The 50321-nt window shown below is 56.1% G+C and carries 52 protein-coding genes (1 of these 52 cut by a window edge); 47 read left to right on the top strand and 5 right to left on the bottom strand.

Annotation, left to right across the window (positions count from 1 at the left end; genetic code table 11):
* The first annotated feature begins 161 nt into the window (after window positions 1-161).
* From Q8Q08_11300 to Q8Q08_11285, 4 genes are read left to right on the top strand one after another with little or no spacing between them, the layout of a single operon-like run.
* Window positions 162-410 carry a hypothetical protein gene (locus tag Q8Q08_11300; GenBank protein ID MDP2654598.1) on the top strand — a complete coding sequence of 83 codons (249 nt, stop codon included), beginning with the start codon at window positions 162-164 and terminating at the stop codon, window positions 408-410.
* Window positions 407-1696: a glycoside hydrolase family 2 TIM barrel-domain containing protein gene (locus Q8Q08_11295; protein ID MDP2654597.1), complete on the top strand. Its 1290-nt coding sequence runs from the start codon at window positions 407-409 to the stop codon at window positions 1694-1696. Before Q8Q08_11300 ends, Q8Q08_11295 begins: the two co-directional genes overlap by 4 nt.
* Window positions 1662-2024 carry a cupin domain-containing protein gene (locus tag Q8Q08_11290; GenBank protein ID MDP2654596.1) on the top strand — a complete coding sequence of 121 codons (363 nt, stop codon included), beginning with the start codon at window positions 1662-1664 and terminating at the stop codon, window positions 2022-2024. Before Q8Q08_11295 ends, Q8Q08_11290 begins: the two co-directional genes overlap by 35 nt.
* Window positions 2025-2074: 50 nt before the next feature.
* Entirely contained in the window at window positions 2075-2689 is a 615-nt protein-coding gene (locus Q8Q08_11285; protein ID MDP2654595.1) for a hypothetical protein, read from the top strand.
* A gap of 15 nt (window positions 2690-2704) precedes the next feature.
* Here Q8Q08_11285 and Q8Q08_11280 read toward each other — a convergent pair whose 3' ends face one another.
* Genes Q8Q08_11280 through Q8Q08_11260 form a run of 5 tightly spaced genes read right to left on the bottom strand, consistent with a single transcriptional unit; the run spans window position 2705 to window position 6915 of the window.
* A complete protein-coding gene (locus Q8Q08_11280; GenBank protein ID MDP2654594.1) occupies window positions 2705-3460 on the bottom strand; it encodes an N-acetylmuramoyl-L-alanine amidase in 756 nt (251 codons plus the stop codon).
* A 4-nt stretch (window positions 3461-3464) separates the two neighbouring features.
* On the bottom strand, window positions 3465-3935 hold the full coding sequence (bcp, locus tag Q8Q08_11275) for a thioredoxin-dependent thiol peroxidase (protein MDP2654593.1): 471 nt from the start codon (window positions 3933-3935) through the stop codon (window positions 3465-3467).
* A 17-nt stretch (window positions 3936-3952) separates the two neighbouring features.
* A complete protein-coding gene (locus Q8Q08_11270; GenBank protein ID MDP2654592.1) occupies window positions 3953-4414 on the bottom strand; it encodes a VOC family protein in 462 nt (153 codons plus the stop codon).
* On the bottom strand, window positions 4411-5214 hold the full coding sequence (gene hisJ, locus Q8Q08_11265) for a histidinol-phosphatase HisJ (GenBank protein MDP2654591.1): 804 nt from the start codon (window positions 5212-5214) through the stop codon (window positions 4411-4413). Before hisJ ends, Q8Q08_11270 begins: the two co-directional genes overlap by 4 nt.
* Window positions 5215-5223: 9 nt before the next feature.
* Complete coding sequence (locus Q8Q08_11260; protein ID MDP2654590.1) at window positions 5224-6915, bottom strand: tetratricopeptide repeat protein; 1692 nt, start codon at window positions 6913-6915, stop codon at window positions 5224-5226.
* Between the two features lie 152 nt (window positions 6916-7067).
* Between Q8Q08_11260 and folE the strand changes: the two genes are divergently transcribed.
* From folE to Q8Q08_11045, 43 genes are all read left to right on the top strand, one after another.
* Window positions 7068-7607 (top strand): GTP cyclohydrolase I FolE, encoded by a 540-nt coding sequence (folE, locus tag Q8Q08_11255; GenBank protein ID MDP2654589.1) that lies wholly within the window; start codon window positions 7068-7070, stop codon window positions 7605-7607.
* 42 nt (window positions 7608-7649) lie between these two features.
* Window positions 7650-8381, top strand: coding sequence for an SDR family oxidoreductase (locus tag Q8Q08_11250; protein ID MDP2654588.1), 732 nt, complete (start codon window positions 7650-7652; stop codon window positions 8379-8381).
* A gap of 16 nt (window positions 8382-8397) precedes the next feature.
* Window positions 8398-8754 carry a dihydroneopterin aldolase gene (gene folB / locus Q8Q08_11245; protein ID MDP2654587.1) on the top strand — a complete coding sequence of 119 codons (357 nt, stop codon included), beginning with the start codon at window positions 8398-8400 and terminating at the stop codon, window positions 8752-8754.
* Window positions 8755-8761: 7 nt separating this feature from the next.
* Window positions 8762-9145: a 2-amino-4-hydroxy-6-hydroxymethyldihydropteridine diphosphokinase gene (gene folK / locus Q8Q08_11240; GenBank protein MDP2654586.1), complete on the top strand. Its 384-nt coding sequence runs from the start codon at window positions 8762-8764 to the stop codon at window positions 9143-9145.
* 250 nt (window positions 9146-9395) lie between these two features.
* The gene (locus tag Q8Q08_11235) at window positions 9396-9812 is read left to right on the top strand and encodes a septal ring lytic transglycosylase RlpA family protein (protein ID MDP2654585.1); all 417 of its coding nucleotides are present in this window, start codon (window positions 9396-9398) and stop codon (window positions 9810-9812) included.
* A 210-nt stretch (window positions 9813-10022) separates the two neighbouring features.
* Window positions 10023-10763: a 3-oxoacyl-[acyl-carrier-protein] reductase gene (fabG, locus tag Q8Q08_11230; GenBank protein ID MDP2654584.1), complete on the top strand. Its 741-nt coding sequence runs from the start codon at window positions 10023-10025 to the stop codon at window positions 10761-10763.
* A gap of 78 nt (window positions 10764-10841) precedes the next feature.
* On the top strand, window positions 10842-11081 hold the full coding sequence (locus Q8Q08_11225; protein MDP2654583.1) for an acyl carrier protein: 240 nt from the start codon (window positions 10842-10844) through the stop codon (window positions 11079-11081).
* Between the two features lie 123 nt (window positions 11082-11204).
* Complete coding sequence (gene fabF / locus Q8Q08_11220) at window positions 11205-12452, top strand: beta-ketoacyl-ACP synthase II (protein MDP2654582.1); 1248 nt, start codon at window positions 11205-11207, stop codon at window positions 12450-12452.
* A 66-nt stretch (window positions 12453-12518) separates the two neighbouring features.
* On the top strand, window positions 12519-13574 hold the full coding sequence (locus Q8Q08_11215) for a 3-isopropylmalate dehydrogenase (GenBank protein ID MDP2654581.1): 1056 nt from the start codon (window positions 12519-12521) through the stop codon (window positions 13572-13574).
* Between the two features lie 25 nt (window positions 13575-13599).
* Window positions 13600-14565 carry an aspartate-semialdehyde dehydrogenase gene (locus tag Q8Q08_11210; GenBank protein MDP2654580.1) on the top strand — a complete coding sequence of 322 codons (966 nt, stop codon included), beginning with the start codon at window positions 13600-13602 and terminating at the stop codon, window positions 14563-14565.
* 4 nt (window positions 14566-14569) lie between these two features.
* Complete coding sequence (gene truA, locus Q8Q08_11205; GenBank protein MDP2654579.1) at window positions 14570-15361, top strand: tRNA pseudouridine(38-40) synthase TruA; 792 nt, start codon at window positions 14570-14572, stop codon at window positions 15359-15361.
* 77 nt (window positions 15362-15438) lie between these two features.
* Entirely contained in the window at window positions 15439-15876 is a 438-nt protein-coding gene (gene rplM, locus Q8Q08_11200; protein ID MDP2654578.1) for a 50S ribosomal protein L13, read from the top strand.
* A gap of 26 nt (window positions 15877-15902) precedes the next feature.
* Window positions 15903-16298 (top strand): 30S ribosomal protein S9, encoded by a 396-nt coding sequence (gene rpsI / locus Q8Q08_11195; protein MDP2654577.1) that lies wholly within the window; start codon window positions 15903-15905, stop codon window positions 16296-16298.
* A 112-nt stretch (window positions 16299-16410) separates the two neighbouring features.
* A complete protein-coding gene (gene argC, locus Q8Q08_11190; GenBank protein ID MDP2654576.1) occupies window positions 16411-17457 on the top strand; it encodes an N-acetyl-gamma-glutamyl-phosphate reductase in 1047 nt (348 codons plus the stop codon).
* 91 nt (window positions 17458-17548) lie between these two features.
* A complete protein-coding gene (gene argJ / locus Q8Q08_11185; GenBank protein ID MDP2654575.1) occupies window positions 17549-18688 on the top strand; it encodes a bifunctional glutamate N-acetyltransferase/amino-acid acetyltransferase ArgJ in 1140 nt (379 codons plus the stop codon).
* A 12-nt stretch (window positions 18689-18700) separates the two neighbouring features.
* Window positions 18701-19555 carry an acetylglutamate kinase gene (gene argB, locus Q8Q08_11180; protein ID MDP2654574.1) on the top strand — a complete coding sequence of 285 codons (855 nt, stop codon included), beginning with the start codon at window positions 18701-18703 and terminating at the stop codon, window positions 19553-19555.
* 12 nt (window positions 19556-19567) lie between these two features.
* A complete protein-coding gene (locus Q8Q08_11175) occupies window positions 19568-20764 on the top strand; it encodes an aspartate aminotransferase family protein (protein ID MDP2654573.1) in 1197 nt (398 codons plus the stop codon).
* A complete protein-coding gene (gene argF / locus Q8Q08_11170) occupies window positions 20761-21678 on the top strand; it encodes an ornithine carbamoyltransferase (protein ID MDP2654572.1) in 918 nt (305 codons plus the stop codon). The genes Q8Q08_11175 and argF overlap by 4 nt, the downstream gene beginning before the upstream one ends.
* A gap of 88 nt (window positions 21679-21766) precedes the next feature.
* A complete protein-coding gene (locus Q8Q08_11165) occupies window positions 21767-22930 on the top strand; it encodes an argininosuccinate synthase (GenBank protein MDP2654571.1) in 1164 nt (387 codons plus the stop codon).
* An 84-nt stretch (window positions 22931-23014) separates the two neighbouring features.
* Complete coding sequence (gene argH, locus Q8Q08_11160) at window positions 23015-24361, top strand: argininosuccinate lyase (protein MDP2654570.1); 1347 nt, start codon at window positions 23015-23017, stop codon at window positions 24359-24361.
* 85 nt (window positions 24362-24446) lie between these two features.
* Window positions 24447-25703: a diaminopimelate decarboxylase gene (gene lysA / locus Q8Q08_11155; protein ID MDP2654569.1), complete on the top strand. Its 1257-nt coding sequence runs from the start codon at window positions 24447-24449 to the stop codon at window positions 25701-25703.
* Between the two features lie 45 nt (window positions 25704-25748).
* The gene (gene dapF / locus Q8Q08_11150; GenBank protein MDP2654568.1) at window positions 25749-26573 is read left to right on the top strand and encodes a diaminopimelate epimerase; all 825 of its coding nucleotides are present in this window, start codon (window positions 25749-25751) and stop codon (window positions 26571-26573) included.
* Window positions 26574-26611: 38 nt separating this feature from the next.
* A complete protein-coding gene (gene dapA, locus Q8Q08_11145) occupies window positions 26612-27541 on the top strand; it encodes a 4-hydroxy-tetrahydrodipicolinate synthase (protein ID MDP2654567.1) in 930 nt (309 codons plus the stop codon).
* An 11-nt stretch (window positions 27542-27552) separates the two neighbouring features.
* Window positions 27553-28272: a 4-hydroxy-tetrahydrodipicolinate reductase gene (dapB, locus tag Q8Q08_11140; GenBank protein ID MDP2654566.1), complete on the top strand. Its 720-nt coding sequence runs from the start codon at window positions 27553-27555 to the stop codon at window positions 28270-28272.
* A 102-nt stretch (window positions 28273-28374) separates the two neighbouring features.
* Window positions 28375-29556: an LL-diaminopimelate aminotransferase gene (locus Q8Q08_11135; GenBank protein MDP2654565.1), complete on the top strand. Its 1182-nt coding sequence runs from the start codon at window positions 28375-28377 to the stop codon at window positions 29554-29556.
* Window positions 29557-29693: 137 nt separating this feature from the next.
* Window positions 29694-30128 (top strand): 2-amino-4-hydroxy-6-hydroxymethyldihydropteridine diphosphokinase, encoded by a 435-nt coding sequence (folK, locus tag Q8Q08_11130; GenBank protein ID MDP2654564.1) that lies wholly within the window; start codon window positions 29694-29696, stop codon window positions 30126-30128.
* 225 nt (window positions 30129-30353) lie between these two features.
* Window positions 30354-31199 carry a pantoate--beta-alanine ligase gene (gene panC / locus Q8Q08_11125; protein MDP2654563.1) on the top strand — a complete coding sequence of 282 codons (846 nt, stop codon included), beginning with the start codon at window positions 30354-30356 and terminating at the stop codon, window positions 31197-31199.
* 35 nt (window positions 31200-31234) lie between these two features.
* Window positions 31235-32059 carry a DUF108 domain-containing protein gene (locus tag Q8Q08_11120; GenBank protein MDP2654562.1) on the top strand — a complete coding sequence of 275 codons (825 nt, stop codon included), beginning with the start codon at window positions 31235-31237 and terminating at the stop codon, window positions 32057-32059.
* Window positions 32060-32120: 61 nt separating this feature from the next.
* Complete coding sequence (locus tag Q8Q08_11115) at window positions 32121-32372, top strand: hypothetical protein (GenBank protein MDP2654561.1); 252 nt, start codon at window positions 32121-32123, stop codon at window positions 32370-32372.
* Window positions 32373-32465: 93 nt separating this feature from the next.
* Complete coding sequence (gene uvrA, locus Q8Q08_11110; GenBank protein ID MDP2654560.1) at window positions 32466-35321, top strand: excinuclease ABC subunit UvrA; 2856 nt, start codon at window positions 32466-32468, stop codon at window positions 35319-35321.
* A gap of 178 nt (window positions 35322-35499) precedes the next feature.
* A complete protein-coding gene (locus Q8Q08_11105; protein ID MDP2654559.1) occupies window positions 35500-38013 on the top strand; it encodes a tetratricopeptide repeat protein in 2514 nt (837 codons plus the stop codon).
* A gap of 18 nt (window positions 38014-38031) precedes the next feature.
* Window positions 38032-38697 (top strand): MotA/TolQ/ExbB proton channel family protein, encoded by a 666-nt coding sequence (locus Q8Q08_11100; protein ID MDP2654558.1) that lies wholly within the window; start codon window positions 38032-38034, stop codon window positions 38695-38697.
* Between the two features lie 12 nt (window positions 38698-38709).
* The gene (locus tag Q8Q08_11095) at window positions 38710-39114 is read left to right on the top strand and encodes a biopolymer transporter ExbD (GenBank protein MDP2654557.1); all 405 of its coding nucleotides are present in this window, start codon (window positions 38710-38712) and stop codon (window positions 39112-39114) included.
* Between the two features lie 233 nt (window positions 39115-39347).
* A complete protein-coding gene (locus Q8Q08_11090; GenBank protein ID MDP2654556.1) occupies window positions 39348-39554 on the top strand; it encodes a hypothetical protein in 207 nt (68 codons plus the stop codon).
* 248 nt (window positions 39555-39802) lie between these two features.
* Complete coding sequence (locus Q8Q08_11085) at window positions 39803-40150, top strand: hypothetical protein (protein MDP2654555.1); 348 nt, start codon at window positions 39803-39805, stop codon at window positions 40148-40150.
* A gap of 222 nt (window positions 40151-40372) precedes the next feature.
* Window positions 40373-40552 (top strand): helix-turn-helix domain-containing protein, encoded by a 180-nt coding sequence (locus Q8Q08_11080; GenBank protein ID MDP2654554.1) that lies wholly within the window; start codon window positions 40373-40375, stop codon window positions 40550-40552.
* A gap of 5 nt (window positions 40553-40557) precedes the next feature.
* Window positions 40558-42129, top strand: coding sequence for a pilus assembly protein PilM (gene pilM, locus Q8Q08_11075; protein MDP2654553.1), 1572 nt, complete (start codon window positions 40558-40560; stop codon window positions 42127-42129).
* 3 nt (window positions 42130-42132) lie between these two features.
* The gene (gene pilO, locus Q8Q08_11070; GenBank protein ID MDP2654552.1) at window positions 42133-42738 is read left to right on the top strand and encodes a type 4a pilus biogenesis protein PilO; all 606 of its coding nucleotides are present in this window, start codon (window positions 42133-42135) and stop codon (window positions 42736-42738) included.
* A gap of 113 nt (window positions 42739-42851) precedes the next feature.
* Window positions 42852-43412 carry a hypothetical protein gene (locus Q8Q08_11065; GenBank protein MDP2654551.1) on the top strand — a complete coding sequence of 187 codons (561 nt, stop codon included), beginning with the start codon at window positions 42852-42854 and terminating at the stop codon, window positions 43410-43412.
* A gap of 84 nt (window positions 43413-43496) precedes the next feature.
* Window positions 43497-45014, top strand: coding sequence for a secretin N-terminal domain-containing protein (locus Q8Q08_11060; protein MDP2654550.1), 1518 nt, complete (start codon window positions 43497-43499; stop codon window positions 45012-45014).
* 41 nt (window positions 45015-45055) lie between these two features.
* Window positions 45056-46759, top strand: a complete 1704-nt coding sequence (locus tag Q8Q08_11055) for an ATPase, T2SS/T4P/T4SS family (protein MDP2654549.1) — start codon at window positions 45056-45058, stop codon at window positions 46757-46759.
* Between the two features lie 29 nt (window positions 46760-46788).
* Window positions 46789-48039 (top strand): type II secretion system F family protein, encoded by a 1251-nt coding sequence (locus Q8Q08_11050; GenBank protein ID MDP2654548.1) that lies wholly within the window; start codon window positions 46789-46791, stop codon window positions 48037-48039.
* A gap of 36 nt (window positions 48040-48075) precedes the next feature.
* A protein-coding gene (locus Q8Q08_11045; GenBank protein MDP2654547.1) for a fused MFS/spermidine synthase crosses the window boundary here: on the top strand, window positions 48076-50321 show its 5' portion. Its footprint extends 841 nt past the window's final position; the window shows 2246 of its 3087 coding nt (coding positions 1-2246); the start codon lies at window positions 48076-48078; its stop codon lies beyond the right edge, outside the window.

The following is a 50321-nucleotide window of genomic DNA, read 5'->3' as shown; positions in this document are numbered from 1 at the left end:
TGGCAGGCTTATCCCCCAAGTTTAACAGCCTGACGGCTTCGGTTTTGAAGTCTTTTGAATATCGGCCTCGTTTGCTCATCAGACACCTCCTATCGGCTATTGTATCCGATTTTTGGTGTCCGTTAAAGCGGGGTTAGCTCATCATGTCCCCGGATTCCTACATGAAAATCGGCGCCAGTATTTCTTTTCAGGATGGTCTCCTGGTCCTCAAGGGCCGCCTGTTTTCGCCCAGCGTCACCCTGGCCGGGGGCGGACAGATTTTCGAAAATCCTTACATGCTCAAGCGCGCCAAGCCCCCAAAAAACCTGCCCCGCTCGGCCGAGAGGCAGATGAGGGAAGGGCGGCGCGTCATCCAAAGGATCCGTCAACCGGCCAGCAACAGGATCGAAGACTGGAGAAGGTCGCCATGAGATTATTCCTCATCCTCTGTTTTCTGGCATCTTTCACGGCTAACGCTCACGCCGCGACCGTCAAGGTTGAAAAAACCGGCAAAGGATGGCAATTGCTGGTCGACGGCGCGCCCTTTCTGGTCAAGGGCATCTGCTACACTTCCAACGAAGTGGGAAAATCCGCCCATGACAACACCCTGAGAGACTGGATGGAGATCGACGACGACAACGACGGACGCAACGACCTCGCCTACCAGAGCTGGGTGGATAAGAATTTGAACAGCGCGCGGGATGAAGACGAACCGGAAGTCGGCGATTTTCAGTTATTGAAGGACATGGGGGCCAACACCCTGAGAATTTATCACCATCCGTCGGACAACCCAGAGCTCCTGGCCCTGAATCCGGCGGCGACAACCCTGTTGGGCCACGCCCCGAACAAAAAGCTCCTGAGAGAGATGCACGAAAAATACGGCATCTGGGTCATGATGGGGGACCTGATCGGAGCGTACGCCGTGGGTTCGGGCGCCGAGTGGAAAAACGGGACCGATTACCGGGACCCGGTCCAGCGGACGAACATGATGAAGAGCGTTGAGAACATGGTCCTGGAGTTCAAGGACGAGCCCTACATCCTGATCTGGGCGATCGGGAACGAGAACAACCTGACCCATTACACACAGAATAACAGCGCGAAATATCCCGAGGATTACGCCAAATTCGTCAATGAAGTCGCCCGCCGCATCCATGAGCTGGACCCGAACCATCCCGTCTGTCTCGTCAACGGTGAGACCATGATGGCGGACGTTTACGCAAAATTCTCGCCGGACGTGGACATCTTCGGCATGAACAGCTACCGGAACTGGCAGGGCTTCAACACGCTATGGAAAGAAGTGGACGCGAAGTACGATAAGCCGGTCTTGATCACAGAATACGGGACAGGATACCCCCCAGTCAACAAAACAAAGTTGGCCATGAGGGAAGACCGCCAGGCCCGTATGCACGAGGAGGGCTGGCTGGACATCGAGGCACACGCCGCCGGCGGGCCCAAGCAGCCCAACAACGCCATCGGCGGGTTGGCGTTCGAATGGACGGACAACTGGTGGCAGAGCGGCCAACCGCTGACGCAGGACCTCGCGGCCAACGACTGGCATTTCGAATGGAACGGCATCGCCGGTCAGGGTGACGGGACGCAAAGTCCACGGATACGTCAATTGCGAAAAGTTTATTTCATGTACAAGGAACGCTGGAACACATCGTCAGACCAGGAGGGGGATCGTGCCGCAATTGATCAGAAAACCGACAAAGATTAGGGCCGCCGGGAGCAAACCCAAAATCATCCAGGAATTCATAGGCCGGGTCAATTCCAGGACCGCCGAGGTCAGCATCGCGCATATGAAAAGCCCGTCCGGATGGGTCGAGCCGGGACAAACGCCGGAATTCGACGAGTATACCCTTGTGCTCAAGGGAAAACTCCGCGTCGCCTCGCGTAAAAACAAAATGGACGTCAAGGCCGGGCAGGCCGTGATCGTCCCTTCCGGGGAATGGGTTCAATACAGCACGCCTGCCAAGGGCGGAGCGGAATACATCGCTGTCTGTCTGCCGGCTTTCGCGCCGGGCATCGTTCACCGCGACAGCTAAATTTTCTATCTTCAATCCTCAATTTTCCATTTTTAATTCACAAGACCACCATGGGCAAACGGGGAAAAAGCCGAAAACGCCAGCTGGAAGAAATCAAAGAACGAAGAGAAGCCCGTCTGCCCAAAATGCCGCCGGGCGAACCGCCCTTCAAACCGGTCTCCGAATACAAATTTGAAATATTCCTTCTGTGCGTCCTGGGGGTCCTCATCCTGATCATCAGCTCACAGGCCAAAACCGCAAAGCATCAGAAGTCCATCACGACCTATACCATGTCGGTTCCGGACAATCAGGTCCAGGCGCTCAATGCCCGTTACCCCAAGGGATACCAGCTCTTCGCCGTGACCAAGGACGATGTCCTCCCGCTGAACATCAACCGGCTCCCGCCGGGTTTCCGCGTCAACTGGGGAGATTCCCGGGTCCTGCGGTACAGCCGGGACCAGGTACGGTTCAACCTGGCCGATATATCCTACCCTTCGATCCCCAAGTCGGACTTCATCGTGAAATTCCCGCTCCGGCAGGGATATGTCCAGCAGGTCAGGGCCACCGGCGCACTGCAGATCATCGTTGAACTGCTCGGCGAGTATGAGGACCAGGTCCTGTGCGCGATCGGAATTTTGGAGAAAGAAGAGCCGGTCTTTGTGCCGCTGCCGGATGGGGCGGGGTAGGAACGGGGGGAAGATCTATCTGATTCGTCTCTTGAAGTCTTCCCAGGGGAATCTCTTGCCGGGGCAGTCCGTGGAACTGCCGGACACGTGGCCGTGGGCGATGATGTTCTTAACGGGGATGCCGTAATATTTGCGCAGGGTCTCCACCAGGAAAACCAGGGAATCCATCTGCTTCTTCGAAACTTTATCTTCGCTGAAATTTCCCACCAGACAGATCCCGACGGCTTTGCTGTTCATGTCCGACGCCTTGCAGTGCGCGCCATCGAGCTGCTTGATCCAGCGCGGCGTGGCCTCGATCTCTCCGTCCTGTTTGCCGCTGGTGCGGTTATCGATGACGAAATGATACCCCACGCCTTTGTCCCATCCTTTGGCCAGATGGGAATGGTGGAACTGAAGAGAACTGCCCTCTTCGGTCGCGCTATGATGGATGATAAGATATTTCCACTTGTCGGAAGGAAAGAGGGACACGACCGCCTTGATGTTGGCGGCGTTGGGGACCTTGAGCCGCTGGCCCATCTTCAGATCCTTGGGATCGGAGATCCCGTTGGCCTTCATGATCGTGGCCAGGGGGACGTCGTACATTTTGGCGATGCGCCAGAATGTTTCTCCGGGGCCGACCATGTGAATCGCGTCGCCGCGCGGGCCTGAGGAGCCCGGCGTGGTGGCGGTGCTCGGGCCGGCGGGACCCCGCGGCGACTTCGGCCCCGTCGCGCAGGAACTGAGCCATCCTGTCAAGCCGACCAAAAATAAAACGAATAAAAATTTTCTCATTTGCTTACAAAGACCTCAGGGCTTCCAGAACTTCCTGGTCATGCCCTTGCGGGCTGACCTTTTCAAATATTTTAGCGACTTTACCCTGCTTATCAATGATAAAAGTCGATCTCATGATCCCCAGGTATTTCTTGCCGAACATGCTCTTCTCCGCAATCACGCCGTAATCCCCGCACATTTTCTTGTCCACGTCGCTGACCAGCAAAAAAGGGAGGCCGAACTTGGCGGTAAACCTGTCGTGCGAAGCGACATTGTCCGCGCTGACTCCCAGGACAACGGCGTCCACCTGGGCCAGGGGCTTGGCCGCGTCGCGAAAACCGCAGGCCTCAACCGTGCAGCCGGGGGTATCGTCCTTGGGGTAAAAATAAAGGACAACCTTCTTCGTCCCCAGATAATCCTTGAGGGACACAATTTTTCCGCCGCTGGCAGGAAGTGTAAAATCCGGGGCCTTGTCGCCGGGCTTGAGTTTGGCCATCGTCAAATCCTCACCGTTTAATAGGGGTTCCAGGTTTTGGTTTTCGGATCATAAATCTCTTTGCGCAGCCGTTCAGGGGAAAGGCCGTCCTCGCGGGGCCAGGAAGTGATTTCCAGCTTGTTGCCGTCCAGATCGTAAAAATACAGTGACCAGCTTTTCTCGCGCTTCTTGGCGAATTCAATCCGCACGCCGTTCTCTTCCAGCCGGCGGATCATCGGGTCGAAATCATCGGCGTGGATGCGGAACGAAAAATGGTTGGCGCCCAGCCCTTCATTCTCAAACGGATGACTGTTGCCGAAATCCTTGGCCTGGATGATACCGATGAGCGCGGGGCCGCAATCCAGGAAATACTCAATCCCGGGTTTGGACGGCTCACGCTCCGTGATCTTGAGCCCGATCACCTTGGTATAAAATTCGACCGCCTTGTCGAGGTCCCTGACGTTGAGGGCCACATGGTCGATGCCCAGGATCTTGATCATAGTTTTACGGTCCGCTCAATTTTGCGTTTTTTGAACAGGAGGTATTCCTTGTAACCCGCGGCCAGCGCCAGTTCCACGGCCTTGCCGAAATCCGCGCCGACATCCTTGGGCGAGTGCGCGTCTGAACCGAAGGTGAGGGGGACCCCGGCCTGGCGATAGATCGTCAGGGCATTCAAGGCGGGGTACATCTCCTTCACCGGCTTGCGCAGCCCGGCGGTGTTGATCTCAACCGCCACACCCGATTCTTTAAAAACCTTGGCCGTCTTCCTGATTTCTTCCGCCATGTCCTCAACCGGGCGATGGCCGAATTTTTTGACCAGGTCCACGTGCCCCATGATGTCGAACATCCCCGACTGCGCGCTTTTGCGCAGAAGGTCATAATAAGTCCGGTACACCTTGTCCACATCCTTGCCGCTCCAGCTCTGGATATCGGCCGGGTTGTCAAAGCACCATTCCTTGATGAAATGCACGGAGCCGATCGCGTAATCATACGGATAACTGTCCAGGATGTCCCTGGTCTGTTTTTCGTAACCCGGAAGATAATCCGCCTCAAGCGCGATCTTGACCGTCAAGCGGCCCTTGAATTTCGCCTGCACGTCCTCGATCATGGCGTGATATTCCGGAAGCTGTTCCCGGCTCATGGTGATGGACGGGTCCGGGTTCGTCAGCAGGGGAGAATGGTCGGAAAATCCGATCTCCTGCAAGCCGATGCGGACGGCATGGGCCGCATACTCCGCAGGTTCGCCGGAGGCGTGGCCGCAGAGAGGGGTGTGCATGTGATAATCGGCAAGGAGTCGCATGGTTCAGGCTTAAGGAGGATTTAATTTCTTTTCAAGGGCGCGTTTTTTTTCCAGGGCCAGGGCATTGGCGGAATCCAGCTTGAGGACCGCGTCGAATTCGGCCAGGGCCTTGGCGTAATCCTTCTGAGCGATAAAACACATCCCGCGGTTGAGGCGGGCAGGAACATGATAGGGGTTCAACGTCAGGGCAGTGTCGTAATCCTTCAAGGCCAGGCCGGCCTGTCCGGAAAGCAGGAACATATTACCACGGTTTATATAGGCATCAATATAATTCTTGTCGAACTCCAGGGCCTTGTTGTAATACGAGATCGCCGGCTGGTAAAGACCGTCCCTGGCCATGACGTTGCCCTTGTTGAAATAGGCCATGGCGAAATTCGGCGCGAGGGCGACCGCCCGGTCAAAATGAAAGACGGCCTCGGGATAACGGCCGATGGCATCGTAATGCGACCCCAGGTTCAGGTGCGCCACAGCCGACCCCGGATGCATGGCCAGGACGTCTTTCCATAACGTTTCGCTGTCTTTCCACACGCCGCAGCGGGTGAAACTCGCCGCTGACAGCACAAGGACATAAGCGGCCACGGCGCAGGCCAACAGGACCCGTTTGCGCGGCCAGGCGGTCCAGAGCCGCTCCAACGCGACAGCCATGACCAAAAAAATCCCGAGGGACGGCAGATAGGCGAAACGGTCATAAACAACGGAGTCGTTAATTTCGGCCAGATGCAAAGTCGGGGCGATCGTGACAACAAAAAATAGAATCGCGAAAGAAAGAAGAGGGTGAGTCCGGAAACGGCGATACAACACAAATCCCGTCCCCAACACGGCCAGAGGTGACAGGAAGAGCCCCGGATTTGCGTATTCCGGCAATGGATAAAAGGCCGATAAATTCACAGGCACAAGAATTTTAACGAAGTAAATCAGGAGGGCCTGGCCGGATAACAGGATTTTCATCAGCGGCGGATTGAGCGCCGTGGCCGGGAAAGCGTCCGCTCCGCCAGCCGCCGCCCGGACCCCGATAATATAGAGAACGACGATAACAAAATGGGGGAGTTTCCAGAGAACATCCTCGCGGCTGATCTTGCCGTTCTCGTACCGGTCCAGCAAAAGCAGGACAACCGGCAGAGACACCGCCGTGGCCTTTGACAGCAAAGAGCACGCAAACGCCGCAAATGTCAAAATAAGAAAGGCCGGACGGCGGGAAGGGAGGGCCAAACCTTTTTGGTAGGCCAGCAGGCCCAGCAGATAAAAAAACGCGAACAGCGCGTCTTTGCGCGAGGCCGCCCAGGCCACGGGCTCAACATGCAGCGGATGGACGGCGAACAAAACGGTTATCACAAGGGCCAGCGCCGGGCGGAGCGCAAGTCCCCGGACAAAATAATACACCAAGATGGTATTGAGCAAATGAAGCGCCAGATTGATCCCGTGCGCCACGGCCGGGGACAGAGGGGAAAACTGATACTCGAGCGCAAAGGACAAGAGGGCCAACGGATGGTATTTTCCGGTCAGATGCGTTGTAAACATCAGCCGGAGATGGTCAGGAGAAAGCCCGCGGATCAGAGGATTCTCCAGCAGGACCTCGGGGTCATCCCAGTTCACAAAACCGTTTTGAAGAGAGGGAGCAAAGACCACCAGCGCCCCCGCCAGGATCAGAGGGACCATCAGCCAGGGGTTGGTAACCAATTTTTTCAGGGAGTTTGCCGTCATGGGATTGTTGCTTTTCGTTTTGCGGAAGTCAGTATAGCATAATTATTCCGGGGCCGGAGGGAGATTTCGCGCCTTTTCTCCACGGCAGAGCTGGATGTTTGACATCGGGAAAAGACTGTGCTATCATTCACGCGACTTTCAAAGGAACCCTCATGGACCAATATTTCAAAAAACTGCTCGAAACCATCGGCGAGGACACCACCCGGGAAGGACTCCGCGCGACGCCGAAAAGGGCCGCCCAGGCGTTCCAGTTCATGACCAAAGGGTACCGGGAGGACATCAAAAGCGTCCTCAATAACGCGATCTTTGAGTCCGACAACGATGAGATGATCATCGTCAAGGACATTGAGCTGTATTCTCTCTGCGAACACCATCTCCTGCCGTTTTTCGGAAAATGCCACGTCGGTTACCTGCCTAACGGAAAGATCATCGGGCTGTCCAAGATCGCCCGGATTGTCGATGTCTTCGCCCGCCGGCTCCAGGTCCAGGAAAACCTGACCAAGCAGATCGCCGAAACGCTGATGAAATGCACAAACGCCCGCGGGGTCGGGGTGGTCATCGAGGCCCGGCACCTGTGCATGATGATGCGAGGGGTGGAGAAGCAGAACTCCCTGATGAAGACATCCTATATGCTCGGGCTTTTCCGCAAAGAAAGTTCGACCCGTTCCGAATTCCTGAGTCTCATCCGGTAAAGCCCGGACAGAGCGTCCGGACCCGAAGAACCCCATTCCCAAATGCCGGCACATCCCCCTTATAAAGGTACGGCCCTGGTCACCGGCGCGGCCCGCCGCATCGGAAAAACCCTTGCCCTGGCCCTGTCCCGCTGGGGCTACCGTGTCGCCTTGCACTGCAACCGGTCCCACAAAGACGCCGGTGCTGTCGCCCGGGAAATCAAGAAGGAAGGGGGCGACTGCGAAATCTTTGCCTTTGACCTGGCCGACGCAGGGAAAGTCCAGGCCTTATTCAAAGCCGTGACCCGCCGCTTCCCGGACCTGAACATCCTGATCAACAACGCCTCCATTTTTGAAAAATCCAGCCTGCGCAAACCCGACCTCGGCAACTTCGACCGCCATTTCGCGGTCAACCTGCGCGCGCCCTACATCCTGACGTCCTTGTTCGCGTCATCCTGCAAAAAAGGCCATATCATCAATATCCTCGACGCGCACATCGTCCGGGACCGGACAGCCCACGCGGCGTATCTCTTGTCGAAAAAAGGGTTGAATGAATTGACCCGGATGTCGGCATACGCGCTGGCCCCGGATATCCGCGTCAACGGCATCGCGCCGGGGCTGATCCTGCCTCCCGAGGGCGAAGGGCAAAACTATCTGGACCGGCTGGCAAAGGACATCCCGCTCAAACGCAAAGGCGACCTGGCCAACATCGTCCGGTCCCTGCAATTTTTGCTGGAAAATGACGACCTCACCGGCCAGATCATTTTCAGCGACGGCGGAGAGCATCTCGAATAACAAAAGGAAGGACCCCATGGCCACCATTCACATCACGGATTTGAGTCTGCGGACCGTCATCGGCACCAATGACTGGGAGAGGAAAAACAAACAGGACGTGATCATCAACATCGCCATTGAATATGACGCCAAGGCCGCCGCGCAGTCGGACGACCTGAAGGACACGGTCGATTACAAGGCCATCACCAAAAAAGTCATCACTGAAGTGGAATCATCGCAATACGAGTTGCTGGAAAAACTCGTGGACCGCGTCCTGGGGATCGTCACGGAGGACCGGCGTGTGCAGACGGCGACCGTCAGGATCGACAAACCCCAGGCCCTGCGTTTTGCCAAATCCGTTTCGGTTGAGATGTCCCGTAAGCGCGAGCCTTGACCCTGCCATGAACACCGCCGTGATCGGACTGGGTTCCAATATCCAGCCAAAAACCAATATTGCCAAGGCCAAGGACATCCTCGCCCGCCGTTACACGCTGCTGGCCGAATCAAAATTTGTGAGGACAACGGCCATCGGCCCCGGGCAACAAAGCGACTTTCTCAACGGCGCGGTCCTGCTCCGGACCTCCCTCGGCCGCCAACGGCTGAAAATCGCGCTGGGCCGCATTGAAAAACTTCTTGGCCGGACCGAACGGCAAAAAGGATATGTCCCTCGCCCGATCGACCTCGACATCGTCGTCTGGAACGGCAAAGTGGTCCATCCGGATTTCCATACCCGCAAATTCCTGAAGGCATCCGTCCTGGAACTCCTCCCCAACTTGAAGGATTGACGCCCGGCGCTGAAAATTCCGCTATTCCCGATATTCGACGACGTTCCCCGCACCCCGCATCAACCGTGAAAAATCGCAAACAACGGGGTGAATTCCCCTTTGAAAACCCTGTTTTTTTTCGTACCGTTGCAACCTCTTGGACTCCACTGTCTTATGGTCCACAAGGGCAGGGCTTTGCCTCTTGCGCATCCAGGGGCGGTGTGATACCTTCTTACCATTATCTACGAGCCGCAAGGAGGCATTGAAAAACATGAGAAACCTTAGGATACTTCTGGTAGCGATTGTGACGTTCATGAGCGGAGTGGTTGCCCACGCGAAAATCACCAAGCCCGCCGTTGTCCAGGTGAAGAGGAAGACGGTGATGTCCGGCAAGGCATCCTGGTATTCAGAAAAGGACCCCGGCATCAACCGCCGGACGGCCAACAACGAAATCTTTGACGATTCCGACCTGACCTGCGCGATCTGGGGCGCCCCGTTCAACCAGCGCGTCCGGGTCACCAACCGTGACAACGGAAAATCCATTGTCGTGCGCGTCAACGACCGCGGACCCCATTACCGCTTTGTACGCCGGGGAAGGATCATCGACCTGACGCGTTCGGCGTTCTCCCAAATAGCACCCCTGAAACGCGGTCTCATCAACGTTGAGATCGAGTTCATCGATTCTTAAATCCATACGCCCATCACAGACCGTTGTTCCCGGCCGGCTGCGGCCCGGGGCAACGGTCTTTTCATGCCCCCGGCCCGCCCTCTGCGGCAAACGCCGGAATGGCGCCGTCCATCCCAGGATTTTTGAATTTTAACTTGCAAAGTCAGCTTCTCTTGTTATTATACGGGTGTATATCAGCGGTTTTAAGGCCCAACCCCCGCAAGGTATCCCATGTTATTCAAAGATGAGGTCGTGATCGTGACCGGTTCCACCCGCGGCATCGGCAAGGAAATCGCCAAGGCCTTTGCCAGGGAGGGGGCCACCGTGGCCGTGACCGGCCGCAGCGCGGAAACCGCCCAGGCCGTTGCCGACGAGATCGCCCGGGAGGGAGGGAAAACCGAGGCATTGGCCTGCGACGTGGCCGATGCGGAAAATGTGCAAAAAACCGTCAATAAAATTCTTGACAAATATAAGAGGGTTGATATATTAGTTAACAACGCAGGCATTACAAAAGATAATTTACTGCTCCGGATGAGCGTCGAGGATTTCGACACCGTCATCAACACAAACCTCCGGGGCGTTTTTAACTTTACCAAGACGGTGACTAAGGCGATGCTGAAGGCCAAAAAGGGCCGCATCATCAACATCGCTTCGATCATTGGGATTACAGGCAACGCCGGTCAGGCCAATTACGCGGCCAGCAAGGCCGGAATCATCGGATTCACCAAATCCGTTGCCAAAGAATTCGCGTCCCGCGGAATCACGGCCAACGCTGTCGCGCCCGGATACATTGAAACTGAAATGACCGGCCAGCTCAACGCCCAGACCCGCGAGGACATCCTGAAGGCCATCCCCTTAGGACGATTCGGAACGGCCCGGGATGTGGCAGACACCTGCCTGTTCCTGGCATCCCCGGCAGCCGCTTATATCACGGGACAAACGATCGTTGTGGACGGGGGACTGGCTGTCTGATCTAAGCAGAAACCTCCCGCCATCACGCTGATATTCAGGTATGGTGGAGACAAGATAACCGAAAAAGGAGGCTACTCAATGGCTGTTGCAGACAAAATCAAATCCATCATCGCAGAGCAATTAGGGGTCAAGCCGGAAGAAGTGACCCCCCAGGCATCGTTCATCGATGACCTTGGAGCCGACTCCCTTGACACCGTCGAGCTGATCATGGCCCTCGAGGAAGAGTTCAGCGTGGAGATCCCGGACGAAGACGCCGAAAAAATGGCGACGGTCGGGGACGCTATCAAATATATCGAAGAAAAAACCGGGACGAAATAATTCCCGCGGCGGTTTCCCATCACCGAGCCGAAGAAATTTGCCCCGATTCCCGTCGGGGCAAACTTGTTATAGGCCTTCTTACGGTTCCATCAATAACCGCGTTCAAAAGAGCCCGAAAATCCCATGCCCCATAAAAGACGCGTCGTAATCACCGGATCGGGCGTCGTTTCCCCGGTCGGGACTGGCACGGAAAAATTCTGGAAGTCTTTGGTCGAAGGCCGCAGCGGCATCCGGCCGATCACCCATTTCGACGCCGGCCAGTTCGACTCCCGCATCGCCGGGACGATCATCGACTTTAATCCCGCGGACTATTTTTCCACAAAAGAAGCCCGGCATCTGGCGATCTTTGTCCAATACGCCGTGGTCTGCGCCCGCGAAGCCATCGCCATGGCCAAGCTGGACACCAAGAACATGGATTTGGACAGGATGGGGGTCCTCATCGGATCAGGAATCGGCAGCCTGGAAACGCTCGAGCAGGAATTCACCAAATATATCGAGAAAGGTCCTGGCCGGATATCTCCGTTCTTTATCCCCAAAATGATCATCAACGAGGCCGCCGGTCAGGTTTCCATTGACACCGGGGCCCGTGGGCCGTGCACCTGCGTCGCCACGGCCTGCGCCACGGCGACCAACGCCATCGGGGACGCCTTCCGCTTCATCCAGTACGGCGACGCGGACGTCATGCTCGCCGGGGGGACCGAAAGCGCCACAACGGTCATGGGTGTCGGCGGGTTTTGCGCGCTCAAGGCCTTGAGCCGGCGCAATGACGCGCCGGAAAAAGCCTGCCGCCCGTTTGAGCTCAACCGCGACGGTTTTATCATGGCCGAAGGGGCAGGGGTTGTCCTCATGGAAACCCTGGAACACGCCAAGGCGCGCGGGGCAAAAATCCTGGGCGAAATGGTCGGATACGGACGCACTTCCGACGCCTATCACGTGACGGCACCGGAATCCACGGGAGCCGGCGCGGCCAAAGCCATGCAACTGGCGCTGAACGACGCGGGATTGGCGCCGCAAGACATTTCCTACATCAATGCCCATGGGACATCAACAAAACTCAATGACGAAGTCGAGACCCTGGCGATGAAAACCGTTTTCAAGGAATTTGCGAAAAAAATTCCGGTGAGTTCCACCAAATCCATGACCGGCCATCTCCTGGGGGCGGCGGGGGGCATCGAGTTTATCGCCTGCCAGCAGGCCATCCGCGACAACATCGTGCCGCCGACCATCAACTACGAAACCCCCGACCCGGCATGCGACCTCGACTACGTGCCGAACACGGCCCGCAAGATCGACGTCAAGTCCGCGATGTCAAACTCTCTCGGATTCGGCGGACATAACGCCAGCGTCATCATCAAGCGTTACCAGGAATAAAATTTCAAATCCGATCAACACCATTTGCAGCGAAGTCACTCTTCGTCCAGTAGAAAGGCCCAATCTATGAAGTCCTATAAAATTGCCGTAATCCCCGGGGACGGCACCGGTCCGGAAGTTGTCCGAGAGGGGATGAAAGTCCTCGAAGCCGCAGGCAAAAAGTTCGGGTTTAAACTGGAACCGACCCACTATGATTTCGGGGGCGAGCGCTACAAGAAGACCGGCAAACTTCTGGAAGACCAGGATATCGACGACCTGAAAAAATACACCGCGATCTTTCTGGGAGCCATTGGACATCCGGACGTGAAGCCGGGGATACTGGAAACGGGCATCCTCCTCAAACTGCGGTTTTCCCTGGACCAGTACATCAACCTGCGGCCGGTCAAACTTTACAACGCGGCGTTCTGCCCGCTCAAGGACAAGAAACCGGAAGACATTGATTTCGTGGTGGTCCGCGAGAACTCCGAAGGGCTTTACAAAGGCCTGGGGGAATTCCAGAAGAAGGGGACCAAGGACGAAGTCGCCCTCCAGGTGTCCCACAACACCCGCAAGGGCGTGGAACGTTGCCTGCGTTACGCATTCGAATACACCCGCAAACGCAATAAAAGGAAAAAACTGACTCTCTGCGGAAAGACCAACGTCCTGACCTACGCGTGGGACCTGTGGGAACGGACGTTCAAAGAAGTGGCCAAAGAATATCCCGACATTACGACGGATTACGCTCACGTCGACGCCACGACCATGTGGTTCGTCAAGAACCCGGAATGGTTTGACGTCATCGTGACCGACAACATGTTCGGCGACATCATCACGGACCTCGGCGCCATGATCCAGGGCGGGATGGGCATCGCCGCAGGCGGGAACATCAACCCGCAGGGCGTGTCCATGTTCGAGCCCATCGGCGGCAGCGCGCCCAAATACACGGGACAAAACGTGATCAATCCGCTGGCCGCGATCTGCGCCGGCGGCATGATGCTGGAAACTCTCGGCGAAGCCAAGGCCGCGAAAGCCATTGAAGACGCCGTGATCAAACTTGTGGCCACTAAAATCAAATCTTTGGGCGCCGGCAAAATGGGATATTCCACATTGGAAGTCGGCGACCTGGTGGCCCAGGCGCTGTAGGCCCTCAAGGAGGAGGGGAAGCTCCATGAAAAAATACAATGTTGCCATTCTCGGGATCCGAGGGGCCGTCGGACAATGCATGTACCGGATCGTCCGGGAACGCAAATTCCCGGTCCAGGGGCTGAAGCTTCTGTCCCCCAGCGGAGCGGGAGGACAGTTGGACGGCATCACATATGAAGCGCTGAACAAGGACTCCTTCAAAGGGATCGATATCGTGTTGAGCTCCCCCGGAGCGGACATCAGCAAGGAATGGGCCCCGGTCGCGGCCAAGGACGGCGCGGTCGTGATCGACAACACCAGCTATTTCCGGATGTTCCCGGATGTTCCTCTCGTTGTCCCGGAAGTCAATCCCGAGGACGTCAAGAAGCACAAAGGGATCATCGCCAACCCGAACTGCTCGACGATCCAGATGCTGGTGGCCTTAAAGCCCCTGCATGATTACGGCAAGATCAAACGCATCGTGGTTTCGACCTACCAGGCCGTTTCCGGGGCCGGGGCCGAAGCCGTGGAGGAATTCAAGGCCCAGCTCGAAGGGGGCAAGGCCTTCAAAAAGTTCGCGCATCCGATCGCCCATAATCTGATCCCGCAGATCGACGTGTTCCAGGAAAACTTCTACACCAAAGAAGAAATCAAGATGGTCAACGAGACACAGAAGATCATGCACGACCCCTTGATCAAGGTCACGGCGACATGCGTGCGCGTGCCCGTCTTCAACAGCCACAGCGAAGCGGTCAATATCGAAACGGAAAAAAAGATCAGCCGCGAGAAGGCCATCGAACTCCTGTCCAAAGCGCCGGGAGTGAAGGTGGTTGACGACGTGAAGAACAGCCGCTACCCGATGCCCCTCGACGCCGACGGCAAGGACGACACGTATGTCGGCCGCATCCGCGAAGACGACACGGTCGCCAACGGCCTGAACCTCTGGGTGGTGGCCGACAACCTGCGCAAAGGCGCGGCCCTGAACGCCGTGCAAATCGCAGAGATCCTCTGAGCCCATGCCCCGCAACATCAAGCTGACCATCGAATATGACGGAACAGAATTTGAAGGTTGGCAGGTCCAGGGGCCCAGGCACCGGACCGTACAGGGAGAGATCCAGAAGGCCCTGAGAAAAATTTTCAAACGGGACATCGTCCTGGTCGGATCCGGCCGGACCGACAGCGGGACCCACGCCCTCGGCCAGGCCGCAAATTTCAAGGCCGAGACAAGCATGCCGGCGGAAGAAATGGTCCGGGCCCTGAACGCCAACCTGCCCGCAGACATCGCGGTTCTTGCGGCCGCGGAAGTCCCGGACGGTTTCCACGCGCAATTCAACGCCAAATCCAAAACATACCGCTACACGATCCTCAACCGCCCGGTGCGTTGCGCGTGTCTTCGCAAGCTCGCTTTCCATGTCCCCTACCCTTTAGACGCGACACTGATGCGAAGGGAAGGCCAGGTCCTGGTGGGGCGAAAGGATTTTCGTTCCTTTATGGCCAGCGACACCGCCGAAAAAATGAAGCCTGGAGAAAAAGATACGGTACGCACCATCCGCCGGTTATCCGTCAAAAAGGAAGGGCCGTGGATCAGCATTGACGTTGAATCCGACGGGTTCCTTTACAAAATGGTGCGCAATATCGTGGGGACACTCATTGAAATCGGCAGCGGCAAGCTTCCCTCCGGGAGTATGCGCAAAATCCTCCTGCAGAAGGACCGCGGGTATGCCGGGGACACCGCTCCGGCCAGGGGGCTTTGCCTGGTCACCGTGCGGTATCCGGACAAAAAACAAAAAGCGCGGCCGGGGAAATAGAGAAAATAACTATTTGACAAATCAGGCGAAAATGATATACTTTTTGAATCTTAACCGACAAATTTCAATCTTTTGCCATGAAAAATAACAAAACTTACGTTCCGAAACTCGACGAAATCCAGCAGAAATGCTACGTGGTGGACGCCAAGGATAAAATCCTCGGCCGTGTCGCGGCGAAAGTCGCCCATGTCCTCCGCGGCAAGCACAAGGCCATGTTCACCCCGCATCTGGACACGGGAGACACGGTCATCGTCATCAACGCCGAGAAAATCCGCGTCACCGGGAAGAAGATGACAGATAAAATTTACAAACGCTATTCGGGTTATCGCAGCGGTTTAAAGAAAGTCGCTTTGGGGGACATGCTCCAGATCGCGCCGACCCAGGCCATGCAACTGGCCATCAGCCGGATGATCCCCGATGGAAAATTAGGCGACCAGATCCGCCGGCGGGTCCGGGTGTACGCGGGCGACCAGCACCCCCACCAGGCCCAGAAACCGATCCCCTTGGACGTTTAAACATCTCGCAGAAAGAGAGTTTTTTGATGGTCGAAATGGTTAAATATGAAGCTACGGGACGCCGGAAAACATCGATTGCCCATGTCAACCTCATGCCGGGCAACGGGAAGATTACCGTTAATTCACGCGTTTTTGAAAATTATTTCATCCGGGAGACCGACCGCATCACCATTCTGGAACCCCTAAAAATGACCAACACAGTCAGCAAATTTGATATCATCGCCAAAATCACCGGCGGCGGCTTGAGCGGCCAGGCAGGCGCCTTTCGTCTGGGCATCTCCCGCGCCTTGTCGCTGTTTGATGAGGAGAACAGGAAATCTTTGCGTAAAACCAACTGCCTGACCCGTGATCCCAGGATGAAGGAAAGGAAAAAACCGGGCCAGAAGGGAGCGAGAAAGAAGTTTCAGTGGGTTAAGCGTTAATCTGTTTCTCGACATATTTTGCACGAAACTAACCTATCTCTCCCTCGATAAAAGAGTTGACGAGATAGGTTTTTTATTTTAGTATAAACCTTTATCACTCAAGGAATTAAAAATGACGCTAAAATCCGCAACTGAAAAGCTGGTCCGGGTCGGCATTGTCGGGATCAGCGGTTATTCCGGTTATACCGCCCTCAAAATCCTGCTCAAACACCCTCATGTGCGCGTCACCTATGTGAGCGCCAATAACACCCAGGGGCCGGTGGGGGACATCTGGCCGCGGCTCAAGGGAGAGACCGACCTGACCTGCACCAAATTTGACCCTAAAACCGCGGCGGATCTCTGCGACGTCATTTTTTTAGCCGTGCCGCATACGGTTTCGATGGACATCACCCCGCAGCTCCTTAAAGCAGGGAAACAGGTGATCGATTTCAGCGGGGACTACCGGCTGTCCTCCCCGGAAGAGTTCAAGAAATGGTACGGGGCCGGCCACAAGGACACTGCCAATCTCGGCAAGGCCGTTTACGGGCTTCCGGAAATCCTCCGGGAAAAAATCAAGAAAGCCGCCCTGGTCAGCAACCCCGGCTGTTATCCCACAGCCGCGATCCTGGCCCTGGCCCCGATGACCATGACCAAAGGGGAAGAGGTCGGGGCCATCATCATTGACGCCAAATCCGGCGTGAGCGGCGCCGGGAAAAAAGTCTCGGCCGGTTTTATCTACTGTGAAGTCAACGAAAATTTCAAGGCCTACAAAGTGATGAACCACCAGCACACGCCGGAGATCAACCAGTATCTCTCGCGGGTTTCAGACCGCAAGATTTCGGTCACATTCGTGCCGCACCTGCTTCCGGTCAACCACGGCATCCTGGAAACGATTTACGTGACGCTTAACCGCAAATCCAGCGAAGAGAAAATCCAGGCGCTGTATCAAAGATTTTATAAAACCGAACCGTTCGTCCGTGTGCTCGGCCCGGGCCAGCAGCCTGAACTGAAGAATGTGGTGGGCACCAATTATTGTGACATCGGGCTGGCGCTTAGCGACGACGGCAAGCTTCTGGTCATCACCTCGGCGATCGACAACCTGTACAAAGGGGCCGCGGGCCAGGCCGTCCAGAACATGAACATCATGTGCGGCATCAACGAGCAAATAGGTTTGATTTGAATCGTCAGAAGTCAGCGGTCAGAAATCAGCGGTCAGAAATCAGCGGTCAGAAGTCATTAAATTTTAACATCTGACTATAAAGGAATTCCCCATGAAAATCATTACGGGCGGAGTCAGCGCCCCCATCGGATACAAAGCCAATGGGCTTTATTGCGGGATCAAACGGTCCGGTAAACTCGACCTGGGATTGATTGCCAGCGAAGTCCCGGCCGTGACCGCAGGGGTCTTCACAAAGAACTCCGTCATAGCCGCGCCGCTCATCGTGACCAAAAAACACCTGAGCAACAACCGGTCGCAGGCAGTCGTGGTCAACAGCGGGAACGCCAACTGTTTCACCGGTCACTTCGGCGTACTTTACGCGGAACGGACGTGCCAGGTCATTGGGGAGCTTCTGAATATCCCGGCAGATGATGTCCTCGTCACCTCCACCGGCATCATCGGCAAAACCCTGCCGTATCTTAAGATCGCGGCCGCGGCGCCGCAATTGGTCAAAGGGCTGAAGCGCTCCGGCGGCGGCCTGATGGCCAAGTCTATCCTCACGACAGACCTGATCAATAAGGAAATCGCCGTCAAGATCACGGTCGGGGGGAAGGCCGTGAGCATCGGCGGTTGCGCCAAGGGGTCGGGAATGATCGCGCCCAACATGGCGACGATGCTGGGCTTCATCACCAGCGACGCCGCTGTCAGCGCGCCCATGCTCAAGCTGGCCCTCAAAACCGCGGTGGACAAGACGTTCAACTGCATCACGGTGGACGGGTGCATGAGCACCAACGACATGGTCACCCTGATGACCAACGGCCTGGCCGGTAACCGGATCATCAAAACGTCCGGCAAAGATTTCAAAATTTTCTGCGAGGCCCTGACCCATGTCTGCCTGTTCCTGGCCAAAAAAATCGTGGAAGATGGGGAAGGCGCGACCAAGTTCGTCGAAATCCACTGCCACGGCGCCAAGGATGAAAAGGAAGCGCGGCTGATCGCCATGACGGTCGCCAATTCGCCCCTCGTCAAGACCGCGCTCTACGGCAGCAATCCCAACTGGGGCCGGGTGGCGGCGGCTGTGGGATCCCTGGGACTGAACATCAAGGAAGAGGACCTCAAGATCCGCTTCAGCTCATTTGCGAAAAAAATCATCAAGATCCACACGGACGTCGGCCGCGGTTCGGCGCACGCGGTCGTGTACACATCCGATCTTTCTCACGAATACGTCACCATCAACGGCAAATACAACTGAGGTCATGGACGGATGGAAGACATCATCAAAAAAGCGGGCGTCCTGGTCGAGGCGATCCCGTATATCAACGCGTTCCGCCGAAAGATATTTGTCATCAAATACGGCGGCAGCATCCTGGACAACCCGGCCATCCGCAAAAACGTCCTGGAAGACATCGTCTTTTTGAGTTATGTCGGGGTCCGGACGATCCTGGTGCACGGCGGCGGGCCGCACATCAGCTCGCGGCTCAAGGAAACCGGGGTCAAACCGGAATTCCACGAAGGGATCCGCATCACGGACAAAGCCACGCTCAAGATCGTCATTGAGGAACTGGAGAAGCTCAACCGGCAGATCGTCACCGAGCTCCAGGAACTGAAGGGCGATGTCACGGGACTGAAGGGGCAGGAAAACATCATTTACGTGGAAAAGAAAAGCGCCTCCCGGGACCTGGGGTTTGTCGGCACGATCACCTCCGTTGAGCGGGAGGCGATCGAAGAGCACCTGCGCAAAGGGCACATCACGGTTGTTTCCCCTTTGGGCGTGAGCTCGGAAAAACAACCGCACAACGTCAATGCGGATGAAGTGGCGAGCGCGATCTCGGTTTCCATGAAGGCGGAAAAACTCGTGATCCTGACCAACGTCCCCGGCGTCATGCGCAACCCCGAGGACCCGGAATCCCTGATCTCGACCTTGACCTATGACGAGGTCCAGAACTGGATCAAGCAAAGCGTTATTGCCGGCGGGATGATCCCGAAAGTCAATTCCTGCCTTGAAGCCCTGGAGGGCGGGGTGCACAAGACCCACATCATCGACGCCAAGATCCGGCACGCCCTGCTCCTGGAGATCTTCACCGACCGTGGTATCGGGACCCAGATCATCAAAGCCTAACGACAGAAACCTATGAACAAACAAGGCATTTTAGACAATTACGATCAATTCATCCTGTCCACTTACACGCGGGTCCCTGTCATTTTCGTGAAAGGGAAGGGGAGCACGCTCATTGACATCACCGGGAAAAAATACCTGGACTTTTTCCCGGGCTGGGGCGTGAACAACGTCGGGCACTGCCATCCCAAAGTCATGGCGGCGGTGCGGGACCAAATTGGGAAACTGATCCACATCCCGAACAACCTTTATCACCCGCACCAGGCCAAGCTGGCCAGAGAGATCATCCGCCGCGCCTATCCGGGCAAGGTCTTTTTCTGCAACAGCGGGGCCGAGGCGGCCGAGGCCGCGATCAAATTCGCCCGGGCTTACGGCAAAGGGGAACGGTTCGAGATCGTCACCATGAAGAATTCCTTCCACGGCCGAACCATGGGAGCGCTGGCCGCCACGGGACAGAGAAAATACCAGGACGGGTTCGCGCCGCTGCCGCCGGGGTTTGTCACCATCCCGTTCAATGACATGGACGCGCTCAAGGCCGCGCTGACGCCGAAAACGATCGCGGTCATGCTGGAGCTGATCCAGGGCGAAGGCGGGATCAATGTGGCGGACCCAGCCTACCTCCGGGAACTCCGGGCCATTTGCGATGAAAAGGACATCCTGCTCATCTTCGACGAAGTCCAGACCGGGATCGGACGGACCGGAGAGATGTTCGGGTTTCAACACTACGGGATCAAACCGGACCTGATGACGCTGGCCAAGGCGCTCGGCGGCGGACTGCCGATCGGGGTCCTGGTCGTGAAAGAGTCCATTTCCGGCACGCTCAAGCCGGGGATGCACGCGTCCACATTCGGGGGAGGGCCCGTGATCTGCAAGGCGGCCCTGGGTGTTTTCAAGGCGATTGAGGCGGACGGCATGCTCAAAAACACAAAAAAGATGGGCGAATATTTGCGAGGAAAACTCCTTGCGCTTAAGGAAAAATTTGATTGCATCACCGACGTGCGTGGGATAGGATTGATGCTCGGCGTACAGATGAAGATGGAAGGCAAGGCCGTTGTAGAGGAATGCCTGAACCAGGGGCTCATCATCAATTGCACGCAGGGGAACATCCTGCGGATCATGCCGGCGCTGAACGTCACGAAAAAGCAGATAGATAAAGCCGTCAAGATCATTGAAGCCGCCCTGGAAACAACGATCAAAGGAAGCAAACCATGAAACGCGATCTGATCGCTCTCAAAGATTACCGGCCGGAAGAAATCACCGGCTTGCTCGACCTGGCCGATGAACTGAAGCGGACACGGGCCCTTCGGGACGACCTGAAAGGAAAGACCCTGGCGCTCATTTTTCAGAAGCCGTCGAACCGCACCCGCGTGTCCTTCGAGGTCGGGATCCGGCAGCTGGGCGGCAACTGCATTTACCTGGGGCCGGAAGAAATCAATCTGGGTGTCCGGGAGACGACCGCGGACGTGGCCAAAACCTTGTCCCGCTACGTGGACGGTCTCGTGGCGCGGACGTTCTCCCATAAGGACGTCGTGGACCTGGCCGAACACGCCACCGTCCCGGTCATCAACGGGCTTTGCGATCTTTATCACCCCTGCCAGGCCCTGGCAGACCTGATGGCCATCCGGGAACGTTTCAAGGCATTTCAGGGAATCACTCTCGCCTATATCGGAGACGGCAATAATGTCTGCCACTCGCTGATGATCGGTTGCGCGAAGATCGGAATGAACATGAAGATCGCCGCGCCCAAAGGGTATGAGCCCAACCCCGCGATCCTGAAAAACGCCCAGGCCTTTGCCAAAGGATCCGGCGCGAAAATCGAAGTCCTCCGAAAACCGGAAGACGCCGCGCGGGGGGCCCAGGTCATTTACGCGGACGTCTGGGTCAGCATGGGGCAGGAAAAGGAAGCGAAAAAGCGGCTGAAAGATTTGAAGGGTTACCAGATCAACGCCAAACTCGCGAAGCTGGCCGATCCCAATTACATTTTTATGCACTGCCTGCCGGCCCACCGGGGCCAGGAAGTCACGGAAGACGTGATCGACGGTCCGCACTCCATCATTTTCGACCAGGCGGAGAACCGGCTGCACGCACAGAAAGCGGTTTTGGTGGCGCTCTTAGGAAAAAGATAACGAGCTCACGGACGCACGTACACATGGACACAAAAAACATGTGTACGTGTGCTCGTGCGTGAGTGTGTACCCATAAAGGAGTTACCCGATGAAGAAAGTGGTATTGGCTTATTCCGGAGGGCTGGACACCTCCTGCGCCATCAAATGGCTCAAGGACAAAGGTTACGATGTGGTCGCCTGCATCGCCGATGTGGGACAAGGCGAGGATTTCACCGCAATCGAGAAACGCGCCCTCGCGACCGGCGCTTCCAAGGTTTATGTCCTGAACCTGAAAAAAGAATTCGTCGAAGATTACGTGTTCCCGGCGCTCAAAGCCGGCGCGATTTACGAGAACAAATATCTTCTCGCGACGGCCCTGTCCCGGCCGCTGATCGCCAAGCACCAGGTCGAAGTGGCGCACAAGGAAAAAGCCACGGCCGTGGCCCACGGATGCACGGGCAAGGGCAACGACCAGGTCCGGTTTGAGACAACGATATCATTGCTGGACCGCAAACTCGAACAGATCGCGCCGGTCCGCATCTGGGAATTCAAGACGCGCGAGGAAGAAATAGAATACGCGCAAAAGCACAAAATCCCGGTCAATGTGACCAAGAAGAGCCCTTACAGCATCGACATCAATCTTTACGGACGCAGCATCGAATGCGGAGTCCTGGAAGACCCGTGGCAGGAGCCGCCTGAAGAAATTTACAAGATGACCGTGAGCCCCCAGAAAGCGCCGAACCAGCCGGCCTATGTCGAAATTGAATTCAACAAAGGGATCCCGGTCAAGATTGACGGCAAGTCCTACGGCTCGGTCGAGATCATCCAGGCCTTGAACGAGATCGGCGGCAAGAACGGGGTCGGGCGGGTGGACATGATCGAAAACCGCCTGGTCGGAATCAAATCCCGGGAGAATTACGAAAACCCGGCGGGAACGATCCTTTACACCGCGCACCAGGACCTGGAATCGCTGGTCCTGGACCGGGAAACATTGCATTTCAAACAGGGGATCGCGCACAAATACGCGGAACTGACGTATTACGGACTTTGGGAAACTCCGCTCAAGCATCAGCTGGACGACTATGTCAACAAGACACAGGAAAACGTGACCGGCACGATCCGGCTGCGCCTGCATAAAGGGAACTGCGTGGTTGTCGGGCGCAAATCCAAGTTTTCACGGTACAAGGAAGAATTGGCCACATACGGCGACAAGGACACATTCGACCAGAAACTGGCGGAAGGGTTCATCCGGCTGTGGGGCATGCCGTACTAACACGGACACAGGACACACGGACACAGGACACGCGGACACAGGACACACGAACACAAGCGCACACGGATACAAAGGGAAATCAAAATGGTAAAACTTTGGGGCGGGCGGTTCAGCAAGGCCACGAATAAGCTGGTGGAGGAGTTCACCGGTTCGATCCATTTCGACCAGAAGCTGGCCGAGGCGGATGTGATCGGCTCGCTGTATCACATTGACGTCCTCAAAAAGGCGCGATTGATCTCGTCTGCCGAGTATAAAAAACTCGCTGCCGGGTTGCGCTCGATCCTCAACGAAATCCGGAACGGCAAGTTCAAAGCGGACCCGTCGTTTGAAGACATTCATTCCTGCATTCAACACCTCCTGGGAAAGAAGGCGGGGAAGGCCGTGCTGAAATTGCACACCTGCCGTTCGCGCAATGACCAGGTGGTGTTTGACGTCAAGTTGTATGCCTTGAGCAATTTGTTCAAAACATGGGCCCTGACGTCCCAATTGGCGAAAACTTTGACGGACCTTGCGAAAAAAAACAAAAACGTTTGTATCCCTGGCTACACGCATCTCCAGCATGCCATTCCCGTGGCCCTGACAGACTATCTGGGGGCTTATGTGGCCATGCTGCACCGGGACGCAGTCCGGATCAGCCAGACGTTTGAGAATATCCCGCTGACGCTGGGAGCCGGGGCCTTGGCCGGCACGATGATCCCGGCCAGTCTCTATAACTTTTCCGCCAATGAATTTCTGCCCAAGGGCATCCGGCCCACAGAGAACGCCCTGGATTCGGTCAGCGACCGGGATTTTGTGGTTGCCAGTTTAAGCGACCTGAGCATCCTCGGCATGCACCTGTCCCGCTTGGCTGAAGACATGATCCTGTGGTCATCCAAAGAATTCGATTTCATAGATATCGACGACGCTTTCTGCACGGGCAGTTCGCTGATGCCGCAAAAGAAAAACCCGGATGTGCTGGAATTGGTCCGGGGTTACACCGGGCGGCTCTACGGCAACCTGGTCAGCGTCCTGACCATGATGAAAGGTTTGCCCCTGAGTTATAACCGGGACATGCAGTTGGACAAGGAACCGCTTTTTGATTCCTTTGAAATTATCCAAAAGGAACTCAAGGTCCTGGCCGAACTGTTTAAGAACGTCACGTTCAAAGAAGAAAACATCGAAAAGCAGCTTCAGGATGAATCGCTTTACGCAACGGATTTGTCCGATTATTTAGTGCAAAACAAGGTGCCCTTCAAGGAAGCGCACACGATCATCGGGAAACTCATTCAATACAAGCTCAAGAGCGGGGAAGAAATCTGGAGCATGCCGGATGAGACCTTAAAAAACTTTCATCCTTTGCTGAACGGCAAGGTCACTCGAAAAATCATCAATCCGGAGCATTCCGTTAATTCGAAAAAATCCGTAAAACGGACAAGCCCCCGGCTGCCCTAACCGCTTGGGCAGGGCAACCGGCCGGGGTTAATTCGCCCAGCAAACTTACGTTCGCCTACGGCTCCGTAAGTTTGGGGCTCATTAAATGCACGATTTCAAATTCAAAAATAGCGAACTGCACTGTGAAGACGTCCCGGTGAGCCGGGTCGCCAGGCAGGTGGGGACTCCGTTTTACCTTTACAGCCATCACACCCTGACCGACCACTTCACCAAGATCCAACGGGCGTTCGCCGAGGTCAACCCGACGATCTGTTTTGCCATGAAATCCAACGGCAACCTGGCTGTCCTGCGCACGCTGATCAACCTGGGCGCTGGGGTGGACATCGTGTCTATCGGCGAGTTCAAGAAGGCGCTCAAGGCCGGGGTGGACCCGAAAAAGATCGTCTTCGCCTCGGTGGGCAAGACCGAAGAGGAGATCGCCTTCGCGCTCAAAAAAAATATTTTGTTCTTCAATGTCGAATCTGTCCACGAGCTGGAGACCATCAACGCCATCTCCAGAAAAATGGGCAAAAAAGCCCGGGCGGCGCTTCGCATCAACCCGGACGTGGAAGCGGCCACGCACAGCCACATCACCACAGGAACGCTCAAAAACAAATTCGGGATCGACCTGCAATCCACGCGGAATATCCTCAAGCAGAGGAACAAGTACCCGCATGTGAACATCTGCGGCCTGCACATCCATATCGGATCGCAGATCGTGACCAGCGCGCCGTTCATCAGCGCGATCCAAAAGGTCATCGGGTTCCTGGCGGAATTGAAAAAGGACGGGATCAGGATCGAATATCTGGACATCGGCGGCGGGATGGGGATCATCTATAAGGATGAACAGCCGCAAACCGCGCAGGTGTTTGCCGACGCGATCCTGCCGTTCCTGAAACAGACGGGATTGAAGATCGTCATGGAGCCGGGCCGCTTCATCGTGGGCAACGCCGGGATATTTGTCACGCGCGTGCTCTACCTGAAGGACAACGGGTTTAAAAAATTTATCATCGTGGACGGAGGGATGAACGACCTGATCCGGCCTTCCCTGTATAACGCCTACCACGAAGTCGTCCCGGTCAAGCAGACAACGGCGGTCTCCGAAAAGGTGGACGTGGTCGGGCCGATCTGCGAGAGCGGGGACTTTTTCGCCAAGGAAAGGGACATCCCAAAAGTGAAGAAAGGGGACCTCCTGGCGGTCATGAGCGCCGGCGCGTACGGGTATGTGATGTCGAGCAATTACAACGTCCGCTGCCGCGTGCCGGAAGTGTTCGTCAAGGGAAGCCGCTTCGCCGTGACCAAACGCCGCGAAACATACACAGACCTGATGCGCGGGGAAACCATCCCGGCATTTTTAAAATAACACACCACCACAACCCCGGGGGTTGTGGTGGTTGGACAGAAAGATATGGCAAAATCTCTTAAATTCACAAAGATGGCCGGGGCCGGCAATGATTTCCTCGTTGTTGACGGCCGGGTGAAACTGGATTACAAAAAGCTGGCGCCCCGGGTCTGCGACCGCACCAACGGCGTGGGCGCGGACGGAATTTTGATCCTCGGCCCGTCTTCCAAAGCCGATTACCGCATGCGGATCATCAACGCGGACGGCTCCGAGGCCGAAATGTGCGGAAACGGCGCGCGCTGCATGGCCGCGTATATCGTCCGCAACCGCAAACCGAGGAAAAAATTGTTTTCCATGGAAACGATGGCGGGAATCATCCTCGCCGAGGCCAAGGGAGAAACCGCTCACGTGCGGTTGAGCGATCCGCGGGATTACCACCCGGATCTGGCCCTCAAGCTCGGAGACCGGGATATCCGTGTGCACTACATCGATACCGGCGTGCCGCACACCATCATTTACGTGGACGGGCTGGAAACCGTCGGCGTGCGGGAGATCGCGCCTGGTGTCCGCTACCACGAACAATTCAAGCCCCGAGGGACCAACGTGAATTTTGTCGAACAGATCGGCCAAAACCTCGTGGCTGTGCGGACCTATGAACGGGGAGTGGAGGACGAAACCAGGGCCTGCGGGACAGGCAGCGTGGCGGCAGGGATCGTGTCTTATTTAAAAGCGAACCCCGGCGTCCAAAACGCAAAGAACGCCAGGATGCGGGTGCGGACCGCCAGCGGGGAAGTCCTGCAGGTGACGTTCGACCTGAACAACGGGCAGGTGTCCAACGTCTGGCTCAAGGGCAGCGCAAAACTCATCGCAGCGGGAGAATATTTCCTCTAAATCACATGGCAGACCTTACGCAAGAAGGAGAGAACACCATGATCGGCGGATCCATCGTAGCCATCGCAACACCTTTCAAAAACGACAAGATTGATGAAAAGAGGTTGAAGGAGCTGGTCGCGTTCCAGATCAAAAACGGGACCAACGGGATCGTCCCCTGCGGCACGACCGGGGAATCGCCCACGCTCTCCTATGACGAGCACAACCACGTCATCGACATCTGCATCGAAGCCGCGAAGGGACGCGTGCCCATCATCGCCGGGACAGGGTCCAACTCTACTTCCGAGGCCGTCATGCTGACCAAGCACGCGGCCCGGGCCGGGGCCAACGCCGCGCTGGTCGTCAGCCCGTACTATAACAAACCGACCCAGGAAGGCCTTTACCAGCATTTCAAGGCGATCGCCGACTCTGTCAAGATCCCGGTCATCCTGTACAATATCGCCGGGCGCACCGCGGTCAACATCGAACCCTCCACGGTCGCGCGCCTGGCCAATGATTGCACGAACATCATCGGGGTCAAAGAGGCCTCCGGCTCCCTGGACCAGATGCAGATGATCAAGCACCTCTGCCCGCCGAATTTTATCCTGCTGTCCGGCGATGACACCCTGACCCTGCCGATCCTGAGCATCGGAGGGGCCGGGGTCATTTCCGTCGCGGCCAATATCATCCCGCAGGACATCGCCAAGCTCATCCACCTCTATCGCAGCGGGCATCTCAAGGAAGCCCAGAAAATGCATTACCGGATGCTGCCCTTGTTCAAGGCCCTGTTCCTGGAGACCAACCCCATCCCGGTCAAGACCGCCATGGGAATCATGGGGCTGTGCTCCGAGGGACTGCGACTTCCGTTGTGCCCCATGTCCGGGCAGAATCGCGCCAAACTCAAGGCCGCGCTCATGGAATACGGTCTGTTGCGAAAAAAGGGCAAAAAAACGGCCGCGGACGCTGAACCCGCCGCTGCCCAGAATTGAGGAATTCCGTCATGATCAAATTAGCCGTCAGCGGCTGTCAGGGACGAATGGGACAGAGGATCACATCGCTCGCCCTCAAAGACAAGACATTTAAACTATCCGCCATGATGGAAAGCAAAGGCCGGCCGGATGTCCAGAACATCTGGCAGGGGATGCCGGTGCACTTCGACGCGTCCGCTTTAAAGGGAAGCGATGTCCTGATCGAATTCACCACCCCCGAAGCCACGCTGGAGCACCTCAAGGCCTGCCAAAAGTACGGGGTCAAGATGGTCATCGGGACAACCGGCATGCTTCCCGGCCAGATCGCACAGGTCAAAAAGGCCGCGCAAAAAATCCCGATCGTCTTTTCCTCAAATATGTCGGTGGGGGTCAATATTGTCTTCAGCTTGATCCAGAAAGCCGCCAAGGCCACCGGCAAGGGCTACGTCATCACGATCAAGGAAGCGCACCACATCCATAAAAAAGACGCTCCGTCCGGGACCGCCAAGACCATGGCCACTCTCGCGGAAGAAGCCGCCGGGATCAAGGTAGCCGACATCCAGGCGATCCGCGAAGGGGAGATCATCGGCGACCATGACATCACGTTCGACAGCGCGGTTGACACGATCACCATCCGCCACCACGCCAAGACCCGCGACATTTTCGCCGAAGGGTCCCTGGTGGCGGCGAAGTTCCTCGCCCGCAAGAAAAAGGGGCTCTTCAGCATGCAGGATGTCCTCGGATTAAAATGATCCCCAAAAATATGGAGTCCACGACTTATCTCGAATAAAATCAAAATGAAGTCGGGACTTTTCTATGATGACTCAGCATAATAAAGGAAGGGAGTTTTCCGCATGACCGAAACAGCAACGGGTTTCAATATCGAATTTTCCGACCGGCTGAAAGAACTTCCGCCGTATCTGTTCGTCGAAATCGACCAGGCCAAACGCAAGGCGCGCGCCGAAGGCCGGGACATCATTGACTTGGGCGTCGGCGATCCCGACACCCCGACGCTCCCGCACATCGTCGCGGCCATGCAGAAAGCCGTTGCCGATCCGGCCAACCACCGTTACGCCTTTGACGCCGGGCTCCCGGAGCTCCGCAAGGAAATCGCCGTCTGGTTCAAAAACCGTTTCCAAACAGACCTGGACCCCAACGCTGAAATTTTGCCGCTCATCGGTTCCAAGGAAGGGCTGGCCCACCTGCCCCTGGGGATCGTCAATCCCAAAGACAAGGTCATCCTGACCGACCCGGCCTATCCGGCCTACCGGCCGTCCATATCCTTTGCCGGAGGAAAAATCGTCAGCGTTCCCATGAAGGAAGGGAACGATTTCCTGCCGGACCTCAAGAAAATCGCCGAGATCAAGGACGCCAAGGTCATGTATGTCAATTATCCGAACAATCCCACGGCCGCCGTGGCCCCAAAATCTTTTTACCAGGAACTCGTTGCCCTGGCCAAAGAGAAGGGCATTATTCTGGTCTCGGACATGGCGTACTCCGAGATCTATTACGAAGGCAAAAAACCGGTCAGCATCCTGGAGATTGACGGGGCCAGGGACGTGGCCGTTGAGTTCCACTCCTTTTCCAAGACGTATAACATGACCGGCTGGCGCATCGGCTGGGCGTGCGGCAACAGCAAACTGGTGGCCGCCCTGGCCAAAGTGAAATCCAATTTCGATTCCGGCATTTTTCAGGCCGTCCAGGTCGCCGCAATCACGGCCCTGCACACGGACGAAAGGGAGATCAACGACCTGCGGACCATGTACGAAGAGCGCCGGGACTGCCTTATCAACGGGCTGAGGAGCATCGGCTGGAAAATCCCGCCGCCCCCGGCCGCGTTCTACGTCTGGGCCCGGGTCCCCAAAGGCTTCAACGATTCCATGGAAACCGCGAAGGCCTTTTTGGAAAAGGCGGACATCGTGGCGACCCCTGGCGTCGGCTTCGGGCCGAACGGGGAAGGGTTTATCCGGATGTCCATCACCGTTCCCAAAGAACGCCTGACCGAAGCCGTCGGCCGTCTGGGCAAAATCCTTTGAAATAACACAGCAGAAGGACGGGGGCTGTGTCCTGCGCGATTTCGAGACCGCTTTTCCTTGAATCTGAATCAGAGAAAAGCTGGATCGCTGCTTGAGCACGGGATACATCCCCCGTCCCCAATTCTAAGGACACTCCGTTGGCTACTGTTTTCCTCGGCTTGGGATCCAATCTCGGCGACCGGAGGGACAACATCCTGCGGGCCGTGGAGGAATTGAAAGCCCAGGGGATCGCCCTGGACGCCCTGTCCACGATCATCGAGACCGACCCTGTCGGAGGCCCGCTCCAGGGAAAATTCCTCAACGCTGTCGCGAGAACCTCCACTACACTGTCTCCCCAAGAAGTCCTCAAAGCCATTCATTCTGTCGAGAAATCGCTCGGCCGCGTCCGCACCGTCAGGGACGGCCCCCGGACGATCGACATCGACATCCTGCTTTACGACGATTTAAAAATCCAAACCAAGAAATTAACCGTGCCGCATCCGCGGATGCAGGAGAGGGACTTTGTCATGAAGCCGCTGGGGGAGATCGCGCCGGAGAGGGCGGGAAAAATTCTAAGCAGACTGAAAAAATAGTCTTTCTCATGACCCCTCATGATTTGCTGGCGCAAATCAAGGCTTCGGGGCCTACGGTGGTTTGGCCGCTCTGGGCCAAACCACCCTGAGCGAAGTCGAATGGGTTCGGCCAACAAACTTACGTTCGCTGACGCTCCGTAAGTCGCGACCTCATTAAAATTTCTTCTTCCCAAAACCGTCGGGATGGGCTATGATGGATAAATATTTCCGACGAGATTATAGATCATGCTCATCACCTCATCCATTCCCATACTGCGTTCAGCCATCAACAAATTGAAACAACAAGGGCGGAGCATCGGCTTTGTTCCGACAATGGGGGCCCTGCACGAAGGACACGCGACACTGCTGCGCCGCAGCGTCCGGGACAACGACGCGACGGTTTTGAGCATCTTTGTCAACCCCGCCCAATTCAGCCCCCAGGAAGATTTCCGCCGGTATCCCCGCACCCAGAAAAAAGATGTTTTATTGGCAAAAAAAACAAATGTTGATATAATATTTTATCCGTCGGTCGTCGGAATGTATCCGGCGGGATTCTCCACGCGGGTGCAGGTGGACGGTCTTTCTGAAGGGCTTTGCGGCGCGTTACGCCCCGGGCATTTCCGGGGGGTGGCAACGGTGGTCGCCAAACTTCTCAACATCGTGACTCCGGATGTTCTGTACCTGGGCCAGAAAGACGCCCAGCAGTGCGCGGTCATCCGGCGCATGGTGGACGACCTGAATTTCCCGGTCCGCGTCCAGATCGAGCCGACGGTCCGCGAATCTGACGGGCTGGCGATGAGTTCGCGCAACCGATACCTGACCCCAAACCAGCGGCAGAAAGCCACGGGACTGTACGCCGCGCTGAAGGCGGCCCGCGCGCAGATCCGGGCAGGAGAACGCAGGGCGTCCCGCATCAAAGCCCTGGTCCGGGAGATGCTCCGCAGAACATCAGGCCGGATCGATTACGTAGAGTGTGTGGATGCGAAAAATTTAAAACCCTGTTCAAGTCTTCAGGGTGATATCCTCATCGCCGTGGCCGTCTGGTTCGGCCGGGCGAGGTTGATCGACAATATCATTGTCAGAATTCTTTAAAATTCTTTCGTTGTATTGAAGGACATCCCGTCTTCATGAAGCCGTCACAAAAAGTCGCGGTTGGCATTGTCGGTTGCGGGGCAATCGGCTCCCGCATCGCAAAAAGCGTGACCAGGGAGCTGAAAAGCTTCTGCCGTCTCACCGCCCTTTATGATATTGATCTCACGCGGGCCGGCATGCTGGAGCGCAACCTCAGGGCCCGGGGCATCGTCAAAAGGTCTTTCGCTCAACTTTTGAATAACTGCGATCTGATGGTGGAGGCGGTCAGCGCGCCGGTGACCCGGCCCCTGATCCGGCAGGCGCTGTCCTCCGGGAAGAACGTCCTGGCGATGAGCGTGGGAAAGCTTCTGAACGCGCAGGACCTCTTTGCCCTGGCCTCGCGCAAAGGGTGCAAGATCCTGATCCCTTCCGGGGCCATCGCCGGCATCGACGCGCTCAAAGCCGCCGGCCTTGTCCCGATCCAATCCATCACCCTCACCACCCGAAAACCCGTCAGCGGATTCGCCAATAACCCCTACATCAAAAAACACGGCATCGACCTGGCCCAGATCCGGGGAGAAACCGTGCTTTTTGAAGGGGGAGTGGCCGCCGCCGTAAAGGCCTTTCCCCAGAACATCAACGTGGCCGCCACCCTGGCCTTGGCCAGCAGAGCCGCAAATAAACTGACCATCCGGATACTGACATCGCCGGACTATCAAACCAATTCCCACGAAATCGAAGTGACAGGGGAATCGGGCCGGATCACCACCCGGACCGACAACGTGGTCTGCCCCGACAATCCCAAAACCAGTTACCTGGCGGTCCTGTCGGGGATCCAGACACTCAGGGAATTTTGCCTTGGAGCGCGCATCGGGACATAACCGTCCCGGCGCCACGGCCGCTCCGAGCGAAAGATAAGTAAACATGAAAGGAGGTGACAACATGGCTCAAAAAGTCGCTAAAGTTGGAGTCAAGAAGGAAAAGGGCTACCTTTACTTCGTTGACAAGCAGGGAGACATTTCCTGCGCGAAAATGGCACGGGGAAGCCAGAAAGGCGGCAAACCCAAGAAGGTTGCCAAAGTCGGCATCAAGAAGCAGGCAGGTTTCCTGTACTTCATTGATAAAGCCGGCGATATCTCCTGCGCCAAGATGGTTCAGGGAGGAAAAAAGAAGGCCAAGAAGAGAAAGAGATAAGGTCTCTTCTGGTGAAGAATAGCCCCTATCCGAATCACATTCGTATAGGGGCTATTCTATGAAAACCCGCGCAAAAACACGGGACATCACACGATGCAGACAGATTTCATCACAATCCGCAAGGCCAAGGAGCACAACCTCAAGGGGTTTGACCTGAAAATCCCCCGCAACCAGTTTGTGGTGGTCACGGGCTTGAGCGGGTCCGGCAAATCGTCCCTGGCCTTCGACACCATCTATGCCGAGGGACAGCGGCGCTATGTGGAGAGCCTGTCGGCTTACGCCCGGCAGTTTCTTGAGCAGCTGCAAAAACCGGACGTGGAATCCATCGAAGGCCTTTCCCCGACGATTTCCATCGAGCAAAAGACCACCAGCCGCAACCCCCGGTCCACGGTCGCCACACAAACGGAAATTTACGATTACCTGCGCCTCCTGTTCGCGAGGATCGGCGTGCCGCATTGTCACCAGTGCGGAAAACCCATCGAACGGCAGACCGTCCAGGAGATCGCCGGTCAGATCCTCACAGCCAAAGAGGGGACAAAGATCCACATCCTGGCGCCGCTGGTCCGCGGCCGCAAGGGCGAATACCGCCACATCGCCGGCCAGGCGGCCAAGGCCGGATTCGCGCGTATCCGCGTGGACGGCACGGTCTACGACGTCAACGACAAGATCAAGCTCGACAAATACAAAAACCACGACATCGAGGTCGTGGTGGACCGGCTCACGGTCAAGCCGGACATTAAAAAGCGGCTGACCGAATCCATCGAGACCGCCCTGAAAACCGGCGGCGGCATCGTGATCGCGGATTTCGGCGGGGCCTGCCCGGAAAAAATTTTCAGTGAAAAATACGCCTGTATCGACTGCGGAACGAACCTGACGGAGATCGAGCCGAGGATTTTCTCTTTCAATTCCCCGTACGGAGCCTGCCCTGACTGCAACGGGCTCGGCACCAAGATGGAGATCGACCCCGAGATGCTGGTGCCGGACGAATCCAAGTCCTGGGTCCAGGCGATCGCGCCGTGGCAAAGGGGCCACCGCAATTACCTGATGTATTACCGTGCCGTGCTGAGGGAAATCGGGGACATCTACCGCATTCCTCCGCAAACGCTTTTCCAGGACCTTGACAAGAAATTCCGGACGATCATTTTCCGCGGCTCCGATGACGAAATCTGGGGGCGTCCCTTTGAGGGCATTCTCCGCTACATGGAACGGCTGTTCCGCGAGACGGACAGCGACTGGCTCAAAACCGAAATTTCCCGCTACATGTCGGTCCTGCCCTGCCCGGGATGCAACGGGGCGCGGCTGCGCAAAGAATCCCTCGCTGTCCGGATCGCCAACAAAAATATCAACGATGTCACCGCCATGTCCATCCAGGAGGCCCGGACGTTCTTTGCGAAATTGAACCTTACGCGCGACCACAAGACCATCAGCGAACCCATCCTCAAGGAGATCGCCCGGCGGCTGGACTTCTGCATCAACGTCGGGCTCGAATACCTGACCCTGGACCGCAAAAGCGCGACCCTCTCCGGCGGGGAGGCGGAGCGTATCCGGCTGGCCACCCAGGTCGGGTCCGGGCTGGTGGGCGTCATCTATATCCTGGATGAGCCCAGCATCGGGCTTCACCAGAAGGACAACGAGCGGCTGCTCGCCACCCTGCACGCTCTGCGCGACATGGGCAACACCCTGATCGTGGTCGAACACGATGAAGCCGCCATCCGCAACGCGGATTTCGTGATCGACCTCGGGCCCGGCGCCGGCGAATACGGGGGAGAAGTGCTCTACGCGGGAGACGTGCCGGGACTGCTCAAGGACCCGCGCTCGCTCACCGGGCGTTACCTGAGCGGACAGTTAAAAATCCCCATGCCCGAAAAACGCAGGGAAACGGTCAACACCAAATTTCTGAGAATCTCCGGCGCCAGGGAACACAATTTGAAAAACATCGACGTTGCCATTCCCCTGGGGACATTCGTCTGCATCACCGGGGTCTCGGGGTCGGGGAAATCCACCCTGGTGGACGACATCCTTTACAAGGCCATCGCTCAAAAATTGTATCAGGCCAAAGAAAAGCCGGGCGCGCACAAAAAAATCGCGGGGATCGAAAACATCGATAAAGTGATCGTCGTGGACCAGTCGCCCATCGGCCGTACCCCGCGGTCCAACCCGGCAACCTACACGGGGATCTTCAGCTATATCCGGGACCTTTTCAGCCAGCTGCCCGAATCCAAAATGCGCGGGTACAAGCCGGGGCGGTTCAGCTTCAACGTCAAGGGCGGGCGCTGCGAGGCCTGCGGCGGCGACGGGATCAAAAAGATCGAAATGCATTTCCTCCCGGATGTCTTCGTGGAATGCGAGATCTGCCACGGCAAACGGTTTACCGACCAAACGCTGGACGTCTATTACAAAGGAAAAAATATCAACGACGTGCTGAACCTGTCCGTGGACGCGGGCATGCAGTTGTTTGAGAACATCCCGCGCATCCGCACCATTCTCCAAACTCTGCAGGATGTGGGGCTGGGCTATATCAAGCTGGGGCAGGCCTCCACCAACCTGTCCGGCGGGGAGGCGCAGCGGGTCAAACTCGCCAGCGAACTCTGCAAGCACGCGACCGGGAGGACATTTTATATTCTGGATGAACCGACCACGGGGCTGCATTTCGCCGACGTGGACAAGCTCCTCAGCGTCCTGCAGCGGCTTGTGGACCGAGGGAACACGGTCCTGGTCATCGAGCACAACCTGGAAGTCGTTAAAAACGCGGATTACATCATCGACCTCGGGCCCGAAGGCGGGGACAAGGGAGGGGAGGTCGTGTTTGCCGGCTCTCCGGAAGCCATCACCCGCCACAAGGCTTCGCACACAGGCCGGTTCCTCAAGGAATTCCTGACGCCGTCCGCAGTTCCCGCCACAATGAAGTCTTCCGCACTCTCCGCGGCGAGCCGCGGGGGATTCGGGTAGGGTTTTTCCTCCCTTGATCAGCACCCGCGCTGATTTCCCCAAGGGGTGGAGTAACCCGGGCCCCAAGGGGCGTGCACGTAAGGAGAAATGACCGTATAGGCCCGTTGCATTGTCCCTCAAAGTTGCTATAATACCTCATATCTTATAGTTCAATGGAAAGTCCTATCCGCACACACCCATGCATTTGAAATCACAATGTCTTTTCCTCTTTCTGATCCTGGCGGCGATCGCCTCCGGGACGCCGCTCTTGTCGCCGGCCGCGGCCGCCGAACCGGCTTCGGCAGATTCCAAGGGAAAAGAGCTCTTTCTCGTCGCCCAGAAGGCCTTTGAAGACGGATTTTATGACGTGGCCATGCGCTACATCGACCAATTTCTCAAAGAATACCCCAAGAGCGAAAAACGCGTCCAGGCCCAGCTGCTTTTGGGGCAGTGTTACTTCTTCAAAAGCCAATATTTAAAAGCCTTTGACACCTTCCAGGGACTTCTGCAATACCCGGAATACAAAGACGCGACCCTGTTCTGGCTGGGAGAGACCTATTTCAAGGGGTCCGATTACAAACAAGCCGAAAAGCAATATCAGGAACTGATCGACTTGTATCCGGAGTCCATTTACCTTCCGCAGGCGTATTATTCGCTGGCCTGGGCCCATTTTGAAGACGGCAATTTTGACGAGGCCAAAAAAAATTTCCAGAGGATGATGAAACGTTTTCCCGCGCACCAGCTCGCTGAAGACGCGGCCTTCAAACTCGGGGAGTGCGCGTATAACCTCGGGGCCTACGAAAACGCCGTTGAATATTTCAAGAATTACGTCCTGAAATACCCTCCGTCCAACCGGCACGCGGACGCCTATTTCTACATCGCGGAATCCTACTATTATATGGAAGATTACCTGACGGCCGTGACCTATTACGCCAAGACGGCGGACATCGCCTACGGCGCCAAGGTCGTTTATCTGTCGGACGTCAGCATGGGATGGAGCTATCTCAAACTGAAAAAATACGACCTGGCCCAGAAATATTTCGATGAGGCCCTGGCCGTGGCCAAAGAGAAAAACCTTCTGACGGACGATTATTACCTCGGCCAGGCCAGCCTGCACGCCCAGCAGGGAGAGAACGACAAGGCCGTGGCCGCCTACGCGACCCTGGTCGAGCAATTTCCCAACAGCCCGCGCATCGCCGACGCCTACCTCGGCAAGGCCAACATCAATTACGCCCAAAAAAACTTTCCCCAGGCCATCCTGGAGTATCAGACGATCATCGACACCTATGCCAACGACGCTACCAAGGCCGACATCGTGGAGAAGGCCTATTACGGCCTGGCCTGGACACACCTCAAGTCCGGGAACGTCGACGCCTCGATCCGGACGTTTGAAAAAATCATGAACACGACAAAAAGCAAGGTCGTCAAGATCAGCGCCCTGACCCAGATCGGAGACGCTTACCAGGACATCAACCAGCTCGAAAAAGCCATTGATATCTATGACGTCATCCTGAGGGATTATCCCGACAACGTGTTCAACGATTATGTCCAGTTCCGCCAGGGGATCGCGCTCTTGAAACTCAACAAACTCGAGGCCGCCACACTGTCCCTTCAGAGCCTGCAGGCCAATTTTTCCAACAGCAAATATCTGAAGGAAGGGAAATATTATCTCGGGGTGGCCTATTTCAAGAAAAAGGACTGGAACAATACCATCGCCTACATCCAGGACTTTCTGGAAGGGCTGCCGGCCGGCAATGAATTCGCCTCCGAAGCCAGATACCTTCTGGGCCAGTCGTACTTCAACCTGGAGCAGTACGATAAAAGCCTGCAAGTTTTCCGGCATATCCTGCAGGTCTACCCGGAGGAAACAAACATTGTCATGGTGGCCGAGTTCAACTCGGCCAAATGCCTGTACCAAATGGGACAGCCCGAAGAGGCGGTCAAAACGTTTCAAAAAGTTTACCAGAGCTACCCAGGCGCCGAACTCGCCCAGAATTCCCTGATATGGCTCGGAGATTACGCCCTGGAACAAGGCAACACAGAGGGGGCTGTCCAATCGTACGAAGAATTCCTGACCCAATTCCCCGGCAGCCCCAAACTGAACCTCGTGCGTTATCAGCTCGGGCAGGCATTCCTGAGGCAGGAAAATGTTGAAAAAGCGCTGGAGCAATACAAATTGATCTCCCCGGCCCCGGACATGGAGATTTACGCCAAGGCGCGGCTTGCCATCGCCGACATCCTCTCGCAAAAGATGGACGAGCCGACCGCGGTGCAAACCTACCAGAGCGTCATTGAGACCGTTCCCGAGTTCAAAAGGGACGCCTACGTCAAAATGGCCGAACTCTACGCCGCAAATAAAAACACCGATAAAACCATCGAGTCCTACAAGAGCGCCCTCGCCGCCGACAGAGGATTGAGCGCGATGACCAACGCCGAGATCCAATTCCGGATCGCCGACATGTATGAGCTCCAAAACGATACCGCCAGGGCCCTGGACGAATATTTCAAGATTCCGTCGCTGTACCTTCCGGAAACCGCCTGGGTCGTCAAGGCCTATCTGCGCATGGCCCGGATTTACGAGGACCAGGAAGGCTGGGAGGAAGCGGCCACCACATACCGCAAAATCCAGGACCTCAAAACGGAAGAAGCCAAATACGCGCAGGAGCGCCTGGACTGGATCCAGGAAAACATTTTTAAGACGAGCCCCCGTTAACCTACCGAGGAGGATCCCATGGGAATTTGGGAAATGAACTTAGGACACCTGATCGTCGCCGGAGGGCCGATCATGGTCCCCATCATCATCTGCTCGATCCTGGCGCTGGCCATCGTCCTGGGCAAACTGTTTTATTTTTCCAGCATCTCCGCCGATACGGTCAAACTCAAAAACGACGTGTTTGACCTGGTCAAAAACAATCAGATCAAAGAAGCCGTCAAGCTTTGCAACGACAGCCCGTCACCGGTGGCCAAGATCCTCAAGGCCGGTGTGTTGAAGTTCGGCTGTCCCCGCGAGGAGATCAAGGAGGCGATGGAGGACGTCAGCCTCTTCGAGATCCCGAAGCTGGAAAAACGCCTGACCGCCCTGGCCACCATTGCCAACATCTCGCCCCTGCTGGGACTTTTAGGGACCGTCACGGGGATGACCGGCAGTTTCCACACCATCCAGGTCCGGGCCGCCAGCATGAACCCTGTGACCCCGGGGGACCTGGCCGGCGGGATATGGGAAGCGCTCCTGACCACCGTGGCGGGACTCATGGTCGCCATTCCGGCCTTCGTCGCCTACAATTACTGCGTCAGCCGGGTGAATGCGTTTATCCTGGACATGGAACGGGCGGCGACAGAACTGGTGAATTTCCTCTGCCACCTCTCCGAATCCCGGTCCGCCGCCATCGAAGGGTAAGGGGGGACACCCATGCGTTTCAAACGCCAGACTAAAATTGAATACGGACTCGACCAGATCAACATCGCGCCTCTGATCGATGTCATTTTCCTGCTGTTGATTTTTTTCATGCTGACGTCCTCGTTCACGTTCCAGAGCGGCATCAACGTCAAGCTGCCCAAGGCCGTGACGAGCGACATCATCCAAGATGAAAACATCGTCATTGTCATCACCAGCGAGAACTTGATCTACCTGAACAATGCCCTGCGGACCATCAAGGAACTCAAGGCGGAGCTGGAAAAACCGGCGCGTAAAGACCGCCCCTTGCTGATCAAGGCCGACCGGCGGGCGTCCGTCGGAAGGATCGTGGATGTCTGGGATCTTTGCCGATCCCTGGGGATAGAAAAGATCAACATCGCGACGAATCAAGACCTCTGATGAGACATGCCCCGCTCCAACCCGGCGCCGCGGAATGGGGGGCGCTTGCCCTGTCGATTTCTCTCCATATCTTGTTCTGTTCCAGCCTTGTGATCATTTTTGCCCCGACCCTGAACACGTCAAAACCCGTTTTCATTTTCTTGGGGCAGATATTGGGTACCGCGGATTTCAGCAAACCCGCGGAAGAACCCGTGAGGACAGAAAGCGCCGGCCGACAACCCGGGGCCATCCGGATGGGCGCCGCCAAAACCCTCTCTGTTGAAAATCGGGCTATCGTTAAACCGAGTTTCACCCAGGGAACCATGAAGGCGAACAAGGCTCATCAGAAGGACATGTCTTTCGCCTTACCCCTCCCGGAAGAGAAACAGGATGAAAAAAGCGCGGCTTCGACTTTTGACCTGCCAGGTCCTAAACGCATCCCCTTTCGGCTTGAGCCATGATCAAGGTTGATTTTCCCATTTTTGTGACGCTTGCCCTCACATTGCCCCTGATTGTTGTGTTTACCAAGTGGATGTTATATAATTTATATAACGAGAAAGATTTATATCATCAACGCCTAAAATTTGATCAGTGTCCCTTTTGTTTGTATATTTTTCACCCCTTAAAAGGAGACGAGGCGGATAGGATTTGTCCTCGATGCCGAAGCCTGATAGAGGTGAGGGAGACCCGGAAGGGGGCGTAGTTTAAAATGTTGTTATCCAAGCACATACAGAAAAACAATTCAGGCATCGTTCTCATGATGGTGCTTGTCATTGTCCTGACGATGTCTGTGGTCGCCATCGGGATCATGAGCTTTAACGTCAGCCAGGTCACTTCCAGCCAAAGCGTTGTCGATTCTATCAAGGCGGAACAGCTCGCCATCGGGGCTTTCTACCAATATCATCAGCAAGTGACAGAAACCGGGAATCCCACGCCCGGCGCTCCAACGCAGGAGATCCTTGATGGCAAAGCATATACAATCACCGTAAGCAATCTCGGCCCCTCCGTTGTCACCCCGAACAGCACCTCGCAAATCGAAGTTCAAGTCAATTTCTAATCCCTTCCTGAATTTTCGCCTGTTGTTCCATCAAACAAAAATTGTAAAATTCTTTATTGACAAAGTAAGTCTATTATAGTGTAATTAAGTTTAGATAAACCAGAGTAAGTATTTAGTGCGTTTTTTTGTATTGGATAACCGGTTGGCATTGATAAACTTAAAGGAATCCTCACCAGGTCAAACCCGTACTGTCCTGGAAATTTCGGATAATACGCAATGGTTATGAAAAGACTCCTCAACGTCGAAGAGCTGGCAGAATACCTAAATCTCCAGAAACAAACGATTTATAACTGGTTAAGCCAGGAAAAGCTTGCCGGCATGAAAATCGGCGGAGTATGGCGTTTTGACAAACGTGAAATTGACAAATGGTTACGCTCTCAGGCCAGGAAACCTAAAATTTAATTCCTATGCGAGATTATAAAGAATTACTCAGCAGTTTATCCGCCCCGGGGAAAGGCCAGCTGGGACTCTACTGGGGAGACCAGGCCTTTACGTTTATCGCAACGGAAAGGGGGAGCGCTGCCAAGACTCTGCAAGTTCCTTTTAACACTCCGATCGAAGCCTACCAATCCCAGCAGATCCCGGAAGGCCTCCGTTATACGACCCTGATCCAGAAGGCCCTGCGGGACCTGAATATTCCGGTTAAAAAAATCAACCTGTCCCTGCCAGCCAAAGATCTCATTTTCCGGTCGTTCGTCATCCCGTGGATGAATCCGGAAGAGGTGAAAAACGTCGTTGATTTCGAGGCGATCAAATACATGCCGATCAAACTCGAAAACCTTGTCTACACCTATCATCCCGTCAATTTCACGGAAAACAGTCAAAAAAACATCCGGATCCTTTTTGTCGCCATCCGTAAAGACGTCCTGGAAAAATATACAGGCATCCTCGAGAATGCCGGATTAGAGGCCGAGAACATCGAGCCGGCACCGGTCAGCTTAATCCGGCTTCTCCAGAAAAAGGGGCATGTCAAAGACAGCCATGCCACGGCCGTGATTGAATTCGGGGCCCAGATCGCCAATATCACCATTGTCGATCAAGGCGTTGTGCACTTCGTCAGAGAATTCCCCCTGCCGCCCCAGGAACAAATGAAAGGGGAGGCAGAGGCCGCAGAAACGGCGGAAGCCAAAATTTTCAACGACATCCGCGTGTCTTTGAGTTTCTACTCCCGCCAGAACCCCCTGGGCAAGGTGGACCGCATCATTGCGGTGTCGTTCCAGGATCTCTCAAAATTTTCCAAGCGTTTGTCAGAGAACCTGTCGCTGCCGGTCTCCTCCATCAACGCCACCGCGCTTTTCAAATCTCATGAACCAGTTTATGACGTCGGATTCCTGAACGCCTTTGGGACCGCCCTGCGCGACCGGAAATACTCCTCGGCCAACTTTGACCTGTCCCCCAAGACACTGAGACTCAGGGTTCCCGGGGTAGTCACCGGCATGGATGGGAACAGGATCAAAGTGACGGGCATGGTCCTGGCCCTGTCCATCGCAACGGTCGGCTTAGTGTATATCATCGCCAACCAAATGGTGTCCGGCTACAAAACGCACCTCATCGACCTGCAAAGCAAACAGGGGAAGTACGAAGTCACCACCGCCGAGGAGATCGAGACGCTCAAAACCGAGACGTTGACCAAACTCGCCGCTTATAAGGACATCCGGATGAAAAGCGGCATCTCCAACTATCTGTCCGTGATCCCCCAGGTCCTGCCCGAGGGGACATGGCTGAGGAACTGGGAAATCCGGTACGAAGACATCCGGGACGCCACCAACGCCGTGACCTCCAAAATTTCCATCAATTTGGACGGTTATGTCTACATGCAAAACGCCAACGAGCAATTCCGCGTCGCAACGCAACTCGCGGCCAAGCTCGGCGCCAACAAGGATTTTGCCAAAGGATTTTCTTCCATCGACCTGGTGACCGTCAAACAGGAAATCGTCAACAACTATTCCGCCACCTATTTTAAGATTGTCTGCAAATAACCTATGGCCGACTTCATCAAAAAACTCCAGAGCATCGACGTCAAAGACCTGAAGAACCTCGACTACCAGAAAATCCTCCAGGACGTTAAAAAGAGGCCGGACATCATCATCAGCAGCGCGGTCGTGGTCATGGCCCTGCTCATCTCGATCAACCTCGTGTCCAGTCACTTCCGGGAATCCCAGTCCCTGCGCAATGACATTGCCACGCTCGAACGGAAGCTGAGCGTGGTTGAGGATTACAAAAAAGTCCGGGACGAAATGGACGCGTTCATGGCCCAGATCCCCGCTCCGATGGCCGAACAGGACCTGATCAACATCCTCACAGATATCGCCGTCAAAAGACGCGTCCAGATCGAATCCTACACCCCGGGCCGGAAACAAGGCGAAAAACTTTACGATCTGGTCAGCATCCAGATGAACATTTCTGCCAGGGAATATTCGGACCTGTGGCTTTTCATCTATGATATCGAACAATCTGAGCTCCCGATGCGCATTGAAAATTGGACAGGGTCTTTGAAAAGCGCCATGGGGGAAACCGGCAGCGGACAGTCCGGGGGGGCGGGAATTTTCGTCACCCTGGAAGTCGCCGCTATCAACATCAAAAAATGAAACCGGCCGCCTTGATCATCACCGTTTTCTTGATAACCGCCCTTGCGGGGGGAGGCCGGGATGCGTTTGCCCAATCCAAGCCGTCCGGCGGTATCCTACAAAAAATCAAAAACATGCAAGACCAGATCCAATCCAAGGATCAGCTGCAGGAAACATTAGAAAAGGTGGGGACCATGCAGGACCAATTCATCCGGACCAACCTGGGCGTAGACGAGAAGGCCTCCAAGGCCCTCAAGTCTCTGAGAAATCCCTTCATCCCGCAACTTCCCCAGGAAAAGCCAAAACCTCCCGACAAGAAAGATCCGCCGCCGAGGCTGCCGCCCGTTTCGGACAATCAGATTGACCAGCGGCCCACATACCAGCCGCCGGTCGCCCAACAGACGCCGGAACCGCAGCCGGCCGCCTCTGTTCCGAACTTCGTCATCTCCGGCATGGTCTGGAATTCCTCGCGGCCCCAGGCCATCGTCAATGGGAAAGTCGTGGAAATCGGCGCCTCCCTGGACGGGTGGGACGTGACAAACATCTCGGAAGGCGGAGTGACCTTCCGGCAGGGGGACGTAACGCTGAGCGTCATACCCGTTGCCAGGACAGAGGGGGGAAGCGAGACGAGAAGCCGTGATTCCCGTTACGAAACTCCACGATTACAACCCATGACACCCATGAGAAATCGATAATGAGAAACCGGATCACAAAAATCAGGACATTCTTTCAATTATATAAGTCTGAGTATATAATCAAATCATAACGAGGAGATGTCCATGCGCAAATTCTTTCTGATCAGCCTCATCGTCATTGGAGCCACAATGAAAGCGGGGTCGTTTTGTGGGGCCGATATCAAAATCGACACCTCAAGCCCGTTTGTCCCCCAGGAGTATTCACGGCGGATATCGATGGATTTCCAGGACGCCTCGCTGGTGGACGTGCTCAAAATTTTCTCCCAGCAAAGCCAGTTCAACCTCGTTACCTCCGAAGCCCTTGCCAATAAGAGGGTCACCGTCTACCTGGACAACGTCCCTGTCCATGAGGCCCTGAACCAGATCCTCAAGGCCAACAGCCTGACTTACGAAATCCAGCCGGACAACGACATTTATATCGTCAAGCCTCTGGCCAAACCCGAGGTGGAACTCATCACCAAGGTTTTCCCGCTGAGGCATTCCATGGTCAACAATTCCAAGATCAAAAGCCTGCTCAAAATTGAAGCCGATGAGGGACAATCCGGCGGAGGGGGCGGTGGGGCCGGAGGAGGCGCCGCATCAGGGGGAGACCAGGAAAAGACAGGGATCACGGGCGCCGTGAAAGCCATCCTGACGGACAAAGGCAAGGTGGTGGAAGACCCGAGGACCAACAGCCTGATCATCACGGACATCGCGAGCAATTTTCCCATGATCGAAAGCACGATCGCCAAGCTGGACATCGCAATCCCCCAGATCCTGATCGAAGTGGAAATGCTCGAGGTGAGCAAAGACACATCGAACCAAATCGGCATCAAGATCGGCGACACCCCGCTGGTCTTCAGCGGCGGCCAACGGGACCACTTCTATCCGTGGGACCAGAACCGCCTGCTGGACAGCGGGAACGCCACGTTCGAGGACGCGCAATACCGCGTGGGGACCATCGACGCCAGCGGCCTTTCCGCCACACTGCAATTCCTGCGGACCCAGACAGACACCCGCAATCTGGCCAGACCGCGGATTCTGACACTGGACAACGAGACAGCGCAGATCAAGATTTCCACCAACGAAGCCATCGGTATCAAAGACCAGCAGAGCTCTTCAGAGAACATCACCACACAGTCTGTGGAGGCCGAACGCGTAGAAACCGGGGTCTTCCTGACCGTCACACCGCAGGTCAATACCCAGACCCAGGAAATCACGATGGCCATCATTCCGAAAGTCATCATCGCCCGCCAGGGGGCAACCTTCAGCAACACGACCTTCCGGGATCCCGAGGAACGCGCCTCCCAATCCCTGTTGCGCGTCCATTCCGGGGATACGATCGTCATCGGCGGCCTTGTCCGCAGCGACAATAGCAATACGGTCACAAAAGTCCCTATCCTGGGAGACATCCCGCTCATCGGCGCGGCCTTCCGCCACAAGGACAAAGCAGACGTGGAACGGGAGCTGATCATTTTTATCACCCCTCACATCGTTTCGACATCGCCTGCGCGCAAGGAAACCGCCGCCAAAATCCGCCCGATTACGAGGGAACAAGACGCGCCCTCGGATAAACTCCAACTGATCGAACGAGAACTGTCCCGGACCGAAAAGAAACTGTGATGACCCGGCCACATCGCCGGCATTTTTCGTAAAATTCCGCCATGGCCCATCTCAAATTAGGTGAAATCCTGTTGAAACAAGGGTTGGTCACAGACGACCAGCTCAAAGAGGCGATCAAGGCCCAGAAAAAGGAAAGCGGCCGGATCGGCGAAGTCCTGGTCAAGCTCGGCATCCTTTCCGAGGAGGACCTGGCCGGGGCGCTGGGTTCCCAGCTCAATATTCCCCACGCCACCCTGGAGAATAAAATCCTCAGCCCCGATTTGTCCCAGGGGCTCGACAAGATCGTCCCCTTTGATTTCGCCAAGGCCAATTTCGTCCTGCCGATCAAAAAAGACGGAGGGACGCTCACCTGCGCCGTCGCGGATCCTCTCGACCTTCTCATGCTGGACAATCTGAAGATGGTCACCGGCAGTGAAATCGAACTCATGATCGCCACCCGGGCGGAACTTCTCAACGCCATCCAGAGTTTCTATTCGGCGGCCAGATCCATGTCGGTCACAAGCAACCTCGGGAAAAAGGAAGGCCCCGCGGCGGCCCCGGTGCCCAAAGAGGAGGACACCCGCAAAAAAGACGTCGATCCCCTGGCCGAAAAAGCCGAAGAGGCGCCTGTCATCAAGCTTGTGGACCTCATCATCCGGCAGGCGATCGAGCAAAGGGGAAGCGACATCCATATCGAACCCTACAAAGACAAGGTCTGCCTGCGTTACCGTATTGATGGCGCGCTCTATCAGATCCCTCCGCCGGCCAAGCACCTGCACTCCGCCATCGTCTCGCGCCTGAAGATCCTCTCCAAGCTGGACATCGCGGAAAAACGCCTTCCCCAGGACGGGGCCATCACGTTCATGTGCGACACCCGTCCGGTGGACCTTCGCATCTCCACGATCCCGACCATCTGGGGAGAAAAAGTGGTCATGCGCATCCTCGACAAGGCGGCCGTGCCTCTGGAGCTGTCCTCCCTGGGCTTTGACCCCAAAGCCCTGGACAGAGTCCGGACGACCCTGAAACGGCCTTACGGTTTATTTTTTGTCACCGGACCGACGGGAAGCGGGAAATCCACAACGCTTTACGCCGCACTCAACGAAACCATCGACCCCAAAAAGAACATCGTCACAGCGGAAGACCCGGTGGAATTCAAGATCGAAGGCATCAACCAGGTCCCGGTCAAGCCGGACATCGGATTGTCGTTCGCCGTGACCCTCCGCGCGTTCCTCCGCCAGGACCCCGATGTCATCATGGTGGGGGAGGTCCGCGACCTCGAGACCGCGCAGATCTGCGTGCGGGCGGCCCTGACCGGACACTTCGTCCTCAGCACCCTGCACACCAACGACGCGGCCTCCGCCGTCACGCGCCTGATGGACATCGGGATCGAACCTTACCTGCTGACCCCCTCGCTGGCCATGGTCCTGGCCCAGCGTCTGGCCCGGCGCTTGTGCGCGAAATGCAAAGAACCCGTGGAACCGAATCCCGATCTGCACGGCGGGATCAAATTCAAGTGCGACCTGATTTACAAAGCCAAAGGATGCGACGCCTGCAATCACACCGGATACCGGGGGCGCGTGGTCCTTTCCGAGGCCATGCTGGTCGACGACAATATCCGGGAGCTCATCTCCAAGCGCGCCAATTATAACCTGATCCACGACGCCGCCCGGAAAAGCGGCATGGCAACGCTCTTTGAAGACGGGATCCGAAAAGTCGAAGAAGGGGTCACCAGCCTCGACGAAATCCTGAGCGTAACCACATCATGACGCGCATCTGAGCCAGAGAGGACATTGTTGTGGCCAAATTCCGCTACACCGTTAAGGACAGCCAGGGGCAGACCGTCACCGCGGACACCGAATCCTACGACCGCCCCAGCCTGATCCAGCAGCTTCAACGCCAGGGATTTTTCATCATCAAGGTCGAGGAGGTCTCCGCCCAGGCGGCCGTGAAAACTCCGCATGCGACCGTTAAAGGCGGTCCGCGAAAATTCCACCACAAGGGACTCAAGCTCAATGACCTTCTGACCTTTTCCCGGCAGCTCACGACCATGCTCGAATCCGGCGTGACGCTGCTGCGCAGCCTCGAGGTCATCACCTCCCAGGTGGACAGCGAAAAACTGTACAGGATCCTCATTCAGGTGACCAAGGACGTCGAGCACGGGAGCTCCCTGAGCGAAGCCCTGGCCAAACACCCGAGAACCTTCAACCAATTCTGGGTCAGCCTCATGGAGGTGGGGGAGGCGTCCGGGACCATGCCCATGGTCCTGAACAAACTGGCCTTTTATCTCGAACAGCAGGCCTCGTTCCGGTCCACCATCATTTCCGCCATCATGTACCCGGCGGTCCTGTTCTGCGTCTGCCTCATCGCCATCGCCTTTTTCGCGCTTTTCGTCGGCCCAAAATTCGAGGAGATATTCACCCAAATGAACGTCGACCTGCCCTTGATCACACGAATCCTGCTCAAGACGTTCAATATCATCAAGGAAAACTTCAAGACCATCACCATCGGCCTCGTCATCGGCATTTTTTTCCTCAAAAAATATTTCCAGACCCCCCTCGGCCGGGTCCAAAAAGAAAAATTCTTTTTCAGCCTCCCGACCGTCGGCAACATTTACCGCCTCATCGTCATCGAACGGTTCACATCCCAGATGGCAATCCTGGTCGACAGCGGGGTCCCGATCCTTCACGCCCTGGACATCTCCCAGCGCCTGGTCGACAATATCACCTGCGCCAAGGTGATCGGGGAAATCAAGGAGGGTGTCCGCCAGGGGGAACTGCTGGTCAGCCCCATGCAGCGCAGCCAATTCTTCCCCGGCATGTGCATCCAGATGATCACCGTCGGAGAGGAAACCGGCGAGTTAAGCAAAATGCTCAAACACGTCGCCGCCTTCTACCAGGAAACGGTCGAAACCTTCATGAAACGCCTGGGGACACTCATTGAGCCCCTGATGCTCGTTTTCATGGGGGCGGTCATCGGGGTCATCGTCCTGGCCATGTTTCTGCCGATGTTCAACATTTCTCAATTGGGGGGGGCCTCCGGTGAATAATTCCCCGCGCGCCCGGAGACCCGCTTAAAACCCGTCATGCCACCCGCTGTCCTCCGAGTTGTCATTTTCTCCTTCTTTTTCGTGTCCGGCGTCTGCGGCCTCGTCTATGAGGTCCTCTGGGCCAAATACCTTTCCAACATTTTCGGCAGCACGGCTTATGCCCATACCCTTGTGCTCGCCGTCTTTATGGGAGGGCTGGCCCTCGGTAACGCCTTATTTGGAAAAACGGCGGACAAGACAAAAACCGACCTGCTCTATTTTTACGGAGTCCTGGAAATCGGCATCGGACTTTACTGCATCCTGTATCCCAACATCGCCGACCTGATTGAACTGATTTATTTGAACGTCGGAGGGGGGCTGGGCTTGAGTTCCACCCATCCGGGGCTGCTCGGACTGCAATTCCTCCTGAACAGCGTCACCATCCTGGTCCCCACGGCCCTGATGGGTGGGACGCTGCCGGTGATGACCAAATATCTGACCCGCCGGAAAGAGGATGTCCTCCGGGAAATTTCCGGGCTGTATTTTCTGAACAGCGCCGGCGCGGTCCTCGGCAGCCTGGCCTGCGGATTTTTCTTTATCCGCCTGTGGGGAATGGACACCAGCATCACCGTTGCCGCCATGGCCAATATGGCCGTCGGACTCACGGCCATGGGGCTCTCACGGAAACTGGAAATCCGTCCGGAACCGAAGGACGCATCCGCGGCCGATCTCCGGCCTCCGGCCTCCGAAGAGGGAAGGGAGGACGCCGCCCTGAAAAAAATCATCCTCATCAGCATTTTTGCCAGCGGATTCGCCTCCATGCTTTACGAAGTCCTCTGGATCCGCGTGCTGATCCAGTTTTTCGGGTCCTCGGTCTATTCCTTCTCCACGGTTGTCGCCGCTTTTATCGCCGGGATCGCGCTGGGAAGCGCCTGGCTGAAAAGGAGAGGGCACCGCATCCATGACACCGTCCTGTACTTCGGCCTGATCCAGGGAATGATCGCGGTCACCATGTCCCTCTGCGCCTCCAGCATCAATATTTTTGCGGAAGGGATATGGCTGTTGCACCGGCTGTTCGCTCCGGTCGATTTCGCCTATCCCATCTATCTGCTCACAAAATTCCTGGTCATTTTTGGCATCTTGTCTGTTCCCTGTTTTTTTATCGGCATGACTCTGCCGCTCGCCGGCGCCGCATACTCCCGGAACCTGCAACGGCTCGGGCAGGATGTCGGCGGGGTCTTTTCCGCCAACACCTGGGGGGCCCTCGCCGGGACAGCCGTCACAGGCCTGTTCCTGCTGCCCCTCGCCGGAACGCAAAACAGCTTTCTCATCGGGATCCTCATCAACACGACCATCGCCTCCCTGACCCTTCTTCACCTGCGCACATCCTCGGCGCGGCGAAGCGCGATCCTGTTGCTCGCCACCATCATCGGCCTTCTTTGGATCGCGCCGATCCGTATCGACAAGACAATCCTCCTCTCAACGATGTTCCGCTATAGGGACACCGCGACAGAGTCACTGCAGGAATACCTTCACGAACGTTTCAGCGGAGAGAAGATCCTCTTTTATAGGGAAGACCGCGACGGTAACGTGGCCGTCGTGAAGGAAAATGACAGCCTGATCCTGTATATCAACGGAAAGCCGGACGCTTCGTCCACGTTCGACATGCCCACCCAGCTCCTCTCCGGGCACATCCCGGCGCTCCTGCATTCCCAGCCGAAAAAAGTCCTGGTGATCGGCTTCGGCAGCGGAGTGACCGTCGGGGCGCTGACGCATTACCCGTCCATCGAACGGATCGACTGTCTGGAGATATCCCGGGCCGTCATCGAGGCCGGACATTTTTTCAAGGACGTCAACAGCAACTGCCTCACCAACAAAAAGGTCCGTATCATCATTGACGACGCGAAAAACTTCCTGGCCCTCAACAGGGAAAAATACGACGTCATTATCAGCGAACCGACAAACCCCTGGACCGCGGGGACAGGGTCACTGATGACCGTCGAGTTCTTCAAGAAGGTCCAAGACGCATTGAACCCCGGGGGGATATTTCTCCAATGGTTTCACGGTTACGAGATGTCCCGAAAGATCTTTTTCACGTTCACCTCGACACTGACAAAATCTTTTCCGTATATCAGCGTCTGGCAGCCGTCGGGCATGGACTACTTTTTTCTGAGCACAGGCACCCCGCTGGAGACGGACTTCCCGGCGCTCCGGCAAAAATTCCAGGCCCTGTCCGATGTGAGAAAAAATCTGGGCATCGTCAACGCCGACAGTCTGTACACGATCCTGAGCACTCAGGTCCT

It is taken from the genome of Candidatus Omnitrophota bacterium (assembly GCA_030688425.1).
Classification (GTDB): Bacteria; Omnitrophota; Gorgyraeia; order Zapsychrales; family JANLHA01; genus JAUYIB01.
Note: the sequence above shows the minus strand (reverse complement) of the source record. Positions and strands in the feature narration are given on the sequence as shown.

Coding starts and splice junctions, on each gene's coding strand:
- Q8Q08_11105 (MDP2654559.1), top strand. CDS start 35,500: ATGCATTTGAAATCACAATGTCTTTTCCTCTTTCTGATCCTGGCGGCG.
- Q8Q08_11235 (MDP2654585.1), top strand. CDS start 9,396: ATGAGAAACCTTAGGATACTTCTGGTAGCGATTGTGACGTTCATGAGC.
- folK (MDP2654586.1), top strand. CDS start 8,762: ATGAACACCGCCGTGATCGGACTGGGTTCCAATATCCAGCCAAAAACC.
- Q8Q08_11065 (MDP2654551.1), top strand. CDS start 42,852: ATGCAAGACCAGATCCAATCCAAGGATCAGCTGCAGGAAACATTAGAA.
- dapA (MDP2654567.1), top strand. CDS start 26,612: ATGATCGGCGGATCCATCGTAGCCATCGCAACACCTTTCAAAAACGAC.
- Q8Q08_11285 (MDP2654595.1), top strand. CDS start 2,075: ATGGGCAAACGGGGAAAAAGCCGAAAACGCCAGCTGGAAGAAATCAAA.
- Q8Q08_11165 (MDP2654571.1), top strand. CDS start 21,767: ATGAAGAAAGTGGTATTGGCTTATTCCGGAGGGCTGGACACCTCCTGC.
- argB (MDP2654574.1), top strand. CDS start 18,701: ATGGAAGACATCATCAAAAAAGCGGGCGTCCTGGTCGAGGCGATCCCG.
- bcp (MDP2654593.1), bottom strand. CDS start 3,935: ATGGCCAAACTCAAGCCCGGCGACAAGGCCCCGGATTTTACACTTCCT.
- truA (MDP2654579.1), top strand. CDS start 14,570: ATGCCCCGCAACATCAAGCTGACCATCGAATATGACGGAACAGAATTT.
- rpsI (MDP2654577.1), top strand. CDS start 15,903: ATGGTCGAAATGGTTAAATATGAAGCTACGGGACGCCGGAAAACATCG.
- Q8Q08_11295 (MDP2654597.1), top strand. CDS start 407: ATGAGATTATTCCTCATCCTCTGTTTTCTGGCATCTTTCACGGCTAAC.
- Q8Q08_11120 (MDP2654562.1), top strand. CDS start 31,235: ATGAAGCCGTCACAAAAAGTCGCGGTTGGCATTGTCGGTTGCGGGGCA.
- fabF (MDP2654582.1), top strand. CDS start 11,205: ATGCCCCATAAAAGACGCGTCGTAATCACCGGATCGGGCGTCGTTTCC.
- Q8Q08_11260 (MDP2654590.1), bottom strand. CDS start 6,915: ATGACGGCAAACTCCCTGAAAAAATTGGTTACCAACCCCTGGCTGATG.
- Q8Q08_11060 (MDP2654550.1), top strand. CDS start 43,497: ATGCGCAAATTCTTTCTGATCAGCCTCATCGTCATTGGAGCCACAATG.
- Q8Q08_11080 (MDP2654554.1), top strand. CDS start 40,373: ATGAAAAGACTCCTCAACGTCGAAGAGCTGGCAGAATACCTAAATCTC.
- Q8Q08_11270 (MDP2654592.1), bottom strand. CDS start 4,414: ATGATCAAGATCCTGGGCATCGACCATGTGGCCCTCAACGTCAGGGAC.
- Q8Q08_11215 (MDP2654581.1), top strand. CDS start 12,519: ATGAAGTCCTATAAAATTGCCGTAATCCCCGGGGACGGCACCGGTCCG.
- Q8Q08_11095 (MDP2654557.1), top strand. CDS start 38,710: ATGCGTTTCAAACGCCAGACTAAAATTGAATACGGACTCGACCAGATC.
- Q8Q08_11210 (MDP2654580.1), top strand. CDS start 13,600: ATGAAAAAATACAATGTTGCCATTCTCGGGATCCGAGGGGCCGTCGGA.
- lysA (MDP2654569.1), top strand. CDS start 24,447: ATGCACGATTTCAAATTCAAAAATAGCGAACTGCACTGTGAAGACGTC.
- fabG (MDP2654584.1), top strand. CDS start 10,023: ATGTTATTCAAAGATGAGGTCGTGATCGTGACCGGTTCCACCCGCGGC.
- folB (MDP2654587.1), top strand. CDS start 8,398: ATGGCCACCATTCACATCACGGATTTGAGTCTGCGGACCGTCATCGGC.
- argF (MDP2654572.1), top strand. CDS start 20,761: ATGAAACGCGATCTGATCGCTCTCAAAGATTACCGGCCGGAAGAAATC.
- Q8Q08_11300 (MDP2654598.1), top strand. CDS start 162: ATGAAAATCGGCGCCAGTATTTCTTTTCAGGATGGTCTCCTGGTCCTC.
- uvrA (MDP2654560.1), top strand. CDS start 32,466: ATGCAGACAGATTTCATCACAATCCGCAAGGCCAAGGAGCACAACCTC.
- Q8Q08_11225 (MDP2654583.1), top strand. CDS start 10,842: ATGGCTGTTGCAGACAAAATCAAATCCATCATCGCAGAGCAATTAGGG.
- argC (MDP2654576.1), top strand. CDS start 16,411: ATGACGCTAAAATCCGCAACTGAAAAGCTGGTCCGGGTCGGCATTGTC.
- pilO (MDP2654552.1), top strand. CDS start 42,133: ATGGCCGACTTCATCAAAAAACTCCAGAGCATCGACGTCAAAGACCTG.
- Q8Q08_11090 (MDP2654556.1), top strand. CDS start 39,348: ATGGGCGCCGCCAAAACCCTCTCTGTTGAAAATCGGGCTATCGTTAAA.
- pilM (MDP2654553.1), top strand. CDS start 40,558: ATGCGAGATTATAAAGAATTACTCAGCAGTTTATCCGCCCCGGGGAAA.
- Q8Q08_11055 (MDP2654549.1), top strand. CDS start 45,056: ATGGCCCATCTCAAATTAGGTGAAATCCTGTTGAAACAAGGGTTGGTC.
- argH (MDP2654570.1), top strand. CDS start 23,015: ATGGTAAAACTTTGGGGCGGGCGGTTCAGCAAGGCCACGAATAAGCTG.
- Q8Q08_11100 (MDP2654558.1), top strand. CDS start 38,032: ATGGGAATTTGGGAAATGAACTTAGGACACCTGATCGTCGCCGGAGGG.
- dapB (MDP2654566.1), top strand. CDS start 27,553: ATGATCAAATTAGCCGTCAGCGGCTGTCAGGGACGAATGGGACAGAGG.
- Q8Q08_11175 (MDP2654573.1), top strand. CDS start 19,568: ATGAACAAACAAGGCATTTTAGACAATTACGATCAATTCATCCTGTCC.
- panC (MDP2654563.1), top strand. CDS start 30,354: ATGCTCATCACCTCATCCATTCCCATACTGCGTTCAGCCATCAACAAA.
- dapF (MDP2654568.1), top strand. CDS start 25,749: ATGGCAAAATCTCTTAAATTCACAAAGATGGCCGGGGCCGGCAATGAT.
- argJ (MDP2654575.1), top strand. CDS start 17,549: ATGAAAATCATTACGGGCGGAGTCAGCGCCCCCATCGGATACAAAGCC.
- hisJ (MDP2654591.1), bottom strand. CDS start 5,214: ATGCGACTCCTTGCCGATTATCACATGCACACCCCTCTCTGCGGCCAC.
- Q8Q08_11135 (MDP2654565.1), top strand. CDS start 28,375: ATGACCGAAACAGCAACGGGTTTCAATATCGAATTTTCCGACCGGCTG.
- Q8Q08_11250 (MDP2654588.1), top strand. CDS start 7,650: ATGCCGGCACATCCCCCTTATAAAGGTACGGCCCTGGTCACCGGCGCG.
- Q8Q08_11280 (MDP2654594.1), bottom strand. CDS start 3,460: ATGAGAAAATTTTTATTCGTTTTATTTTTGGTCGGCTTGACAGGATGG.
- folE (MDP2654589.1), top strand. CDS start 7,068: ATGGACCAATATTTCAAAAAACTGCTCGAAACCATCGGCGAGGACACC.
- Q8Q08_11085 (MDP2654555.1), top strand. CDS start 39,803: ATGTTGTTATCCAAGCACATACAGAAAAACAATTCAGGCATCGTTCTC.
- rplM (MDP2654578.1), top strand. CDS start 15,439: ATGAAAAATAACAAAACTTACGTTCCGAAACTCGACGAAATCCAGCAG.
- Q8Q08_11115 (MDP2654561.1), top strand. CDS start 32,121: ATGGCTCAAAAAGTCGCTAAAGTTGGAGTCAAGAAGGAAAAGGGCTAC.